Source organism: Pseudomonas syringae pv. coryli str. NCPPB 4273, from assembly GCF_000972175.1.
GTDB classification, from domain to species: Bacteria; Pseudomonadota; Gammaproteobacteria; order Pseudomonadales; family Pseudomonadaceae; genus Aquipseudomonas; species Aquipseudomonas syringae.
The window spans coordinates 1-57,671 of record NZ_AWQP01000014.1; the positions used below are offsets into that span (position 1 = coordinate 1).

Below are 57,671 nucleotides of genomic sequence, written 5' to 3' on the forward strand. Positions count from 1 at the left end.
GGCCGGAAACGGAGCCAGGATTTTGGTTACTTTGATCCTTCAAAGTCACTCGCCGAGGGGCGAAAAGGTGACTTGAGCCGGACCTCAATCCACCTGACATCCCAGAGCCGCCGTGTGACGCAGAGCGTCACGAACTGCATTCCCACGCGGAGCATGGGAACGATAGTCATCAGTTCCAGAGCCGCGCCTGTAGCATGGGAACGATAGTCATCAGTTCCCAAGCTGTGCCTTTTAGCCAAATCCAAAGGCGCCTGAATCAGCGGCGCCTGAACAGCGGCAGCGGCTCGTCGGTCGCGGCCTGATAGGTGACTGAGAAGTCCTTCAGACCTTCCAGCGCCTCGTACGGATCCTTGTCGGCACGCACCGCAAACGCATCGAAGCCACAGCGGCGCATGTAGAACAACTGATCGCGCAACACGTCGCCAATGGCACGCAGCTCACCCTTGTAACCATAACGATCACGCAACAGGCGCGCATTCGAGAAGCTGCGACCATCTGTGAAGGCCGGAAAATTCAAAGCGATGACCTGAAACTGGTCGACATCCTCGCCGATTTCCTCGGCCTCTTCATCACTGTCCAGCCACACACCCAGACCACCGTCACGTGCCTTCAGCGAATGCGCGTGTTCGCGCCACAGCGCCAGCGGCACGATCAGGTCGTCGCAGTTCGACAGGCTGTCAAAGGTCGTGTCCTTGGGCAGCAGATGCCAGGTTTCATCGATGACTTCGTTGTTCTTAATGATTCGCTGCATAGACGCGCTCCTTGAAAGGGTCAATGCCAATACGTTGGTAGGTGTCGATGAAACGCTCGTCTTCAGTCCGTTTTTCAACGTAGACGTCGATCAGCTTCTCGATCACGTCCGGCATCGCCTCCTGCGCAAAGGAGGGGCCGAGAATCTTGCCCAGGCTCGCGTCACGGCTGGCGCTGCCGCCAAGCGAGACCTGATAGAACTCTTCACCTTTCTTGTCCACGCCCAGCACGCCGATATGGCCGACATGGTGGTGCCCGCAGGCGTTCATGCAACCGGAAATATTCAGGTCCAGCTCGCCGATATCGAACAGGTAGTCCAGATCGTCGAAACGGCGCTGGATGGATTCGGCGATCGGGATCGACTTGGCATTGGCCAGCGAGCAGAAATCACCGCCCGGGCAGCAGATGATGTCGGTCAGAAGGCCAATGTTCGGTGTGGCGAAACCATTGTCGCGCAGCTCGTTCCACAGGGTGAACAGCTCACTCTGCTCGACATCGGCAAGGATGATGTTCTGCTCGTGAGAAGTGCGCAGTTGACCGAAGCTGTAGCGATCGGCCAGGTCGGCAATGGCGTCCAGTTGTTTGTCGGTCACATCGCCCGGCGCGACGCCGGTTGGTTTGAGCGACAGGGTCACGGCAATGTAGCCAGGCTTCTTGTGCGCCAGCACATTGCGTTGACGCCAGCGAGCGAAGCCGGGATGTTGAGCATCCAGCGCTGCCAGTTCGGCATGCTGATCGCTGAGTGCCTTGTATTGCGGGTCGACGAAGTGCCGGGACACGCGCTGCACTTCGGCTTCGGTCAGGGTGGTCTGACCGCCACGCAGGTGAGCCATTTCAGCGTCGACCTTGGCGGCGAACACTTCGGGGGTCAGCGCCTTGACCAGAATCTTGATTCGCGCCTTGTACTTGTTGTCCCGACGGCCATAGCGGTTGTAGACCCGCAGAATGGCGTCGAGGTAGCTCAGCAGGTCCTGCCACGGCAGGAACTCATTGATGAAGGCACCGACGACCGGTGTGCGGCCAAGGCCGCCACCCACCAGAACGCGGAAGCCCAGCTCTCCCGCTTCGTTGCGCAATGGCTCGAGGCCGATGTCATGCACTTCGATGGCTGCGCGGTCACTGGTCGAACCATTGATCGCAATCTTGAACTTGCGCGGCAGGTAAGCGAATTCAGGGTGGAAGGTGGTCCACTGACGGACGATCTCGCACCATGGGCGCGGGTCTACCAGCTCGTCTGCGGCCACACCGGCAAACTGGTCGGTGGTGACGTTGCGCAGGCAGTTGCCGCTGGTCTGGATAGCGTGCATCTGCACAGTGGCCAGTTCAGCGAGAATATCGGGAACATCTTCAAGTGCAGGCCAGTTGAACTGTACGTTCTGGCGGGTACTGATGTGCGCGTAGCCTTTATCGTAGTCGCGCGCAATTTTCGCCATCATGCGCGCCTGGCGCGAGGTCAGCTGGCCGTAGGGGACGGCGACGCGCAACATTGGCGCGAAGCGCTGAACATAAAGACCGTTTTGCAGGCGCAACGGTCGAAACTCTTCTTCGCTCAGTTCCCCGGCCAGGTAGCGTCGGGTCTGATCCCGGAACTGCTTGACGCGGTCCTCGATGATCTTCTGATCGTAATCGTCGTATACGTACATATAGGTCCTGTTCTCAGGCTTCGTCATGAAGCAGGGCAGTGGCGTCAGTCTGGAAAAAGCCCGCTGCTCGTTGTTTCCTGCTTCATCTGGTCAATTCTGCGCGCACGGCCGCGCACTCCCCGGGGAGCGAAGGCGACGATAGCAGTTTGCAGTTATCGATAAAAGTGATGTTTATATATATGCAAATCACTAAAAGCGATAAGCAAAACGGCGCCAGTTCATATCCCTGCTTGCCGTGTGGGCAAGACTCGACTTAACTGAGCGTTGAACGATACCGAACAGGTGTCGGGATACTCCCATTCATGTGCAATCACCCACAAGACCGACAAGAGGCGATGCGATGAGCAAGCACCCGAAAGTAGCCAAACCAGGCAGATCCGTGGATACCTGGGCCATTTTATTCATTGTCATTCTGGCGGTAGGCGCCGCGATGTTCTGGGCCAGCAGCCGGTGAGGGGCTGATAAAGAATCTGCCGGAGTCTCCAGAACCTTGCTGTTGCAGCCGATAACTCGCTTTTGGCGATAAATCCCTGCTGCTTCAAGGTTCGTTGATATGAAGGCGTTATATGTTGGCTGGCTGATGCTGTGCAGTTATCTGTGGGTGGGGACGACACATGCCGCCTCGGTGGTATTTTTGAGTCCCGGCGCAGAAGCCGATGGCTATTGGCAGAGTTACTCCCGCGTCATGCAGACGGCCGCCGACACCACTGGCATGTCGCTGAAAATACTCTACACCGAGCGCGACACCCGCAAGTTGCTCGATCTGGCTCGAGCGACACTGCAAGGGGACGAGCGCCCGGATTACCTGTTGTTTTCCAATGAACTGAATATCGCCCCTGAAGTCCTGCGCATGTCCGTGGGCAGCGGGGTGAAGCTGTTTGCCGTCAACAATACGCTGGCCGCGGACCAGATTCGGATTCTCGGTGACCTGCCCTCACGCTATCCGGACTTCATCGGCAGCCTGGTGGGTAACGATGAAGAGGGCGGCTATCTGACGGCAAAGCGGCTTATCCGTCTCGCGGCGCCTGGCGCAGACGGTCAGGTCATCGACATGCTGGCGTTTTCCGGGACTAACACCACGCCCGTTTCCCTGCTGCGTGAAAAAGGCATGCTGCGTGCCCTGTCGGAGCATCCAGAGGTGCATCTGCGGCAGATTGCGCTGGGTGGCTGGCGCCGTGATCGTGCGCTCGAGCAGGCTCGCGTGCTGTTCAAGCGCTACCCGCAGACACGCCTGGTATGGGCTGCCAACGAGCAAATGGCGTTCGGTGCGATGGATGCATTGCGCGAGAGCGGCGGCAAGCCAGGGCAGGACGTGCTGTTCAGTGCTATCAACGGCACGTCACTTTCGCTGCGGGCTCAGCTCAATGGCAGTCTGAGCGTGGTGGCTTCAGGGCACTTCACCCTGGGCGGATGGGCCATCATTCTCTTGCACCGCTATGACACTGCCCAACGGCAGGCCCGGCAACAGATCGGCGCACGCATCATTGATGTGGTTCACATCGTCGAGCCGCAGGACGCGCAACGTTTTCTCGATGCAGCAAAGGACGAACATTACCGGCTCGATATCCAGGCATTCAATGTGGAGGCTTCTGGCGAAGCGTCGCCATTTTCGCTGAAAGGCATGTTGCCGCCTGATCCCCCAGGCGGCAGATAACCGGTCAGGCGTTACTCGTCGTAGCCCAGGTTAGGAGCCAGCCAGCGTTCGGTGACGCTGAGGTCCTGACCCTTGCGAGCGGTGTAGCTCTCGACCTGATCCTTGTCGACCTTGCCCACCGCGAAGTACTGCGCCTGAGGATGGGCGAAATACCAGCCGCTGACCGCTGCAGCCGGGAACATCGCGTAGTGCTCGGTCAGGAACACGCCGCTCTTGCCTGCGGTGTGTTCGGCGCTGCCTTCCGGCAGCGGATCGAGCAGGGCGAACAGGGTGCCTTTTTCCGTATGGTCGGGGCACGCCGGGTAGCCGGGTGCCGGGCGGATGCCCATGTATTGCTCCTTGATCAGCGCCTCGTTGTCCAGCGCTTCGTCCTGCGCATAACCCCAGTATTCCTTGCGCACCTGTTGGTGCAGCCATTCGGCGCAGGCTTCGGCGAGACGGTCGGCAAGCGCCTTGACCATGATCGAGTTGTAGTCGTCGCCGTTGTCCTGGTAAGCCTTGGCGACTTCCTCGGCGCCGATGCCGGCAGTGGTGATGAAGCCGCCGATGTAGTCGGTCAGGCCACTGTCCTTGGGTGCAACGAAGTCGGCCAGCGAGAAGTTCGGCTTGCCGTCGGGCTTGATGGTCTGCTGGCGCAGGTGATGCAGCCTGGCCAACGGCTTGCCGTCGTCGCCGTAGACTTCCAGATCATCGTCATTGACCTGATTGGCCGGCCAGAAGCCGAAGACCGCACGGGCGCTGATCAACTTCTCGTCGATCAGCTTGCGCAGCATCTGCGTGGCGTCGGCGTACAGCGCAGTGGCCGCCTCGCCGACCACTTCGTCGGTGAGGATGCGCGGGTACTTGCCAGCCAGGTCCCAGGAAATGAAGAACGGCGTCCAGTCGATGTACTCGGCCAGCACGTTCAGGTCGATATCCTGCAGGACCCGGGTGCCGGTGAACGTCGGTCGGGCAGGGGTATAGTTTTCCCAGTCGAACTGCGGCTTTTTAGCCACGGCAGCACCGTAGCTCAGGCGTTCGGTGCGCGCGCTGCGTGCCGAGGTGCGTTCACGTACTTCAACGTATTCGAGTCGGGTTTTTTCAATGAAGGCTGGTTTCAGCTCTTTCGACAGCAGCTGGGTCGCGACACCGACTGCTCGGGAAGCATCGGTAACGTAGATCACTGCGTCATTGCTGTATTTGGGCTCGATCTTCACCGCCGTGTGCGCTTTGGACGTGGTTGCGCCGCCGATCATCAGCGGCAGGTGGAAGTCCTGGCGCTGCATTTCCCGGGCAACATGCACCATTTCGTCCAGGGACGGCGTGATCAGGCCGGACAGGCCGATGATGTCGCATTTCTCGTCGCGGGCCACTTGCAGGATCTTCTCGGCGGGCACCATCACGCCCAGATCGACGATGTCGTAGCCGTTACAGCCCAGTACCACGCCGACGATGTTCTTGCCGATGTCATGCACGTCGCCCTTGACCGTCGCCATCAGGATCTTGCCCTTGGCTTCGGGCTTGTCGCCCTTTTCCAGCTCGATGAACGGGATCAGGTGCGCCACCGCCTGCTTCATCACGCGCGCGGATTTGACCACTTGAGGCAGGAACATCTTGCCTGCGCCAAACAGGTCGCCGACCACGTTCATGCCCGCCATCAGCGGGCCCTCGATCACTTCGATAGGCCGCGCGAACCCAAGACGCGACTCTTCGGTGTCCTGCACGATATGAGTGGTAATGCCCTTGACCAGTGCGTGTTCCAGACGCTGATTGACCGGCCAGCTGCGCCATTCTTCGGTTTCGGCTTCCTTGACGCTGCCATCACCCTTGAACTTGTCGGCAATCGCCAGCAACGCATCGGTGCCCTCCGGGTTGCGGTTGAGCACCACGTCTTCGACACAGTCACGCAGTTCAGCGGGGATCTGGTCGTAGATCTCGAGCTGCCCGGCGTTGACGATGCCCATGCTCAGGCCATTGCGGATCGCATGCAGCAGGAACACCGAGTGGATCGCTTCACGCACCGGGTTGTTGCCGCGGAACGAGAACGACACGTTGGACACACCACCCGAGGTCAGCGCATACGGCAGCTCGTCTCGGATGTAGGCGCAGGCGTTGATGAAGTCCACGGCGTAGTTGTTGTGCTCTTCGATGCCGGTGGCGATGGCGAAGATGTTCGGGTCGAAGATGATGTCTTCCGGCGGGAAGCCCACTTCGTTGACCAGAATGTCGTAGGAGCGCTTGCAGATTTCCTTCTTGCGCGCCTCGGTATCGGCCTGACCCTGTTCGTCGAAGGCCATGACTACCACGGCCGCGCCGTATCGTTTGCACAGCCGCGCGTGATGAATGAACTGCTCGACGCCTTCCTTCATGCTGATGGAGTTGACGATGCCCTTGCCCTGGATGCACTTGAGGCCGGCCTCGATCACTTCCCACTTCGAAGAGTCGATCATGATCGGTACGCGGGAGATGTCCGGCTCGCCTGCGATCAGGTTGAGGAAGGTCACCATGGCCTTCTTCGAGTCGAGCATCCCTTCGTCCATGTTGATATCGATCACCTGGGCGCCGGCTTCGACCTGCTGCAGGGCAACTTCCAGGGCTTCGGTGTAATTGTCTTCACGGATCAGGCGGGCAAAGCGGGCGGAGCCGGTGATGTTGGTACGCTCGCCGACGTTGACGAACAGCGACTGGCGATCGATGGTGAATGGTTCTAGGCCTGACAGGCGGCAGGCCTTGGGGATGTCCGGAATTTCCCGCGGCGCGTAACCCGAAACCGCCTCGGCAATCGCCTTGATGTGCGCCGGGGTGGTACCGCAGCAGCCGCCGACGATGTTCAGGAAGCCGCTCTGGGCGAATTCTTCGATGATCTTTGCCGTCTGGCTCGGCAGTTCGTCGTATTCGCCAAATGCATTCGGCAAGCCAGCGTTGGGGTGCGCGGACACATGGGTGTTGGCTTTATTGGCCAGCTCTTGCAGGTAAGGGCGCAGCTCGCTGGCGCCCAGTGCGCAGTTCAGGCCGACCGAGATCGGTTTGGCATGGCTGATCGAGTTCCAGAACGCTTCGGTGGTCTGGCCGGACAGGGTGCGCCCCGAGGCATCGGTGATGGTCCCGGAGATCATGATCGGCAACTCGAAGCCCACTTCTTCGAATACACCCTGCACGGCAAAGATCGCCGCCTTGGCATTGAGTGTGTCGAAAATGGTCTCGATGAGGATCAGGTCGGCACCGCCTTCGATCAGCCCCTTGGTCGCTTCGGTGTAGTTCTCGACCAGTTCGTCGAAGGTCACATTACGATAGCCGGGGTTGTTGACGTCCGGCGACAGCGAGCAGGTGCGGCTTGTAGGGCCCAGCACGCCGGCCACGAAGCGCGGCTTGTCCGGGGTTTCCAGTGTCTTGGCGTCTGCGACTTTGCGTGCCAGGCGTGCGCCTTCGACGTTCAGCTCGTAGACGATCGATTCCATGCCGTAATCGGCCTGGGACACCTGGGTGGCGTTGAATGTGTTGGTTTCAAGGATGTCGGCGCCGGCATCCAGATAAGCCTTCTCAATGGCGCCGATCACATCAGGGCGGGTCAGGATCAACAGGTCGTTGTTGCCTTTGACATCGCTTGGCCAGTCGGCGAAACGTTTGCCGCGATAATCCTGTTCTTCGAGCCTGTAGCTCTGGATCATGGTGCCCATGCCGCCATCAAGGATCAGGATCCTCTGTTTCAGAGCAGTGAGAAAGGCTTGATGGCGGGCGCTGCGGTCAGACATGGGGCTACCTTGAGAAGGTCGATTCTTTAAAGAACGGGATGATAGCAAACCGGAACGGTTTTGGTGGTGTTGCGCCTTTTGCATGAAAATCATTCATGTTGGAGCGGGTGATGCCCTTGTAGAATCGTGCCATTTTAATATCAGAGCCCATGGCATATGCAGCACCGTTTGTTGGCAAGCGTCGCCTTGCTTTTTATCTGCTGTGCTGTCCAGGCCCAGACTCCTGCACCCCCCGTCACACCGGCATCCCCGGCGATTTCCTATGTAAAGGACATCCAGCCGATCCTCACCGAGAAGTGCGTTGCCTGCCACGCCTGCAATGACGCTCCGTGCCAGCTGAACCTGGGCAGCGGGGAAGGCGTCAGCCGTGGTGCCAGCAAGGTCTCGGTCTATCAGGGCGAACGCAGCGAGGCGGTTGCGCCGACGCGCCTGTTTTATGATGCGCGTGACACCGACGCGTGGCGCGGCAAGGGTTTCTACTCAGTATTGGAAGCTCAGGGCAGCCAGGCGGCATTGATGACGCGCATGCTTGACCTGGGGCGCAGCGCACCCTTGCCAGCCAACAGCAAGATTCCGGATGACATCGCGCTGGGCATCAATCGCGAAAACGTCTGCCCGCTGCCCGGCGAATTCACTGCTTATGCGGCTGCCCACGCGCAGCAGGGCATGCCGCTGGCGGTCGCCGGCCTGACCGATGCCGAATACCAGACCCTGCGGCGCTGGCTGGCCGCCGGTGCGCCGGTCGAGCAGCAGGCCATTACCCCGAGTGTCACCGAGGCGGCGCAGATCAATGCCTGGGAGGCGCAGCTCAACGAACCTGGGGCGAATCAGGCGCTGGTCGGTCGCTGGCTGTTCGAACACCTGTTCCTGGCGCACATCTATTTCGAAGGCGGTGAGGCGGGGCACTTCTTCCAGTGGGTGCGCTCGCGAACTCCAAGCGGTAAACCTGTGGACCTGATCGCGACCCGTCGTCCCGACGACGATCCGGGCAGCGACTTCTATTACCGGCTGATCCCCGTGCAAGGAGTGATCGTTCACAAGACCCACATTACCTACGCCATGAGCCCGCAGAAGCTGGCGCGGGTCAGGCAGCTGTTCTACGGGGCCGACTGGAAAGTCAGCGCATTGCCGGGCTACGGCCCTGGCCATCGTGCCAATCCGTTTCTGACCTTCGAAGCCATCCCGGCAGCGGCGCGTTATCAATTCATGCTCGACAACGCCGAATATTTCGTCCGCACGTTCATTCGCGGGCCGGTCTGTCGCGGGCAGATCGCCACAGACGTGATTCGCGATCAGTTCTGGGTGCTGTTTCAGGACCCGTCCCATGATCGTTACATCACCGATGCGACGTATCGCGGGGAGGCCACGCCATTGCTGGCCATGCCGGGGCAGAACGATGACGTGGGCAGCGTGCTGAGCCTGTGGCTGTCCTACCGCGACCGACGCAATGAGTATGAAGACCTGCGCCGCGACAGTTACGCGAAAATGCCTGCGCCGGGCTGGAGCACGCTGTGGGCAGGCAATGACAATGCCTTGCTGACCGTTTTCCGCCATTTCGACAGTGCGTCGGTCAATAAAGGCCTGATTGGTGACGTGCCGCACTCCATGTGGCTGTTCGATTACCCGTTGCTGGAGCGTACCTATTACCAGCTGGCGGTGAACTTCGACGTCTATGGCAATGTTGCACATCAGGCCCAGACGCGACTGTATTTCGACTTGATCCGCAATGGCGCCGAGATCAACTTCCTGCGCCTGATGCCTGCCGACCTGCGTGAAGACATGCTCAGTGATCTTTATCAGGAGGGCGGCAAAATCAAGATGTGGCTGGATTACCAGAAGATCGACGACGATACGCCGACGGGCATCAAGCTCGATGAAAAGGCCGCGCAGCGTGACTTTGCGTCCAGGCTGATTGAGCGCTTCGGCACATTGAATGCTGCACCTGACCCGATCAACCGCTGCACCGGGGCGTATTGCTCGCGGCCTGGCCTCGACAGCAGCTTCGCTCAGGCAGAACAGGCGCTGAGCCGATTGACGTCGCGTCCTGCGGCGGGTCTGAAGGTCATCGATCAGTTGCCGGAAGCGAGCATGCTGCGGATTGAGGGCAGCAATGGCAAGCGCGTGATCTACAGCATGCTGCGCAACCGCGCGCACAGTAATGTCGCGTTTCTGCTGGGCGAGTCGTACCGCTATATTCCGGGCCTGGACACATTGACTGTCTACCCGGGCGTGCTCAGCAGTTACCCGAATTTCATTTTCAACATTCCAGTCGCACAGGTGCCGGCCTTTGTCGATGCCATGCAGCAGAGCAAGGATCAGGCGAGTTTCGAACAGATCGTCCGGCATTGGGGCATCCGCCGTACTCATCCGCTGTTCTGGAGCTACTTCCACGATCTGAATCGCTACGTTCAGGAAACTGAACCGCGCGAAGCCGGTGTGCTGGACATGAATCGCTACGAGAACCTCTGAAAAACGGGGGCTTCACGCCGCAGGCCCTTGTGTAACATGGCCTGCGGCCATCTTTACTTCCTGAACGAAATGTATCTTGCGCGATCTTTTTTTCAAAAAGGTGGTCCGAAATGGTGCGCGTCATAGGCCGGTTTATTCAGCGGCCCATGATTGAAAGTCAGGAAGTAGAGGTTTTTCGTGATGTTGATTTCAGTTCAGGCCCTACGGGCGTTCGCAGCGTGGGTCGTGGTGTGTCATCACTTCATGCAGATTTTTTTCGATTTCAAGGCCAGCGGCCCGGTAGGGCAGTTCTTTGTGTCAAAGGGCGCGGTCGGCGTCGATATCTTCTTCGTCATCAGCGGTCTGGTGATCTTTTTGTCTACGCAGAACAGCGACATGCCGGCACGGCGCTTCATTCTGCATCGCCTGATTCGCATCGTTCCGGCCTATTGGCTATACACCGCCGCCATGGCGTTGTTGCTGCTGATGGCAGCGCCGATGCTCCCGCACCAAGTCATCGGCTGGCAGAATTTTCTCTTGTCACTGGTGTTCATTCCTTCCGAAAACCCCGGTGGTTACGGTCTCTACCCGACGCTCAACGTTGGCTGGACGCTGAACTACGAGATGTTCTTCTACCTGCTGTTTTCGATGGTATTCCTCTTCAAGCAGCGCCACCGGCCGTTGATCATTGCCGCAGCGCTGTTTGCGGTCAGTGAGGTTCTGGCTCGCGCCGGGCTGATCAGCCGCTTCTACGGCAACGACATCATTTACGAATTCCTGCTGGGGATCGGTATCGGCATCCTCTATCGCAGGGGCTTGATCAAACAGGCGCTATGGCTGCCGCTGGCAGGCATTGCGGTGGGGCTGTATGCAATTAATAACCTGACCAACGAGCAGCGCCTGCTCAACTGGGGCCTGCCGAGTGCCTTGATCGTGTTGTCGTGCATCTCGCTGGAACCGTATTTCCAAGGCAATCGCCTGCTCAAGGTGCTGGGTGACTGCTCGTATTCGGTGTACCTGCTGCACGTTCTGGTGCTGTACGGTGGCTTGCTGATGGCGCAGCGCTTTGGTCTCAATCCCTATGTGGTCTTCGCCTTCTGCGTGCCGATCATCGCCATCGGTGCCTGGGTCAGTTATGAGTGGGTCGAGAAGGGCCTCTACCGCCGGATGAAAGCCTGGCTGGATGCGCGCAGGGCGGTCAGTCAGGCGCAAGCATTAACCTGACAAAAATACTGGGACTTTGTGTGAAGCGGCCGATTGGCGTAAACTGCACGCACGTCTGCGAGGAATTTTCATGACCGCTATCACTATTACCGATGCCGCCCACGATTATCTGGCCGATCTGCTGGAAAAGCAGAATACCCCGGGCATAGGCATCCGCGTATTTATCACCCAGCCCGGCACTCAGTACGCCGAAACCTGCATTGCCTACTGCAAGCCGGGTGAAGAGAAACCGGAAGACAAAGCCATCGGCCTGAAGAGCTTCACGGCCTGGATCGACGGCTTCAGCGAGGCCTTTCTGGACGATGCAGTGGTCGACTACGCCACCGACCGGATGGGCGGCCAGCTGACCATCAAGGCACCGAACGCCAAAGTGCCGATGGTTAATGCCGACAGCCCGATCAACGAGCGCATCAATTACTACCTGCAAACCGAGATCAATCCTGGCCTCGCCAGCCATGGCGGTCAGGTCACGCTGATCGATGTGGTCGAGGAAGAGGCGAAGAACATCGCCGTCCTGCAGTTCGGTGGCGGTTGCCAGGGCTGTGGTCAGGCAGATGTCACGCTGAAGGAAGGTATCGAGCGCACGCTGCTTGAGCGTATTCCCGAGTTGTCGGGCGTTCGCGATGTTACCGACCATACGCAGAAAGAAAACGCCTACTACTAAGCGTCTCTTCGCTGCACAGAAATTGCTGCACGAAAACGCCCTGACTGTTCAGGGCGTTTTCATGTGCGGCGGTTGACGAGCGTCAGTCCAGCTCCACCAGTATCGCGCCTTCGTTGACCATCTCGCCCTCGTGGCAGTAAAGCGCGGTAATCACCCCGGCGCTGGCGGCGCGGATGCTGTGTTCCATCTTCATGGCTTCCAGCACCACCAGTTGCGCGCCAGGCTCGACCGCCTGACCCACTTCAACCAGTACCCGTACGATGCTGCCGTTCATCGGTGCTGTCAGGCCTCCATGCTGACCTTCACCGACGTCTACCTGGGCGATGGCGTCCAGGCGCGTGACGGTATACATCTCGCCTTGCCATTCGAGATACAGCGTGTTGCCGCGTCGTATCGCCAGGTGTCGTTGGCGCACACCGTTGTGCTCGACCTGTAGATGCTCACCACTCAGAGTGAATAACGACGGGCTGCTGTGGCGCAGGCAGATGTTTCGGGTCTGACCGCTGCAGCTCAGTCGCAAATCCGTCTGCGCGGGCAGCCCGGCGCGAAAGCCGCTGCTGACTGCCCAAGGCGAATATGGATCGGCTTGATCGATGCGTGCCGGTTCGCTCTGGCTGAAGGCCTCGGCGGCGGCCTGCCAGAATGTCTCGTCCGGCTCGTCGGTTTGCGGCAGCAGTTGCGTCTGATGGCGGGGAATGAAGCCGGTATCAAGCTGCGCCGCGGCGAACGCTGGATGCGCGATGATTCGACGCAGGAAGGCCAAGTTGGTCCTGACTCCGCCCACGGCAAATTCATCGAGCATTGCCAGCAGACGCAGACGGGCCTGCTCGCGGTCTTCGCCCCAGGCAATCAGCTTGCCGAGCATCGGGTCGTAGAAGGGCGAGATGCTGTCGCCTTCGGCAACGCCGCTGTCCACCCGCCTGCCGGGGCCGGGCGCAGGCTCTCTGTAGAGCTCCAGGGTGCCGGTGGCCGGGAGAAAGTCGTTGGCCGGGTCTTCGGCGTACAGACGGACTTCGATGGCATGGCCGGTCAGGGGAACCTGCTCCTGGGTGATGGGCAGCGATTCGCCTCTGGCGACACGGATCTGCCATTCCACCAGGTCCAGCCCGGTGATGTACTCGGTGACCGGGTGTTCTACCTGCAGACGGGTATTCATTTCCATGAAGAAAAACTCGCCGCGTGCGTCCAGCAGGAACTCCACCGTACCCGCGCCCACGTAGCCGATGGCCTGTGCGGCTTTCACCGCGGCTTCGCCCATGGCTTTACGCAATGAAGCCGTCAGGCCGGGCGCCGGTGCTTCCTCGACGACCTTCTGGTGTCGGCGCTGGATTGAGCAGTCGCGCTCATTGAGGTACAGGCAGTGGCCATGCCGGTCGGCAAACACCTGGATTTCGACGTGGCGCGGGGCGAGCACGTATTTCTCCACCAGCATCCTCGCGTCGCCGAACGAGGACAGCGCCTCGCGTTGCGCCGAAGCCAGTGCTTCGGCCAGTTCGCCCGTGTGCTCGACCACTTTCATGCCTTTGCCGCCGCCGCCAGCGGTGGCTTTCAACAGCACTGGGTAGCCGATACGCTCGGCTGCGGCGCGGAACGTCTCGATGTCCTGTGCTTCACCGTGGTAGCCAGGCACCAAGGGCACGCCTGCCTGCTCCATCAAGGCCTTGGCGGCGGATTTGCTGCCCATGGCATCGATGGCCGAAGCGGGTGGACCGAGGAAAATCAGCCCGGCGTTTTCGATGGCACGCGCAAAATCGGCATTTTCAGACAGAAATCCGTAGCCGGGATGGATCGCGTGCGCGCCGCTCGCCCTGGCGGCTTCGATAAGCCTGTCGATCGCCAGATAACTGTCTGCGGCCTTGCTGCCGCCAAGGTCCACGCAGAGATCGGCCTCGCGGCTATGGCGTGCGTCACGGTCGATGGCGCTGTGCACGGCGACCGTGGTAAGACCCATGTTTTTCGCCGTACGCATGATGCGGCAGGCAATCTCGCCGCGGTTGGCAATCAACAGCTTGGTCAGCTCGGGCGTGCTCATGATTGCGAGTCCTTCTGCGGTTCGTGCCGGGCTGTCGAGGCTGTTGTAACGGGATCGCCAAGCGGCTGATCCTTGACGGGCTGCCAGCCGGGCGTGCGTTTCTGCAGAAAGGCGCGCAGGCCTTCCTGCCCTTCGGCACTGGTACGGATGCGCGCGATGGCGCTTTCGCAGTAGCGGCGTAGCGAAGGGGTCAGCTCGCCGTTGCCGACCTCGCGCAACAGTTCCTTGCTGACGCGCATGGCTTGCGGGCTGTTGAGCAGCAGGTTGTCGACCAAGTGCTGCGTTTGGTCTTGCAGCTCTGCAGCGGGGTAGCACTCGGCGACCAGACCGATCTGCTGCGCCCGCTGGCCATCGAAGCGCTCGGCCGTCAGGGTGTAGCGTCGCGTGGCGCGTTCGCCGATGGCCTTTACCACGAATGGGCTGATGACCGCTGGCGCCAGGCCGATGCGCACTTCTGACAGGCAGAACTGCGCTTCCGCCGCTGCAATGGCCATGTCACAGCAACTGATCAGGCCCAGCGCACCGCCGAATGCTGCGCCCTGGACCACGGCGAGCGTCGGGATTTTCAGCCTGGCGAGGCCGTACATCAGCTCCGCCAGTTCGCGGGCGTCGTCCAGACTGGTGTTGTAATCTAGGTCTGCTGCCTGCTGCATCCACGCCAGGTCGGCACCGGCACTGAAATGCCGGCCACGGCCACGCAGCAGCAGAAAGCGCAGGCTGGCATCGCCTTGTACCTGGTCCAGCGCGATAATCAGCTCGCGGATCATCTGCGCGTTGAAGGCGTTGTTCTTGTCCGGTCGATTCAGCCACAGCGTGGCAAAGCCACGTGGGTCGTTGATCAGCTCTATGGTTGCGAATGAGGTCGAAGTCATGATCATTTCCCGGCTCACATTCGGAACAGGCCGAAGGTGGTAGGTTCGATGGGCGCGTTGAGCGAGGCGGAGAGGGCAAGCGCGAGAATGTCGCGGGTTTGTGCCGGGTCGATGACCCCGTCGTCCCACAGGCGTGCGCTGGAGTAGTAAGGATGGCCCTGATGCTCGTACTGATCGAGAATCGGCTGTTTCAGTTCGGCCTGCTGTTCGGCGCTGAACGCCTGACCAGCACGTTCGGCCTGTTCGCACTTGACCTGCACCAGCACGCCGGCTGCCTGTTCGCCGCCCATCACGCCAATCCGCGCGTTGGGCCACATCCATAGAAAGCGCGGATCGTAAGCGCGGCCACACATGCCGTAATTCCCCGCGCCAAAACTACCGCCGATAATCACCGTGAATTTTGGCACCCTGGCGCAGGCCACGGCGGTCACCAGCTTGGCACCATGCTTGGCGATGCCGCCCGCTTCATACTTCTGGCCGACCATGAAGCCGGTGATGTTCTGCAGGAACAGCAAGGGGATGCCTCTCTGGCAGGCCAGCTCGATGAAGTGCGCGCCTTTCTGTGCCGCTTCTGCGAACAAGATGCCATTGTTGGCGAGGATCGCGATCGGGTAGCCATGCAGACGCGCGAAGCCACAGACCAGCGTGGTGCCGAACAGGGCCTTGAATTCGTCGAGTACCGAGCCATCCACCAGTCGCGCGATGATTTCCCTCACGTCGAATGGCTGTTTCGTGTCGGCGGGGATGATGCCGTACAGGTCATCGCCGGGGTACAGCGGTGCAATGGGCGCGACGGTGTTCAGTTGACCCTGCTTGCGCCAGTTCAGATTGGCGATGCTGCGGCGCGCCAGTGCAAGCGCGTGATCGTCATTGTCTGCGTAGTGATCGGCCACGCCGGACGTGCGACAGTGCACATCGGCACCGCCCAGTTCTTCGGCGCTGACCACTTCGCCGGTTGCTGCCTTGACCAGCGGCGGGCCGGCCAGAAAGATCGTGGCCTGCTGGCGCACCATGATCGCCTCGTCGGCCATGGCAGGTACGTATGCGCCACCTGCGGTACAGGAGCCCATGACCACCGCGATCTGGGCAATTCCTTGCGCGCTCATGTTGGCCTGGTTGAAGAAGATCCGCCCGAAATGTTCGCGGTCCGGAAATACTTCATCCTGACGCGGCAGGTTGGCGCCGCCGGAATCCACCAGATAAATGCACGGCAGGCGGTTCTGCTGGGCGATCGTCTGCGCGCGCAAATGCTTCTTTACGGTCAGCGGGTAATAGGAGCCGCCTTTGACCGTGGCATCGTTGGCGATGATCATGCATTCGACGCCCTCGACCCGGCCGATTCCGGCGATCACGCCAGCGGCAGGTACCTCTTCGCCGTATACCTCATGCGCAGCCAGTTGGCCGATTTCCAGAAACGGTGAACCGGTGTCCAGCAAACGGTTGATACGCTCGCGCGGCAGCAACTTGCCGCGTGAGGTGTGGCGCTCCTGGGCTTTGCGGCCGCCACCTTGCTGGACGTTGCTCAACAGCGTGCGCAGTGCTTCGACCTGCTTGAGCAGGGCGTCGCGATTGAGGGTGAATTCAGGCGAGCGGGTGTTGATTCGGGTTTGCAGGATGGTCATGGTGGCTCCCCAATCAACGGGTTTCGTTGAACAGTTCGCGACCGATGAGCATGCGCCGAATTTCACTGGTGCCTGCGCCGATCTCGTAGAGTTTGGCATCGCGCAATAGTCGGCCCGCCGGGAACTCGTTGATGTAGCCATTGCCGCCCAGAATTTGGATGGTCTCCAGCGCCATCTGCGTGGCGCGCTCGGCGCTGTACAGGATTACCCCCGCAGCATCCTTGCGAGTGGTCTCGCCGCGGTCACAGGCCTGGGCGACCGCGTACAGGTAGGCCCGGCTGGCATTGAGCTGGGTGTACATGTCTGCGACCTTGCCCTGAATCAGCTGAAACTCGCCGATACTCTGGCCGAACTGCTTGCGGTCGTGAATGTAGGGCACCACCACGTCCATGCACGCCTGCATGATCCCGGTCGGTCCGCCAGAGAGCACCACGCGCTCGTAATCGAGGCCGCTCATCAGCACTCTGACCCCGCCATCAAGCACGCCCAGCAGGTTCTCCTCGGGCACCTCGACATCATCGAAAAACAGTTCGCAGGTGTTGGAGCCGCGCATGCCCAGCTTGTCGAACTTGCTGCCGCGCGAGAAGCCTTTCCAGTCGCGTTCGACGATAAACGCACTGATTCCGTGGGCTGCCTTTTCCAGATCGGTCTTGGCGTAGATCACGTAGGTGTCGGCATCCGGCCCGTTGGTGATCCAGGTCTTGCTGCCGTTGAGCACATAGTGATCACCGCGCTTGTCGGCGCGCAGTTTCATCGACACCACGTCCGAGCCTGCATTGGGTTCGCTCATGGCCAGCGCGCCAACGTGTTCGCCGCTGATCAGCTTGGGCAGGTAACGGGCCTTTTGTGCCGGGCTGCCATTGCGGTTGATCTGGTTAACGCAGAGGTTGGAATGCGCACCATAGGACAGCGCCACCGATGCCGATCCACGGCTTATTTCTTCCATGGCTACGACGTGCGCCAGATAACCCAGGCCCGCGCCACCGTATTCTTCGCTGACAGTAATCCCCAGTACGCCCATTTCACCGAACTTGCGCCACATGTCGGCGGGGAACAGGTTGTCCTTGTCGATTTGCGCTGCGCGCGGGGCAAGCTCTGCGGCGACGAAGGACTGCAACTGATCGCGCAGCATGTCAATGGTTTCGCCCAGGGCGAAGTTCAGGCTGGGGTAACTCATGGGGCATTCCTTTTTTGTTCTTGAGTGGCGCTTTGTTCATGGACGGCGCGTCTTTCTGGAAGCGGCTATAGCACCTATCTGCTATGACCTTTACGTTAACGTAAACCTGTAGGGTTTTGCTGTCAACGCCGATGCCTATGCGAACGACGGCTGATCAAGCTGTATTTTTCAGTGCAGAGGAAAGAGGGCGGAACGCCGGAACGCCGGAAAGCACGAAGGGGAGCCTGGGCTCCCCTTCAAGGTATGTTGCTACGCTCTTTTTTGTTGTTCGGGAGGCCTGTTGTTGTTTTTGGCGACCTGACCCTTCACATCTTTTTTGAGCGATCCACATGCGGGATCAAGAGCAAACGTATTTTTTTGAGCGCTGATGACACTTTCATCGTAGTGATCCAACCAGTTAGGCAGCTGCCTCAGGGCAGTTTTGTTGTTCTCTGTCTGGCTGCGAACAACTTGCGAAGCAAGCGATTCAGAAAAGCTATCCACTTCAAAAAAATCTGTTAGCTACGCCTCTGTCCGTGTTGTTCTTGTTATGTCAGAGCCGGTACGTGTTGTTTTTATTGGGTTGCTGCGTGTTTTTATTTTTGTTGTACAAGGGATATAGCAGGACCCGTGCCAGGTTTTCAAACCCCCTGTAATACGGGGGATGAGCTTGTTTTTTCGGCATCGGGCCGTTTTATTCAGCGGCCGAGTGTTTCCGTGTTACCCGTTTGTCTCTGCTCGACGCGGGGCACAGTAACACTCTGTGGCAAGTTGTCGCACCCTGTTACCTACAGGTGACAGTGCTACGCAGACAGTCTGGCCTTGGCCACGCGAGAGCCATTGCTGCGTTGCAGCACGTCGCAGATGCGCTGGCCCGCCGCGATGACCTGGTCCAGATCGACCCCGGTTTCGATACCCAGCCCCTGCAACATGTACAGCACGTCTTCAGTGGCAACATTGCCGCTGGCCCCCTTGGCGTAAGGGCAGCCACCGAGGCCGGCCACGGAGCTGTCGAACACCTGGATGCCTTCCTCCAGGCTTGCATAAATGTTTACCAACGCCTGGCCGTAGGTGTCGTGGAAGTGGCCGGCCAGCTTGCCGCGCGGTATATGTGCAGCCACGGCATTGAGCAGCGCCCGTGTGGCGCCCGGCGTTCCGGTTCCGATGGTGTCGCCCAAGGAAATTTCATAGCAGCCCATCGCGTGCAGTTGGTTGGCGACCGTGGCGACCTGTTCGGGCGAAACGGTGCCCTCGTAAGGGCAGCCCAACACGCACGACACATACCCTCGAACCCTCACGCCATGCATGCGTGCTGCTTCCATGACAGGCGCGAAGCGTTCCAGGCTTTCGCTGATCGAGCAGTTGAGGTTGCGTTGCGAGAACCCTTCGGTCGCCGCTGCGAACACCGCGACTTCTCTGACCCCGGCAGCCAATGCGTCTTCGAAGCCGCGCAGATTCGGCGCCAGAGCCGAATAGATAACGCCTTCACGGCGCTGGATCCGTTCGAACACCTGCGCGGAGCCCGCCATCTGCGGCACCCATTTGGCCGAGACAAAGCTGCCGACTTCGATGTGGCTCAGCCCGGCTGCCGTCAGGTCATCCACCAGGCGCACCTTGGCGTCGACACTGATGGGTTGTGCTTCATTCTGCAGGCCGTCACGCGGGCCGACTTCGACGAGATTCACCTTTTGCGGGAGGGACATGGCGGCGCCTTTGTGGTGAGTGCGAATGGGTCAGAGTGGGGCAGCAGCGGTCTTATCGAGTGCGGCTCGGCAGCGCTCTTCGGCGGTGTCCAGCTCCAGCTGCATCTGGCGTATGTCCAGCAACTGCTGTTCCAATTGATCACGGCGTTCGGCGATCTTGCCCAGCATGGTCTGCAACTGCTTCTGATTGCCGCCGGCAGGGTCATACAACGAGATCAGTTCCTTGCACTCTGCCAGGGAAAAACCGATGCGTTTGCCTCGCAGGATCAGTTTCAGGGTGACCTTGTCACGCGCCGTATAGATACGTTCCAGGCCCTTGCGTTCAGGGCTGAGCATGCCTTGCTCTTCGTAAAAGCGTATGGCGCGGGTGGTGATGTCCAGCTCGCGGGCGAGTTCGGAAATGCTGTAGGTGTGACTGCTCATGGCGTGGCTCGGCGAGGGTTGCAGCCGCAAAGCTAAGGGCTGCTTTACGTTTACGTCAAGCAGCAGTGGCGATGCCAGAGCTTGAGCGGTCGCCAACCTTTGCTTCGAAACAACATTAAGTTAATAACTTAACTTATTAATAATCAATAAGTTGAGTTAAATATTTCATGCATTTTCGAGGTTTTGTTCCTGCGCCACAACCCGCTGTGAAAGTTCGATGATCTGTTCACGCATCCAGCGGTTGGCCGGGTCCTGGTCGGTGCTTTCATGCCAGTACAGATGGGTCTCGACCGACGGAACGTCGCTGACTGGCAGGTAGACATAGTGCAAGTCATTACGACGGGCGAAGCGTTCGGGCACGGTCATGACCATGTCGGTTTGCTGCAGCACCTGGGTTGCCATCATGTAGTGTTGCGAGCGCAAAGCGATCCTGCGCTGGATGCCCATCTTGCCGAGCGCCAGATCCACATGGCCCAACCCGCTGCGGCGGCTTGAGATATGGATATGTGACTGGCTCAGGTAATCGTCTAGGGTCAGCGCGGCCTTGTTCGCCAATGGATGCCCCTTGCGCATGCCACACACATAGCGGTCCTCCATCAGCTTCACGTGGCGCACCTGCGGGTCAGTGTTGAGCGGTGCGTCCACAGCGAAGTCGAGGCGTCCTGCGGCCAATTCCTTGGTAGTTTCCCGGCGCTTGGACAGAAAGCTTTCGATGGTCACTGCAGGTGCCAGACGCCGCAGTCGCTGGAACAGCGCCGGCAGAATCACTGCCTCGGTCAGGTCGGTCATGCTGATGCGGTAATTCTTGTTGGCCTGCAGCGGGTTGAAGATGCGACTTTCCTGCACCGATACCCTGAGCAACGAAAGCGCGTTGCGCACCGGGCCGATGATGTTTTGCGCCATCGGTGTCGGCACCATGCCCTGTGCCGTGCGCACGAACAGCGGGTCGTTGAAGGTCTCGCGCAGCCGCGCCAGTGCGTTGGAGACCGCAGGCTGGGTAATGCCGACAATCTGTCCGGCGCGGGTCAGGTTGGCTTCGGTGTAGATGGCGTCGAAGACAATGAAAAGGTTGAGATCGACCTTGTTCAGGTTCATTGATGGGGCGCCTCGTGCCGTTATTGTGATTGATTGTTTAGAGGGTGGTGATGCCGCAAGGGTGGGCGGATCATATATCGGTTATGAATGTTTATACACGCTGGGAATAGATTAGATAAATGTGCAGCGTTTCTCTAGCATCGTGTTCATGACTTCGACAACCTGATCGACACGGTGGCGACCCCATGGATTTTGCGTATTCCCCGAAGGTGCAGGCCCTGCGTGAACGCGTCACAGCGTTCATGGATGCCTACGTTTATCCGGCCGAACCGGTTTTCGAGCGGCAAGTGGCTGAAGGGGATCGCTGGCAGCCCACGGCAATCGTGGAAGAGCTCAAGGCCCGGGCCAAGTCGGAAGGATTGTGGAATCTGTTCCTGCCCGACTCCGGACTGGGCGCCGGCCTGAGCAATCTGGAATACGCGCCGCTGGCGGAAATCATGGGCCGCTCACTGCTCGGTCCGGAGCCCTTCAATTGCTCGGCGCCGGACACCGGCAACATGGAGGTACTGGTCCGCTATGCCAGCGAGGAACAGAAAGCCCGCTGGCTCGAACCGCTGCTGCGCGGTGAGATTCGCTCTGCCTTTGCCATGACCGAGCCCGACGTGGCCTCGTCGGACGCCACCAATATGGCTGCGCGCGCTGAGCGTGACGGTGACCAGTGGGTCATCAACGGTCGCAAGTGGTGGACCTCCGGTGCCTGCGACCCGCGCTGCAAAATCCTGATATTCATGGGCCTGAGCAATCCTGAGGGGCCGCGCCATCAGCAGCACTCGATGATTCTGGTGCCGGTTGATACGCCCGGCGTGAAGATCGTGCGGCCACTGCCGGTGTTCGGCTATGACGATGCGCCCCATGGTCATGCCGAAGTGCTGTTCGAAAACGTCAGGGTCCCGTTCGAGAACGTGCTGCTCGGTGAGGGGCGGGGGTTTGAAATCGCACAGGGAAGGCTCGGGCCGGGACGCATTCACCACTGCATGCGCTCGATCGGCATGGCGGAGCGGGCGCTGGAGCTGATGTGCAGGCGTTCCATTGACCGCGTCGCGTTCGGCAAGCCGTTGGCCAGGCTGGGCGGCAATATCGACCTGATCGCCGACTCGCGCATGGAAATCGACATGGCACGCCTGCTGACCCTGAAAGCGGCCTACATGATGGATACCGTCGGCAACAAGGTCGCCAGGAGCGAAATCGCGCAGATCAAGGTGGTGGCGCCCAATGTGGCGCTGAAGGTCATCGATCGGGCGATCCAGATGCACGGCGCCGCCGGGATTTCCAGTGATTTCCCGCTGGCCTACATGTACGCGATGCAGCGTACGTTGCGTCTGGCTGACGGCCCGGATGAAGTGCATCGCGCTGCCGTCGGCAAGTATGAGTTGGGCAAATATATGCCGGCAGATCCGACGCGCAGCCAACTCTAGCTTTCAGCGAATTACTGCACCCAGACTTCAACTCGACGGTTCTTGATCCGGCCGTCGTCGATATCATTGGTGGCCACCGGCATTTCGTCACCCAGGCCGACGATGTCGCGGAACGTCACGCCGCTTTTTAGCAGTTCCCGGCGCACCGCCATGGCACGCAGCCTGGAGAGCAGGGCGGCACGCTCCGGGTCGCTCTTGGCGTCGCCGAAGCCGACCAGCGTCACATGCCGGTCCAGTTTGTTGCTGGACTTCAGGTAATCCGCAACCCGCTTGAGGTCCTGCTGCGCCTTGTTGTCGAGGCGCGCGCTGCCCTGAGCAAAGCGGAAGTTGACTGACAGGCGTTCGGCCTTGCGTGCCAGCGCCTGGTAATCGGCGGGCATCTGCGCGGTAGGCTGCACCTTGAGCACCTGCACGGTCTGCGCGACAAAACCGCTTTGCGCGACGATGGCTTGGCCCTCGGCACTCTGCGCAAACCGGACCAACGCCTGCGCCCAGCGCTGATGGGCCGAGGTGGGCACATAAAAGTACAGTCGTCGCGACAGCGGATAGTCTTCGGTGGCAATCAGGCTGACGGTCGGCAGCATGGGCCTGGAATCACCGTCGGCGATGGCTACCGCCTTGGCGCGGCGTATGGAAGGCAGGCCAGTGAAGCCGATGCCATTGATGTCCTTGCTGACTTCGTCGGAGAGCTGTTCGCTGGATTCGAATCGCGCAGCGCTGCCCAGCAGGCTCTTGCCGTATTTGGTCAGTACCAGGTCCTTGAACGTCTCGTAGGTGCCGGACTTTTCATCGCGAACATAGAGATGGATGGCGCCTGGATTGCCACCGACCTCACTCCAGTTTCTGACTTCGCCACTGAAAATGCGTGCCAGTTGAAGGGTATCCAGTTGTCTCAGCGGATTGCCGGGATGCAGGATCACTGCGACGCCGTCGATGGCAATTGTTTGCTCGCTGGCTGCGCCTTTCAGATCACCCAGGCTGGCGAGGTCTTTGGCTTCCTGATCCTTGATCGGTCGAGAGGAGGCCGCGATGTCTGCGTTACCTGCTTTCAGCGCGGTAAAACCGGTGCCTGAACCATGTGCAGCGATTTCGACACTGACAGGTTGTCCGGCGGCCGTGGTCCCCACGACGCGCTGTTCATTAAGAGTGTTGCCGGGAAGGGTCTGTACCGACTGCAGACCTTGCTGGCGCATCAATCCTTCGACCAGCGCAGGCCCCAGTTGTGCATTGATGGTGTTGGAGCCTTGAATGCGCAAGGCCGGTGTATCGCCAGCAGGCAACGGCAGTGCGGCTTGCGCGAAAGCGGGCAGGGTGGCGCTCGACAGGATGAGCGCCGTAAGCAAAGCGCGCAGCATCGGCGTCACCATGAATCACGGGAGGGTGCCGGGAGAATAAGTCAGAGAGATTGCCGGAATATGACAATTTCAGGGGCTGTGCGTGTTTCAGCGCGACCCATCCTTGTTAAAGAAGGATCGCGCAAGAGGGGCCAGTAGGGGCAATCAGCTCAGTTCCAGCCAGATCGGCGCGTGGTCGGACGGCTTTTCCATTGCGCGCAAATCGTAATCCACACCCGCTTCCTTGATGCGTGGCTGCAGGCCGGTAGAGGTCATGATCAGATCGATGCGCAGGCCGCGTTTGGGCTCGTCTTCAAAGCCACGGCTGCGATAGTCGAACCAGCTGAAGCGGTCGACGACTTCCGGATGCAGGTGTCGAAAGCTGTCCACCAGGCCCCAGTTTTTCAGGCGCTCCATCCACTCCCGCTCTTCGGGCAGAAAGCTGCACTTGCCGGTTTTCAGCCAGCGTTTGGCGTTGTCGGCGCCGATGCCGATATCGCAGTCCTGCGGAGAAATATTCACGTCGCCCATGACGATCAGCGGCTGATCGTTGCGGAATTGCCCCTCGAGCAGGTTTTGCAGGTTTTCATAAAAGCGCTGTTTGGCGGGAAATTTGGTCGGGTGGTCGCGGCTTTCGCCCTGTGGAAAGTAGCCATTCATGATGGTCACCGGCTGGCCGTTGCTGTCGGCATAAGTCCCCCAGATGAAACGCTTCTGGGATTCCTCGTCGTCCCCCTCGAAGCCCTTGTGCAGGGCCAGTGGCGCATTGCGCGACAGCAGCGCGACACCGTAATGACCTTTCTGGCCGTGGAAGTGAACGTGATAGCCCAGCGCTTCGACTTCTGCCTGGGGGAATTGCTCGTCCGAAACCTTGGTTTCCTGAAGACCGATCACGTCAGGCTGATGTTTGTCGATCAGCGCCGCCAACTGATGCGGTCGAGCGCGCAGACCATTGATGTTGAACGAGACGATTTTCATAAAACAGCGGTCCTGAGCAAAAACAAACAGCGATGCTAGCCGACCTGTGGTTTCAGGACCAGTGCCGAGTCGCAAGCACAGGCCATTGTGTGTCTGGATAATTCATTGGAACTGTTATCAATGGCCATCACTCGAAAGCCTGCTTGCCAAAACCGCTGCGCCAGACGCAGTTCCGTTAACACGAGGCCCTTTATGTCCCTACCTGCTGCCATCACGGGTGAAATTCGCCAACTCGACAGTGGTTATTCCCGTGAAACCCGCTCCTTGCTGTTCAGGGCCTACCGGCACGATCCGACATTTGCCTATCTGTTCAACGCCGAGCGCGAGGGATATGAGCAACGCGTGTTGGCGACCATCCGCCAACTGGTCAAACAACACTTTTTGCAAAACCAGCCTGCGTTGGGCCTGTTTCTCCAGGACCGTTTGGTCGGCGTTGCGCTGATCGCACCACCGCAGCGCCGCCTGGGTGTCACCGAAAGCTGGGCCTGGCGCCTGCGCATGGTGATGGACACCGGCCTGGGCTGCACCCAGCGCTATCTGGCGTATTACAACGCGGTACTTGCCTGCGTGCCGTCGGAAACCGTACATGTGCTGCCGTTGATCGGCCTCGATCCGGAGTTCCAGGGGCAGAAGCTCGGTCAGGACCTGAGCGAGCAACTGCTGGCGGCGCTGCACGACTGGTGCGCAGTGGATGAACACTCTCAGGGCATCGTGGTCGATACCGGCAATCCGCGCTATCTGGAGTTCTATAAGCGACAGGGCTATGAAGAGATCGGTGAAATTGCTGTAGGCCCCGTCCGAGAGCACGTGTTTTTTCATCCCAACCCTCAGGTATCACTGCCGGTCCCTGACGTAATGGCCTGAATATCCGACAATTCGTGGGCTTCCAGTGCAGCCTGTCGATCGTGGTAGCATCTACGCCCATGAAGCTTTTCAGACTATTCAGCAGCGTGTTCCTGATGACCATGAGTGCGGCCGCGCTTGCCCAGGCCCGCCTCGATGTCAGGATCAAGCCTGCCAATCCGCAACTCAAGGCCAACGTCGAAGGGTATGTCGGTGATCTGGGCGAGCGTGACGCCCAGGCATTGCGCAACTTCAGCCTGGGCGCCGAGCAGCAGGCGGAAAAAGCCGCTCAGGCGCTGGGTTATTACCAGGCGCAGATCGACAGTGAGATAAAGGATGGAGAGCAGCCCAGCCTGGTGATCAACATCCAGCCGGGCGAACCCATTCACCTGCGCAATGTGGTGATCCGGGTCGAAGGGCCGGCGGCAGCAATGAAGGCCTTTCGTGTGCCGAGCAGCGACGCGCTGAAAAGCGGCGCGGTGTTGAATCATGGCAATTATGAAGACGCCAAGCGCCTGATCCAGAATCAGGCCTCGCGCTACGGATTTTTCAGTGGCCACTTCTCCCGTCAGCGCCTGGCCATCGATCCGCGGGCCGGTGTGGCCGATATCGAGCTGGTTTATGAAAGCGGACCGCGCTACACGCTCGGCAAGGTCATGTTCAGCGGCGACGCGCCATTTGATGACGATCTGCTCAAACGCATGGTGCCGTTCAAGGAAAACACGCCTTACGACTCCCAACTGATTGCCGAACTGACCCAGGCCATGCAGGGCAGCGGTTATTTCGAGGGCGTGCGAGTCGATGCTGCGCCCACTGCAGCGGAAAATCAGGTCATTCCGGTGACCGTCCAGCTCGAAACCCGCAAACCTCGCACCATGGGGCTGGGCCTGGGCTATTCGACCGACGTCGGCCCGCGTGGCAAAGCCAACTGGACCCGGCACTGGGCCAACCCGCAGGGCCACAGTTATGGCTTCGAATCCGAGATCTCCGCGCCACGGCAGAATATCGGCCTGTGGTACGACGTGCCCCTCGATCCGCCGCTGACCGACAAATTGCGCTACGCCGGCGGTTATCAGTACGAAGAGATCGCCGGAACCGACAGCCTCAGCAAGTTGCTGACTGCCGGGCCTGAATGGCACAGCAAGCTGCCCAGCGGTTGGGAGCGGGTCATATCCCTGAAATGGCAGCGTGAAGAATACCGCCTGGGCGATGACGCCGGCCTCAGCACGTTGCTGATGCCCGGTATCAGTTACTCGTACCTGCGCAGTGACAACCGTATCGACCCGCACCAGGGTTACCGCCTGCAATTCGACACGCAGGTGGCCAAGGAGGGCATGTTGTCTGACGCCAACCTGGTGCATGCCAATGTGCTGCTCAAAGGGCTGACCACGGTCGCGCAAAATCACCGCTTTCTCGGTCGTGTGCAGTTTGGCGGCAACCTCACCGACGGTTACACCTCGATACCGCCATCGCTGCGCTTTTTTGCCGGCGGTGATCAAAGCGTGCGCGGCTATGACTATCAGAAGCTGTCACCGACCAATTCCGACGGCGACCGCATCGGTGGGCGATACATGTTTGCCGGCAGCGTCGAATACCAATATTCCATTGCTGACAAATGGCGCCTGGCGACCTTCATCGATCAGGGCAACTCGTTCAACAGCCTGGACAAGCCAGACCTGAAAACCGGGGTTGGTTTTGGCGTGCGCTGGGTATCTCCAGTGGGCCCTCTGCGTCTCGATCTGGCCCACGCGCTGGACGATGATGGTGGAATCCGTCTGCACTTTTCGATGGGGCCGGAGCTTTGAACAAGGCGAACATCACCCGCGGCGCCAAGATCGTCGGGCTGGGACTTGTTGCATTACTGCTGCTGGTGGTCATCAGTGTCGCGCTGCTGCTGGGCACCCACACGGGCAGTCAGTGGGCCTTGGCTCGGGTGCCCGGTGTACAGCTGGAAAACTTTCAGGGACGACTGGGCGGCCAGTGGAGCGCTGAGCGCCTCGTGTGGCAGCAGGGCGCAGACCGCGTCGAGGTTCAATCCGTCGATTTCGTCTGGACGCCTGCCTGTCTGTTGAAGATGACGCTGTGCATCGACCGTCTGCATGCGCAGCAGGTGCTGATGCACTTCCCGCCGAGCGAGACGCCCGCCAGCAACGGCCCTATCCAGTTACCGACGCTCAGGTTACCGCTGGCTCTACAACTGGGTGATATACAGCTGGGTGGTCTGCAACTGGATGGCGTCGAACAGTTGCGCGATCTCAAGCTGGCAGCGCACTGGACCGCCGAAGGCTTGAAGATCGACAGTGCGCACCTGCAACGTGATGCGCTGGTGCTGGACCTCAATGGCCTGCTGAAACCCGAGGGCGACTGGCCACTCAGCGTGCAAGGTCAACTGCAACTTCCACCACAGGATGGCCAGCCCTGGGCGCTGGCGCTGGATATCCAGGGCGATCTGCTGAAGACACTGCAGCTCAAGGCGGACAGCAGCGGTTATCTGCCGGGTTTGCTGACCGGCGAGTTGCAACCCCTGGCCGAACACCTTCCGGCACGCATCAAGCTGACTGCCGAGCACTTCAAGCCCAGCGCTGCATTGCCTGATACCCTGCAACTCGACCAGTTGCTGCTGACCGCCGAGGGCAATCTTGACTCGGGCTACCTGATAGATGGCAGTGCCAGCCTTCCCGCAGAGAAAAGCCCTGTTGCGTTGGCATTGAAAGGGCGTGTGGATGCCAACGGCGCAACCATCGCCGGACTCGATCTGGCCGCCGATGATCAGCAGCGTCTGGCCATCAAAGGCAAGATGAACTGGCAGAGCGGTCTTTCTGCGGAGGCGAGCATCGACTGGCTGGATTTCCCCTGGCAGCGCCTGTATCCACTGGCGGCAGAGCCTCAGGTGGCATTGCATGCCTTCAAGGGTGATATTTCCTATACCGATGGCAATTACCTCGGCAATTTCAACGCCAGCCTTAAAGGGCCTGCCGGTGCGTTCACCCTGGTCAGCCCGTTCAGCGGCAATCTGCAAGAGATCCATCTGCCGCAACTGGAACTGGTCGCCGGGCAGGGCAAGGCCAGCGGTTTCCTGAACCTGCAATTCGCTGACGGCATCGGCTGGGATACGGCTCTGGACCTGAGTGCGCTGGACCCTTCATTCTGGGTTGCCGAACTGCCCGGCACACTGGCAGGCCCATTGCGCAGCAAAGGTCAGATGCGCAATGAGAAGCTTGACCTCAGCGCCGACCTCGATTTGAAAGGGCGTCTGCGTGGTCAGCCGGCGCTGCTGCAAGCCAAGGCTGACGGCCGTGATCAGCAATGGAATGTCAGCAGCCTGAGCATCCGCCTCGGCGACAACCGTATTCAAGGTACGGGTAGTCTGCAAGAGCGTCTCAAAGGGCAACTGGACCTGGATCTGCCACGTCTGGCCCAGCTTTGGCCACGCTTGCAGGGGCAAGTCAAAGGCCGGCTGGACCTGGCCGGAACGTTGCAGGCACCCCAGGGGCAACTGGCCTTGCAGGGCAGCCAGCTCGCCTTGCAGGACAATCGTCTGCAAACCCTCACGCTCAACGCCAGACTGGATCAGGCGCAGCGCGCGATCATCAACCTGAAAGGTGCCGGTATCCAGGCTGGCGATACCCAGTTGGGCACCTTGCTGGTGGACGGTCAGGGCACGCTCAAGAACCAACAACTGAAACTGGACCTGCAAGGACCATTGCTCAAGCTGGCCATCGGCCTTGACGGAGGCCTGGATAAGGGTGATTGGCGAGGCCGGCTGGCCAGCGGTACGGTGCAAAGCGGCGGGCAGAACTGGCGTCTGCAGCAGCCGGCGAAGATCGAGCGTCTGGCTGACGGCCGCCTCAACTTCGGTGCGCATTGTTGGTTGTCCGGGGCCGCCAGCCTGTGTGGCGGCGATCAGCGCCTGATGCCGGAACCCCATTTGCGTTATCAGCTCAAGAATTTCCCGCTGGACAGCCTGGCTCAATGGATGCCCAAGGATTTTGCCTGGAAGGGCGCGTTGAATGCAGACGTGCAGCTCGACATTCCGGCAGCGGGTCCCAGCGGCAAGGTCACGATTGATGCCGGAGGCGGAACGCTGCGGGTACGCAACAACAATCAGTGGCTGGACTTCCCTTATCAGACGCTGAAACTGGCCACCACGCTGGCGCCCAAACGCATCGACACGCGTCTGGACTTCGATGGCGGCAAGCTGGGAAGGCTGCTGCTCAACGCGCAGATCGACCCGCTGGCCAAGGACAAGCCCCTGGCAGGTGACTTCAACCTCTCGGGGCTGGATATCTCGGTGGCACGTCCTTTCGCGCCGATGGTGCAGAAACTCAATGGGCGTCTGAATGGCAATGGCCGGTTGTCAGGCACGTTGCTGGCGCCACTGGTCAACGGCAACGTGACGCTTGAAGGGGGTGAGGTGGCAGGGGCAGAGCTGCCTATGGAACTGCACGACCTCAAGGTCCAGGCGTTGATTGCCGGAGAAAGCGTACAGCTCAACGGCGGCTGGAAAAGTGGCAGCACCGGGCAGGGCAGCATAGGCGGTCAGGTGGCCTGGGGGCAGAGCCTGAATGTCGATGTGAGCCTCAAGGGCTCGCGCCTGCCGATCAATGTCGAACCCTATGCGGCGGTAGAGGCGGCGCCTGACCTGAAAATCTCCATGCAGGGCGAGCGACTGGCCATCTCCGGCAAGGTGCTGGTGCCCAAGGGCGCGATTACCGTGCGCGAGTTGCCGCCTTCTACTGTGAAGCTCTCCGGTGACACGGTAATTGTCGGACAGCAGACCGAGCAGGGCGCTGCGCCGCTGGCTGTAGCGATGGATATCGATGTGGACGTCGGCCAGGAAAAGCTCAGCTTCAGCGGGTTCGGGCTCACTGCCAATCTGGTCGGGCATGTGCACATCGGTGACAACCTGGACACCCGTGGCGAACTGAACCTGAACGATGGTCGTTATCGTGCCTACGGGCAGCGGCTGACCATCCGCAAGGCGCGTCTGCTGTTTGCCGGTCCGGTCGACCAGCCTTATCTGGACATCGAAGCGATTCGCCAGACCGACGACGTGATTGCCGGTATTCGCCTGACCGGCAGCGCCGAGCAGCCTACCACCGAGGTGTTCTCCGAACCTGCGATGAGCCAGGAGCAAGCGCTTTCCTATCTGGTCATGGGCAGACCGCTCAGTACTTCCGGCGAAGACAACAACATGGTTGCTCAGGCTGCGCTGGCGCTGGGTGTGGCAGGCAGCTCGTCGACCACCGGCAAGCTCGCGGACAATCTGGGTATCAAGGACTTCGAGCTGGACACCTCGGGAACCGGCGACAAGACCAACGTGGTTGCCAGCGGCAAGATCACCGATAAGCTCAGCCTGCGCTATGGCGTAGGCGTGTTTGAACCGGCCAATACGATTGCCTTGCGCTATCTGCTCAGCAAGCGCGTGTACCTTGAGGCCGCGAGCGGTGTTGCCAGCTCGCTGGATATTTTCTATAAAAGGGACTTCTAGGCGAGGGTCGGCGGCGGTAATGGCCCGGCGTCCCGCTGCCCGGCCTTTCCCGGACGTCCCTCTTGCAACTGCAAGTCCCTTCACTCCTTTTCTACCTTCAGGTTGCCGGCCATCATGGATCGATTCAACGCCATGCGCGTGTTCACCCGTATCGTCGAGCTGGGCGGTTTCGCCAGGGCGGCCGAGAGTCTGCACATGCCGCGTGCCTCGGTGACGATCCTGATCAAACAGCTGGAAGCGCATTTGGGCGTACAGCTTTTGCAGCGTACGACGCGTCAGGTCAGCGCCACCCCGGACGGCAAGGCCTATTACCAGCGCTGCGTCAGCCTGCTGGCCGATCTGGACGATGCCGAGGCATCGTTCTCGGCGACCGGGGCCGAGCCCAAGGGGCTGTTGCGTGTCGATCTGCCGGTCAGTCTGGGCCGTATGATCATCATCCCGGCGTTGCCTGAATTCAGCCGGCGCTACCCGCAGATCCGTCTGGAGATCGGCATGAGTGACAGGCCGGTCGATCTGATCCGCGAAGGCGTGGACTGCGTGTTGCGTGCCGGCGCGGCACTGGATGAAACACTGGTTGCCAGGCCGCTGGGCAGTCTGACCCAGATTACCTGCGCCAGTCGTGAGTACCTGGCGCAACACGGCACACCACTGGACCTGCAGGACCTCGCGCAACATCAGGTAATCGAATATTTTTCGACCAGCACCGGCAAGCGTTATGGTCTGGAGTTCATGGCCGATGGCATGGACGTTGAGCACGCATCGGTCTGCGCGATCGCTGTCAACAGTGCCGATGGCTATGTCGCGGCGTGCGAAGCCGGTTTCGGCCTGATTCAGGTGCCGCGCTACCATGTCGCCGCGCAATTGCGCAGCGGTGTGCTGGTGGAGGTACTGCGTTTGCATCGTCCGCCGCCGCTGCCACTGACAGCGCTTTACCCCCCGCACCGACAGTTGTCACGACGGGTCAGGGTATTCGTTGATTGGCTGGTGGAATTGTGTGCCCACACAGATATCAGGGACAGACTGGTTTCCTGAAAAAAATTCAGAATTATCCCATATAGGCCGCGGCACACTTTCGTGTTTAACTTCCGGCTCTTTCATCCATTTTGAAAAGGAACGTGTTTCATGGCTCAAGTGACCCTCAAAGGCAGCCCCGTTCAGGTCAGTGGCAACCTGCCTGAAGTCGGTAGCAAGGCACACGATTTCACGCTGGTCGGCGCAGGTCTTGCGGATAAAACCCTGGCTTCCTTCGCCGGCAAGCGCAAGGTACTGAACATCTTCCCGAGCGTCGATACGCCGACCTGTGCCACCTCGGTACGTAAATTCAACACCCAGGCCAATGACCTGAGCAACGCTGTGGTTCTGTGCATCTCGGCCGACCTGCCGTTTGCCCAGGCCCGTTTCTGCGGCTCCGAAGGCCTGGAGAATGTCCAGAACCTGTCCTCGTTTCGCAGTGCTGACTTTGCTCAGAATTATGGTGTTGCCATTGCAGACGGTCCGCTCGCGGGTCTGACTGCGCGCGCCGTGGTCGTTCTGGACGAGAACGACAAGGTGCTGCACAGCGAACTGGTTGCCGAGATCGGTAGCGAGCCCAACTACGACGCTGCATTGGCTGTGCTGAAGTAACTTTCCGCAACCTGTCGACGGCCTGAATCCGCTCAGGCCGTTTTTTTGTTTGTGCTTCATACGTTTATCCAAAGTAAGCGCTTGGTAAAGCCGCTTTGCTTGTAACGTAACTGTGCTTATTGTTCAGCCTTCTGAACAAACCCCCACCTGTAATGGTTGATTTATTCATGCAATCGTCTGGCTCCCGTAAATCCCGTCGCTGGTTGATCAGTTTGCTGGTCCTGTTGGTCATTGTTGCCTTGTGCTGGTGGTTCTGGCCTGCGTCCACTTCCGGCAAGGGGACCGAGAGCAACAAGAAGCCCGCCACAAGCGGCATGGCACGGCCCGGCTTCGGCGGATCGGCTGTCGCGGTCCCGGTGCGTGTGGCCCCGGCTACCGAAGGTGATTTTCCGATCTACTACAAAGCGCTTGGCACCGTGACGGCGATGAACACCATCAATGTGCGCAGCCGCGTGGCGGGGGAGCTGGTCAAGATTTATTTCCAGGAAGGGCAGATGGTCAAGGCGGGTGATCTGCTGGCTGAAATCGATCCGCGCAGCTATCAAGTGGCGTTGCAACAGGCCGAAGGTACGCTGGCCACCAACCAGGCGCTGCTCAAGAACGCTCAGCTCGACGTGCAGCGTTATCGAGGCTTGTTTGCCGAGGACAGCATCGCTAAACAGACCCTCGACACTGCCGAGTCGCTGGTCAATCAATACAAGGGCACGATCAAGACCAATCAGGCTGCCGTGGCTGACGCAAAACTCAGCCTGGACTTTAGTCGCATCCGTGCCCCCATTGCCGGGCGTGTCGGCCTCAAACAGTTGGACGTGGGCAATCTGGTTGCCGCCAATGACACTACCGCGCTGGTGGTGATTACCCAGACCCAGCCTATTTCCGTGGCGTTCACGCTGCCTGAAAAGGACCTGTCGAAAGTCATTTCCCGCTACCGCACCGGCGACAAGCTGCCCGTTGAAGCCTGGGACCGTGGCGATACGAAGATGCAGGCCACCGGCGTACTGGTCAGCCTCGACAACCAGATCGACGTGGCCACCGGCACACTGAAGTTCAAGGCGCGTTTCGATAACAGCGACGAGGTCCTGTTTCCCAATCAGTTCGTCAATGTGCGGCTGCGCGCCGACACGCTGAAAAAAGTCACGCTCGTGCCGACCGCGGCCGTGCAGTTCGGTACCGACGGGACCTTTGTCTATGTGCTGGACGGTGACAAGAAGGTCAAGCTCAAGCTGCTGAAGACCGGCCCGAGCGACGAGACATCCACGGTGATTACCGAAGGTCTGGCGGCCGGTGAGCGGGTGGTGCTCGAAGGCACCGATCGCCTGCGCGACGGTGCCGAAGTCGAAGTCGTCAACGACAGCAAGGAAGTACCGGCTGGCCCGGCCCAGAAGCTGCAAGGTAAGCCTGACAGCAAGACCGACAAGTCGGCGGCGCTCGGCAAGGTGGAAAAACCAAACGTATGAACATGTCACGCCTGTTCATCCTGCGTCCGGTTGCCACCACACTGAGTATGTTGGCAATCGTCCTGGCGGGCCTGATCGCCTATACCTTGCTACCGGTTTCGGCGTTGCCCCAGGTCGACTATCCGACCATCCGGGTGATGACCCTGTACCCGGGTGCCAGCCCGCAGGTGATGACCAGTTCCGTGACTGCGCCTCTGGAACGTCAATTCGGACAGATGCCCGGCCTGACCCAGATGGCCTCGACCAGCTCGGGCGGTGCGTCAGTCATTACGTTGCGCTTCAGCCTTGAAATCAATATGGATGTGGCCGAGCAGCAGGTGCAGGCGGCGATCAACGCGGCCACCAACCTGCTGCCAACCGATCTGCCGGCGCCTCCGGTCTACAACAAGGTCAACCCGGCCGACACACCGGTTCTGACCCTGGCGATCACTTCGAAAACCATGTTGTTGCCCAAGCTCAATGATCTGGTCGATACGCGCATGGCGCAGAAGATCTCGCAGATCAGCGGCGTGGGCATGGTCAGCATTGCCGGCGGGCAGCGGCAGGCGGTACGGATCAAGGTCAACCCGGAGGCGCTGGCCGCCAACAGCCTCAACCTGTCCGATGTGCGTACCCTGATCAGCGCCTCCAACGTCAACCAGCCGAAGGGCAACTTTGACGGGCCGACCCGGGTGTCGATGCTGGATGCCAACGATCAGCTGAAGTCTCCGGAGGAGTACGCCAACCTGATTCTGGCTTATAAGGATGGCGCACCCTTGCGCCTGAAGGATGTGGCCGAAATCGTCAATGGTGCCGAAAACGAGCGGCTCGCGGCCTGGGCCAATCGTAGCCAGGCGGTGCTGTTGAACATTCAGCGTCAGCCGGGCGCCAACGTCATCGAGGTGGTCGACCGGATCAAGGCGTTGCTGCCGTCGATCACCGAAAACCTTCCGGCCGGCCTCGACGTCGTGGTCCTGACGGATCGCACGCAAACCATCCGCGCGTCGGTGACCGATGTTCAGCACGAATTGCTGATCGCGATCGTCCTGGTGGTGCTGGTCACGTTCCTGTTCCTGCGTCGTTTCAGCGCGACGATCATTCCCTCGATTGCCGTTCCGCTGTCGCTGGTGGGCACGTTCGGCGTGATGTACCTGGCCGGTTTTTCGGTCAACAACCTGACGCTGATGGCCATGACCATTGCGACCGGTTTCGTTGTCGATGACGCCATCGTCATGCTGGAAAACATCTCCCGGCACATCGAAGAGGGCGAGACGCCCTTGCAGGCCGCCCTCAAGGGCGCGAAGCAGATCGGTTTCACCCTCATTTCCCTGACACTGTCACTGATTGCGGTATTGATCCCGCTGTTGTTCATGGCCGACGTGGTAGGGCGGCTGTTCCGCGAGTTCGCGATAACCCTGGCGGTCGCGATATTGATATCGCTGGTGGTCTCGCTGACCCTGACGCCGATGATGTGCGCGCGCTTGCTCAAGCGCGAGCCCAGGGAAGAAGAGCAGAGCCGCTTTTACCGGGCCAGCGGTGCCTGGATCGACTGGCTGATCGACATCTACGCGGGCAGGTTGCGCTGGGTGCTCAAGCATCAGCCCCTGACCCTGCTGGTTGCGCTGGCCACCCTGGCACTGACGGTGCTGCTGTACATCGTCGTACCCAAAGGCTTCTTCCCGGTGCAGGACACCGGCGTGATCCAGGGCATTTCGGAAGCGCCACAGTCGGTCTCGTTCGCAGCGATGAGCCAGCGTCAGCAGGCACTTGCCGACATCATTCTCAAAGACCCGGCGGTGGTCAGTCTGTCGTCCTACATCGGTGTCGACGGTGACAACGCCACGCTCAACAGCGGACGTCTGCTGATCAACCTCAAGCCTCACGGAGCGCGCGACCTGACTGCGTCCGAGGTGATCCAGCGCCTGCAGCCCGAGGTCGACAAACTGTCGGATATCCGTCTGTTCATGCAGCCGGTGCAGGACCTGACCATCGAAGACCGGGTCAGTCGCACCCAGTATCAATTCAGCATGTCGTCGCCCGACGCCGAACTGCTGACGCTGTGGAGCGAAAAGCTGGTAGACGCGCTCGGCAAGCGGCCCGAACTGAGGGATGTGGCCAGCGACCTGCAGGACAAAGGTTTGCAGGTGTACCTGAACATCGATCGTGATGCGGCCAGCCGGGTCGGGGTCACGGTTGCGAACATCACCGACGCGCTGTACGACGCATTCGGTCAGCGCCAGATATCCACCATCTATACGCAGGCCAGCCAGTACCGCGTTGTGCTGCAGGCTGCGTCGGGCAGTGAACTCGGCCCGGCGGCGCTCGAGCAGATTCACGTCAAGACCACCGATGGCGCACAGGTGAAGCTATCCAGCCTGGCGCGTGTCGAGCAGCGCCAGGCTCAGTTGGCCATCGCGCACCTTGGGCAGTTCCCGGCGGTGATGATGTCGTTCAACCTGGCGCCCGATATTGCCTTGGGCAAGGCGGTGAAGGTGATCGAGGAGGTCGAGCAGGAGATCGGCATGCCGATTGGCGTGCAGACCCAGTTTCAGGGCGCGGCCGAAGCGTTTCAGGCTTCGTTGTCCAGCACGTTGCTGCTGATTCTGGCGGCGGTGGTCACCATGTACATCGTGCTGGGCGTGCTCTACGAGAGCTACATTCACCCGATCACCATCCTCTCGACCCTGCCGTCGGCAGCAGTGGGGGCCTTGTTGGCTCTGCTGATCAGCGGCAACGATCTGGGGATGATTGCGATCATCGGCATCATTCTGCTGATCGGCATCGTCAAGAAGAACGCGATCATGATGATCGACTTCGCGCTCGACGCGGAGCGCAACCGCGGTGTTGCGCCCGAGCAGGCGATCTACGACGCGGCGCTGTTGCGCTTCCGGCCGATTCTCATGACCACCCTGGCAGCGTTGTTCGGCGCCATCCCGCTGATGCTTGCCAGTGGCTCCGGCGCCGAATTGCGGCAACCACTGGGGCTGGTGATGGTCGGCGGGCTGTTGCTCAGTCAGGTACTGACACTGTTCACCACGCCGGTCATCTACCTGTATTTCGACCGCCTTGGCCGTCGCTGGAGTCGCAAGCCTGCCGAGCCGGACCGGCTGGAACGAGCTGACGCATGAACCTCTCAGCGCCGTTCATCCGCCGCCCCGTTGCGACCGTTCTGCTGAGCCTGGCGATCATGCTGCTCGGCGCGGTGAGCTTTCGCTTGTTGCCAGTGGCACCGTTGCCGAACATGGATTTCCCGGTGATTGTGGTTTCGGCCAGCCTCGCCGGTGCCAGCCCTGAGGTGATGGCGTCCACGGTGGCCACGCCGCTGGAGCGTTCGCTGGGCAGTATTGCCGGTGTCAACACCATGACCAGCAATTCAAGCCAGGGCACCACGCGGATCATTCTGCAGTTCGACCTTGATCGCGACATCAACGGCGCTGCCCGGGAAGTGCAGGCGGCCATCAATGCCTCACGCAACCTGCTGCCCAGCGGGATGCGCAGCATGCCGACCTACAAGAAGGTCAACCCGTCGCAGGCGCCGATCATGGTCTTGTCGATGACCTCGACAGTGCTGGAAAAGGGTCAGCTTTACGACCTGGCGTCCACCATCCTGTCGCAGAGCCTGTCGCAGGTTTCCGGGGTCGGCGAAGTGCAGATCGGCGGCAGCTCGCTGCCTGCTGTGCGTATCGAACTGGAGCCGCAGATGCTCTCCCAGTACGATGTATCGCTCGATGACGTGCGTACGGCGATCACCAGCACCAACGTAAGACGGCCGAAGGGCTTTGTCGAAGACGACCAGCATAACTGGCAGGTGCAGGCCAACGACCAGCTGGAGACCGCCGAGGATTATGCGCCGCTGATCATTCGCTACAAGGACGGAGCGACCTTGCGCCTGAAGGACGTGGCGAAGGTCAGTGACGCCGTGGAAGACCGTTACAACAGCGGCTTCTACAACAATGACCGTGCCGTGCTGCTGGTCGTCAACCGCCAGGCGGGGGCCAACATCATTGAAACCGTGGCGCAGATCAAGGCGCAGTTGCCAGCGTTGCGAGCGGTGTTGCCGGCCAGTGTCAGCCTCAATATCGCGATGGACCGTTCGCCGGTTATCAAGGCGACGCTGCACGAAGCCGAAATGACCCTGCTGATTGCCGTCGTGCTGGTGGTGATGGTGGTGTTCCTGTTTCTCGGCAGTTTTCGCGCCTCGCTGATCCCCACCCTGGCGGTTCCGGTATCGCTGGTCGGCACGTTTGCGATCATGCACCTGTTCGGCTTCTCCCTGAACAACCTGTCACTGATGGCGTTGATCCTCGCCACCGGTCTGGTGGTGGACGACGCCATCGTCGTGCTGGAAAACATATCCCGGCATATTCACAACGGCCTCGACCCCATGAAAGCGGCTTTTCTGGGCGCCAAGGAGGTGGGGTTCACCTTGCTGTCGATGAACGTCTCGCTGGTCGCGGTGTTCATTTCCATCCTGTTCATGGGCGGTCTGGTCGAAAGTCTGTTTCGCGAGTTTTCCATCACCTTGTCGGTGGCGATCATCGTCTCGCTGATCGTCTCCCTGACCCTGACGCCGATGTTGTGTGCGCGCTGGTTGAAGCCGCGCGAAGCTCATGGGGAAAACGCCTTTCAGCGCTGGAGCGAGCGGGTCAACGATCGAATGGTGGCAGGCTACGACCGCTCGCTGGGCTGGGTGATGCGGCATCGACGGCTGACGCTGCTCAGTCTGCTGGTCACCGTGGTGGTCAATATCGCGCTGTATGTGGTGGTGCCCAAGACCTTTCTGCCGCAACAGGACACCGGGCAACTGATGGGTTTCGTACGCGGTGACGACGGCCTTTCGTTTTCGGTCATGCAGCCGAAAATGGAGACCTTCCGCCTGTCGATTCTCGCTGACCCTGCGGTGGAAAGCGTTGCCGGTTTTATCGGTGGCAGCGGTGGCACCAATAACGCCTTCATGATCGTGCGCCTCAAGCCGATTTCCGAGCGCAAGCTGTCGGCCGAGAAAGTGGTCGAGCGCCTGCGCAAGAACATGCCGCATGTGCCGGGCGGCAGGCTATTCCTGGCCCCGGATCAGGACCTGCAACTGGGCGGCGGTCGCGAGCAGACCAGTTCACAGTATCAATACATCGTGCAGAGCGCTGACCTGGGCAGCCTGCGTCTGTGGTACCCGAAAATCGTCGCAGCGCTCAAGTCGGTACCCGAGCTGACCGCCATCGACGCACGGGAAGGGCGCGGGGCGCAGCAGGTGACCCTGGTGGTCAACCGTGACACGGCCAAGCGGCTGGGTATCGATATGAACATGGTCACGGCGGTGCTCAACAACGCTTACAGCCAGCGCCAGGTATCGACCATCTATGACAGCCTCAACCAGTACAAGGTGGTGATGGAGGTCAATCCAAAATACGCCCAGGACCCGGTGACGCTGGAGCAGGTTCAGGTCATTACCGCAGACGGGCAGCGTGTACCGCTGTCGAGCATCGCCCATTACGAGCGCAGCCTGGCCAATGACCGGGTATCGCATGACGGTCAGTTCGCGGCCGAAAACATTTCCTTCGATCTGGCCGAAGGCGCCAGCCTCGACAAGGCCACTGTGGCGATAGAGCGGGCGATTGCCGCCATCGGTCTGCCGTCCGACATCATTTCCAAGATGGCCGGGACCGCCAACGCCTTCGCCTCCACGCAAAAGAGTCAGCCGTGGATGATCCTCGGTGCGTTGCTGGCGGTGTACCTGGTGCTGGGGATCCTCTATGAAAGCTACATTCATCCGCTGACGATCCTCTCGACGCTTCCGTCCGCAGGGGTTGGCGCATTGCTGACGATCTATGTACTGGGCAGCGAATTCAGTCTGATCTCCCTGTTGGGGCTGTTCCTGCTGATTGGCGTGGTCAAGAAAAACGCGATCATGATGATCGACCTTGCCCTGCATCTGGAGCGCGAACAGGGAATGACGCCGCAAGAGTCGATCCGCAGCGCCTGCCTGCAGCGCCTGCGGCCCATTCTGATGACTACGATGGCCGCCATCCTGGGCGCCTTGCCATTGCTGTTGAGCACCGCCGAAGGTGCCGAAATGCGCAAGCCGCTGGGCTTGACCATCATCGGCGGCCTGATCTTCAGCCAGGTCCTGACCCTCTATACCACCCCGGTGGTTTACCTTTATCTCGACCGTCTGCGCCATCGTTACAACAAATGGCGTGGCGTGCGTACCGATGCTGCTCTGGAAACTCCGCTATGACCGAACGCCTGGCATTCACCTCCCGCCCGACAGGGTTGATTCGTCCATTTGCGCTGGGGCTTTGCGTCGTGCTGCTCAGCGCCTGCGCTGTCGGGCCGGATTACCAGAAGCCGTCGATGGCTGCACCCGCGCAGTTCAAGGCTGCGCAGGGCTGGCGTGCGGCCACACCCAGTGACGGGATGGCCAAAGGTGCATGGTGGGAGGTCTACAAGGACCCGCAACTGAACGCTCTGGTCGAGCGCCTCAACACCTCCAACCAGACCGTCGCCCAGTACGATGCGCAGTATCGGCAGGCACAAACACTGGTGCGCAGCTCCAGGGCTGCCTTCCTGCCGACCCTCGACCTGACGACTGGCAAAACCCGCTCGGGGCAGGGCACTGGCACCTCGAACACCGGCACCAGTGCCTCGGGGATTCGCAACAGTTACAACGCGCAACTGGGCGTCAGTTGGGAGGCCGACGTCTGGGGCAAGCTGCGTCGCGGGCTGGAGGCCGACACCGCCAATGCGCAGGCGAGTCTTGCCGATCTGGCGGCGATGCGTCTTAGCCTGCAATCGGAGCTGGTACAGAATTACCTGCAATTGCGCGTGATCGATGAACAGAAACGCCTGCTGGAATCCACGGTGGATGCCTACCAGCGCTCCCTGACCCTGACGCAGAATCAGTACCGCGCCGGTATTTCCGGAAGTGATTCTGTTGCGCAGGCACAGACGCAGTTGAAAAGTACCCAGGCCGACCTGATCGACCTGGCCTGGCAGCGTGCGCAATACGAGAATGCCATCGCCGTACTGATGGGCATGGCGCCGGCAGACTTCAATCTGCCCGCCACCACTTCGATTCCGCAGTTGCCGCAGATCCCGCCAGGCTTGCCTTCGCAGTTGCTCGAACGCCGACCTGACATCGCCGCAGCCGAACGCTCGGTGATGGGTGCCAATGCCAATATCGGCGTGGCCAAGGCCGCTTATTATCCGGACTTCACGCTGAGCATGAGCGGCGGTTACAGCAGCAGTACCTTTGCCAACTGGATCAGCCTGCCCAATCGCTTCTGGTCAGTGGGCCCGCAGCTGGCGCTGACCCTGTTCGACGGCGGCAGGCGCTCGGCCGAGGTCGATCGTACCGAAGCTGTGTATGACCAGACTGTCGCCCAGTACCGGCAGACCGTGCTGAACGGTTTTCAGGAGGTCGAGAACTATCTGGTTCAGCTCAAGGTATACGAGCAGGAAGCTGCAGTGCGCCAGGAAGCGCTGGTCTCGGCTCGTGATTCGTTGCGCCTGACCAACAATCAATACAAGGCCGGGTTGATCGGTTACCTGGACGTCGTCAATGTTCAGGCCACCGCATTGAGCAACGAGCGCAGTGTGCTCAGTGTGCTGCAAAGCAGGTTGATTGCCAGCGTTCAACTGATCGCCGCACTGGGCGGGGGCTGGGATGCCGAGACAGGTTTGACGCTCCGGGAATGAGTATTTCGTGTTTAAAACGCAGTTTTCGGTAAACTGTTCGCATTAAACGAAAAAATAATAGCTATTCGCCATCTTTTCGACCAGTTGCCGCGACATTTGGCAGCTAATGCGTACAATCAGCCGCACAAGATCGGCATGGACGCGCTCATTGGTTTCCAGGTGCGTTTATGTTGATTGGCAGCTACATCCCCTCACTCGTCGTCATATCAATCCTCGTCGCTATTCTTGCCGCGTACACGGCCCTCGATCTGGTGGGCCGCATCGTTTCGGCCAGGGGCCGTGCTGTCCACCTATGGACTGCGGGAGGCGCTATCGCAATGGGCGTCGGCACCTGGTCGACGCATTTCATCGGTATGCTGGCGTTCGTATTGCCCATCGACCTGGGCTACGACGTGCCACTGGTGCTGCTGTCGCTGTTGATCGCCATCGGCTTTTCAGGGTTCGCCCTGTGGCTCGCCACCCAGCCACGATTGCCCGCGCTGCAACTGAGCCTGGGTGCGGTGTTGCTGGGGCTCGGCATCAGCGCCATGCACTACACCGGCATGGCGGCAATGCGCATGCAGCCGGGCATTCAATACACGCCGTGGCTGTTCGTGCTTTCTGTGGTCATTGCTATCGCTGCGTCTGCGGCAGCATTGCGCATAGCCTTCCATCTTCGCCAGCAGCGCCCCAGGGTCTACCTGCTACGCGCCTCGGCGGCGCTATTGCTGGGGCTGGCTGTCATCGGCATGCATTACACCGGCATGGCCGCTGCGAATTTTGCCGATGGCAGCTTTTGCGGTGCACTTTCACAGGGGCTGAGCAGTAACGGGCTGGACCGAATCGTGCTGGTCGCCAGCCTGTCGATTCTGGGGATTGCGCTGTTCAGCTGTATTCTCGACTCCCATCTGGAAACACGTACCGCCGTGCTGGCCGACTCCCTGACGCAAGCCAATCTGGAACTGACCCACCTGGCCCTGCATGACAACCTGACCGGTTTGCCAAACCGGGCGTTGTTGACGGAACGCATCGATCGGGCAATGAAGAGGGCCACAGAGACGGGCGGCTGCTTTGCGCTGATGTTCATGGACCTCGATGGCTTCAAGCCGGTCAATGACGCGTTCGGCCACCACACCGGCGACCTGCTGTTACGGCAGGTCGCCTTGCGTCTGCGCAACAGCCTGCACCGGCGCGACACGCTGGCCAGGGTTGGCGGCGATGAGTTCGTCCTGCTGGTGGAGCTGCAAAACCCCGAGGATGCATTGGCCGTTGCCAGACGGCAGGTCAATGAAGTCGGCAACCCGTTTAACATTGGCGAACATCAGTTGCAGATTTCACTGAGCATCGGCATCTGCATGTACCCGGGCAATGGCAGCACCCAGCATGAGCTTCTGATCAATGCCGACGCGGCCATGTACCACACCAAAGCTGCCGGTAAGAATGGCTACAGCTTTTTCGATGCGTCTATGAACAGTAACGCCCGCAATCAACTGCAGATGTCGCAGGATTTGCACAAGGCGATCAAGCACCGGCAGTTCTGTATCTATTACCAACCCAAGTTCGACGCCATGACCGGGCTGCCCGTGGGCGCAGAGGCGTTGTTGCGCTGGAATCATCCGGAACAGGGTGTCCTCGGTCCTGACCTGTTCATTTCCATGGCGGAGAAAACCGGCCTGATCATTCAGATCGGCGAGTGGGTGCTGGATGAAGCCTGTCGGCAAATGCGTGAGTGGTACGCGCAGGGTTACTCGCACTGGCGCATTGCAGTCAACCTGTCAGCCTTGCAGTTCTGTCATTCCGGGCTGGTCACGGCAGTGGCGGACACACTGGCCCGGCATCAGTTGCCGGCCAACTGCCTGACCCTGGAAATCACCGAAACCACGGCGATGCATGATGCGGATGCCAGCCTGGCGGTGTTGCGAAGGCTTTCGGAAATGGGCGTGGACCTGTCGATTGATGATTTTGGCACCGGTTACTCCAGCCTGATGTACCTGAAGCGACTGCCCGCCAATGAAATCAAGATTGATCGGGGCTTCGTCCGCGACCTGGAACATGACACCGACGACGCCGCCATCGTCTCGGCCATCGTCGCAGTAGGGCAGGCGTTGAATCTGCGGATAGTCGCCGAAGGCGTCGAAACCGCTGTTCAGCAGCGCTTCCTGACTCATTTGGGATGTCACTCGCTGCAAGGCTTCCTGCTGGGTTATCCGTTACCGGCCCAGCAGTTTCTCGAAGAAATCCATGCAGCCGAGGCGAAAGCTGTGGTGGATGCGTCCGATACCGGGCAAGCCGCTTTCTGAAGCGCGCAGATGGCGCTGGACGGTAAAGGCTGTCACGATCCGAACCGGCTGGTTAACCTGTGAGGGTTGGCTGGATCCTGATGTCGGCCTTTGAAAAAAACACGAGACACTCCATGGAAAAAGTCCTCATTATCACCGGTGGTTCGCGTGGGATCGGCGCTGCTACAGCGCGTCTGGCTGCCTCACAGGGTTATCGGATCTGCATCAACTACCTGTCGGATCATGCTGCTGCCGAAAAGACCGCAGGCCAGGTGAGGGCGATGGGCGCCAAGGCGATCACCGTGCAGGCCGACGTCAGCAACGAAGACGAGATCATGCGGCTGTTTGCCAGGGTCGACTCCGAACTCGGTCGTGTCACCCACCTGGTCAATAATGCGGGCACCCTGGCGCAGGCTTCCAGAGTCGAGGACATGTCGGAATTTCGCCTGTTGAAGATGATGATGAACAACGTCGTCGGCCCGATGCTGTGCAGCAAACACGCCTTGTTGCGCATGTTGCCGGCGCACGGGGGGCACGGTGGCAGCATCGTCAACGTATCGTCGCTCGCGGCACGCCTGGGTTCGGCAGGCGAGTACATCGACTATGCGGCATCGAAAGGTGCGCTGGACACTTTCACCATCGGCCTGTCCAAGGAAGTCGCGGCTGAAAACGTTCGCGTCAACGCGGTACGTCCAGGTTTCATCTTCACCGACTTTCACGCCTTGAGCGGCGATCCGTTTCGCGTCAGCAAGCTTGAGGGTGCATTGCCCATGCGCCGTGGCGGTACGGCCGAGGAGGTGGCCGAAGCCATTCTCTGGTTGCTGTCGGACAATGCGTCTTACGCCACCGGAACGTTCATCGATGTGGCGGGAGGGCGCTGAAGGCGTCCATGGTCTGGCAGACGCCTTCAGATCCCGCTTACTGAGTCGTCACACCGTGACCGGTGGCGCATTGGCGGGCGGGTCGCCGACTGGCGTTTCATTGGGCGGCGGCGTGGATGGCGGCGGGTCCTGTGCGGGCACTGGCTCGGGCAGGGCGGGGTCATCGATGTTTGGATCGGGTACTTCTACCGGGTTGGGTAAGGTCATGGTTGCTGCCTCCTTGTAGACCCTGTTTACGACCGCCCGGCGTGGCCGATGATTCAATTGATTTGCTTCCTACCACAGTCGCCCCGTTGATCCGCTCAATGGCTGCTCCATCTCTGCGCACGACCGCCAAACATCCTCAAAACCTTTGAACTTTACCCTCGTTGACCGCTCGGAACCTAGGCAGCGGAAATAGATGAGTCGCCAGCACAGTGCGATCGTACGCTGCCATACCGTCAATTTTTCCATTGCATGGAATGCACAGGAGCGTCCCTGGGGCGTGAGGAGTGATGCTCGATGAATGAACAGCCATACGGTCCGGATTCCCTGGCCACCGATGTCCCGCAAGCAACCCTTCCGCTATCACTGACCCAGGCGCTGCAATTACCCCGCATCGTGATTGAAGACACGTTGCCGGTGATTGACGGTGGCTTGTTCGCGGCCAAGGCGATCATCGGGCAACCGGTTACCGTGACCAGCAAGGTCTATGCCGATGGGCACGACAAGATGGCGGTCAATATCCGCTGGCGTGCTGCCGATGAAGAACACTGGCACAGCGCGCCAATGCGCGAGCTGGGCAATGACAGCTGGGTGGGTGAATTCACCCCTACCTCGGTCAGCCGCCATGTGTTTCGCCTGGAAGCCTGGATCGATCAGTTCGGCAGCTATCGTTATGAGCTGGAGAAGAAGTTCGGCGCTGGCGTTCCTGTCGATCTGGAACTTGAAGAGGGCCGCATTCATCTGGTCCACGCCGCCGAGCGCAGCCAGAACGAGCAGCGCCAGCAGATCGAAAGTCTGCTGGGCCAGCTTGAACAGGGCGATAAAGACGAGAAAGTCGCGCTGCTGTTGCACAGCGAAACCGCCAGCCTGATGAAGCTGGCCGACAATCAGGCGTTCCTTAGCCGCAGCGTCGAGTTCCCGCTGGATGTCGAACGTGAGCTGGCACAGTTTGCCAGTTGGTACGAGCTGTTTCCCCGTTCGATGACCGACGATCCGGCGCGCCACGGTACGTTCAACGATGTGCATTCGCGTCTGCCGACCATTCGCGACATGGGCTTCGATGTGCTGTATTTTCCGCCGATTCATCCTATTGGCCGTGCCCACCGCAAGGGCCCGAACAACTCCCTGACCGCAGGCCCTGATGATCCGGGCAGCCCGTACGCGATCGGCAGCGAGGATGGGGGCCATGAAGCCATTCACCCACAGCTGGGCAGTCGTGAAGATTTCCGTAACCTTGTGAAAGCTGCAGCCGACCATGGTCTGGAAATCGCCCTGGACTTCGCCATCCAGTGTTCCCAGGATCACCCGTGGCTCAAGCAGCATCCGGGCTGGTTCTCGTGGCGTCCGGACGGCACGATCCGTTATGCGGAAAACCCGCCGAAAAAGTATCAGGACATCGTCAACGTCGACTTCTACGCGCCAGACGCCATCCCCGGCCTGTGGACGGAGTTGCGCGACATCGTTCTGGGCTGGGTCAACGAAGGCGTGAAAATCTTCCGCGTCGACAACCCGCATACCAAACCGCTGCCGTTCTGGCAGTGGATGATCGGCGAAGTGCGCAGTCAGCACCCTGAGGTGATGTTCCTGGCCGAAGCCTTTACCAAGCCGGCAATGATGGCGCGGCTGGGCAAGGTCGGTTACAGCCAGAGTTACACCTATTTCACCTGGCGCAACACCAAGGCGGAACTGTCCGAGTATTTCACCCAGCTCAATGAAGTCCCTTGGCGTGATTGCTATCGCCCGAATTTCTTCGTCAACACGCCCGATATCAACCCGCGTTTCCTGCATGAGTCCGGTCGCCCCGGGTTTCTGATCCGAGCGGCATTGGCAACTATGGGCTCCGGGCTGTGGGGTATGTATTCGGGGTTCGAGTTGTGCGAAGCGGCACCGATTCCCGGCAAGGAAGAGTATCTGGACTCGGAGAAGTACGAGGTTCGGGTTCGCGATTACGCGGCACCGGGCAACATCATTGCCGAGATCGCTCAGCTCAACCGCATTCGTCGGCAGAACCCGGCGCTGCAAACGCATCTGGGTCTGAAACTGTATAACGCGTGGAATGACAACATTCTGTACTTCGGCAAGCGCTCGGCGGACGGCAGCAACTTCATTCTGGTTGCAGTCAACCTCGACCCGTACAACGCACAGGAAGCGGATTTCGAGTTGCCGCTGTGGGAAATGGGCCTGCCGGATGACGCCGCTACGTCGGGTGAAGACCTGATGACCGGGCACCGCTGGACCTGGTACGGCAAGTATCAGCACACGCGTCTCGATCCAGCTCAACCGTTTGGAATCTGGCGTATCCAGGCCGCGCAATAACACTCCCGAGGAGTCAATAATGGCCAAGAAGCCCGGTGACGCGACATTTATCAAAGACCCGCTCTGGTACAAGGATGCGGTGATTTATCAGGTTCACGTGAAATCGTTCTTTGATTCCAACAACGACGGAATCGGCGATTTCGCGGGCCTGATCGAAAAGCTCGACTACATTGCCGCGCTGGGCGTCAACACCATCTGGTTGTTGCCGTTTTATCCGTCGCCGCGCCGGGACGATGGCTACGATATTTCCGAATACCGCGATGTGCACAGCGACTACGGCACCATGGCCGATGCCAAGCGTTTCATCGCACAGGCACACAAGCGCGGCCTGCGAGTGATCAGCGAGCTGGTCATCAACCACACGTCCGACCAGCATCCGTGGTTCCAGAAAGCCCGCAATGCCAAGCCCGGTTCCAAGGCGCGGGATTTCTATGTGTGGTCGGACACTGATCAGAAGTACGACGGTACGCGGATCATCTTTCTCGATACCGAGACGTCCAACTGGACCTGGGACCCGGTTGCCGGCCAGTATTTCTGGCACCGTTTCTACTCCCACCAGCCGGACCTGAATTTCGACAATCCGCACGTGCTGGATGCGGTACTGGAAGTCATGCGCTTCTGGCTGGATCTGGGCATCGACGGTCTGCGTCTGGATGCCATCCCGTACCTCATCGAACGCGACGGTACCAACAACGAGAACCTGCCGGAAACCCATCAGGTGCTCAAGCGCATTCGGGCCGAGATCGACGCGAACTACCCGGACAGGATGCTGCTTGCCGAGGCCAATCAATGGCCGGAAGACACCCAGCTGTACTTTGGTGACAGCAAAGGCCCGGATGGCGATGAATGCCATATGGCTTTCCACTTTCCATTGATGCCACGCATGTACATGGCGCTGGCCCAGGAAGATCGTTTTCCCATCACCGATATTTTGCGGCAGACGCCGGAAATTCCGGAAAACTGCCAGTGGGCGATTTTCCTGCGTAACCACGATGAACTGACCCTGGAAATGGTCACCGATCGTGAGCGCGATTATTTGTGGAATTACTACGCGGCCGACCGCCGTGCACGGATCAACCTGGGCATCCGTCGGCGCCTGGCACCCCTGGTGGATCGCGACCGTCGCCGGGTCGAGTTGCTGAACAGCATGCTGTTGTCGATGCCCGGCACACCGACGCTGTACTACGGCGACGAGATCGGCATGGGCGATAACATCTACCTGGGCGACCGGGACGGTGTGCGCACGCCCATGCAGTGGTCCATCGACCGCAACGGCGGCTTTTCGCGCGCCGACCCGGCGAGCCTGGTGTTGCCACCGATCATGGACCCGATGTACGGCTTCCAGTCGGTCAACGTCGAAATCCAGGAACGTGACCCGCATTCGCTGCTCAACTGGAACCGGCGCATGCTCGCCGTGCGCAAACAGCAGAAAGCATTCGGACGTGGCACGCTGAAAATGCTCTCGCCGTCGAACCGCCGCATTCTGGCTTATACCCGCGAGTACACAGCACCTGACGGACACAGTGAAGTGGTGTTGTGTGTCGCCAACGTTTCCAGCGCCGCCCAGGCTGCAGAGCTTGAGCTGTCTGCCTATGCAGGCACGGTGCCGGTGGAAATGCTCGGTGGCAGCGCTTTCCCGCCCATCGGCCAGTTAAGCTATCTGCTGACGCTGCCGCCGTACGGTTTTTACTGGTTTTTACTGGCTTCGGAGAATCAAATGCCCAGTTGGCACGTTGAACCCGCGCAGAGCATGCCGGACTTCCCGACTCTGGTGCTCAAGAAGCGTCTGGAAGAGTTGCTCGAAGAGCCACTGCGCAGCACCATGGAAAACACCTCGCTGGCGGTCTACCTGCCTAAACGGCGCTGGTTCGCGGGCAAGGACAAGGCAATCGAGAAGGTCAGCATTGCCTACGCCGTGCGCTTCGGCGATGAAGCGCATCCGGTATTGCTCAGCGAGATAGAAGTCACCGCAGGCGGGCAGACCGATCGCTATCAATTGCCGTTCGGCTTGCTGGCTGAAGACGACATCAGCAGTGCATTGCCGCAGCAGCTGGCGCTCGCCCGAGTACGTCGCAACCGCGATGTCGGGTTGATCACGGATGCATTCACCCTGGAAACCTTCATTCGTGCCGTGATTCAGGGCATGCAGTCGGATACCGTCATACCGTGTGCCGACGGCGAGTTGCGTTTCGAGCAAAGTTCGCAGCTGGCACCCCTCGGCCTGAACGCTGAGTCGGAAGTGCGCTACCTGTCTGCCGAGCAATCGAACAGTTCGGTAGTGGTGGGCAGCAGCCTGGTGCTCAAGCTGATTCGCAAAGTCAGCGCCGGGACGCACCCCGAGCTGGAAATGGGCGCGTTCTTGACCCAGGCCGGCTTCAAAAACATTTCACCGCTGCTGGGCTCTCTGGTACGCGTCGGCAAGGACGGTCAGCCTAATCTGCTGATGATCGCCCAAGGGTATCTGAGCAATCAGGGCGATGCGTGGGAATGGACCCAGAACAATCTCGAGCGTGCGGTACGTGACGAGTTGGCACACGGTGTTTCCGGCCAGGAACAGCATTACAACGCGTTGCTCGAACTCGCGGACTTCTCGCGCAGCCTTGGCCAGCGTCTGGGTGAGATGCATCAGATCCTCGCGTCGCCCACCGACAATGCGGATTTTGCCGTAGAAGTCACCAGCAGCCAGGACAGCAAGGCCTCCGGGGCCAGCGTCAACGCTCAGCTCGAGCGCGCCTTGCAATTGCTGGAACAGCGCATCGGCGAGCTGGAGCAGGACGATCAGCAACTGGTCAAAGATTTGCTCGCGCAGCGCAAGCAGATCCGTCAGCGCGTCGAAGGTTTGGCCAAGCGCTCGGCCGGTGGCCTGCGCATTCGTGTGCATGGCGATCTGCATCTGGGGCAAGTATTGGTGGTCAAAGGCGATGCCTACCTGATCGATTTCGAGGGCGAGCCGGCCCGCGCACTTGAAGAGCGCCGTGCCAAGCACAGCCCGTTCAAGGATGTCAGCGGTGTCCTGCGCTCCTTTGATTACGCGGCGGCCATGGCTGTACGCAGTGCGCAGAGCGTCGACACGTCTCCCGAGGCTGCCGGGGCGCGCAAACGTGTTGCCGATACCTACCTGGCGCAGGCGCGAGAAACCTTCATCGAAGGTTATCGCTCGGCGACCACCGGCATTGCGCATGCCTGGAAAGATGCGAAAGGGGAGGACGCTGCACTCGAGCTGTTCACCCTTGAAAAAGCTGCTTATGAAGTGATCTACGAAGCCGAGAACCGCCCAGCCTGGCTGGCCGTTCCCTTGCAAGGCTTGCGTGGACTGCTGCAACCGTCTGATGGAGAGTCAATATGAATGCGCCTGACAAAGCCGGCACGCGCCACCGCGCGATTCCCGCTGCTGTGGACCTCGACGCGCTGATCCGTGCTGAACACCGTGACCCGTTTTCTATTCTCGGCCCGCATGGCGATGGTGGCAGCGGGCAGTTCGTCCGCGCCTATCTGCCCGCAGCCTTGAGTGTCCGCCTGCTGGCCAGGGATGACGGTCGCGAACTGGGCGAGATGGAAATGAGCGACGTGCCGGGGTTTTTCGTCGGCCACCTCGAGCACCCACAGCCTTACCTGCTGAAAATCAACTGGGCCGGCGGTGAACAGATCACCGAGGACCCCTACAGCTTTGGCCCGCTGCTGGGCGAGATGGACCTCTACCTGTTTGCCGAGGGTAATCATCGCGACTTGAGCAGCTGTCTGGGCGCGCAAGTCACCAGCGTCGATGGCGTGGACGGTGTGCGTTTTGCGGTCTGGGCGCCCAATGCGCGTCGTGTCTCTGTGGTTGGCAGCTTCAACAGCTGGGATGGGCGTCGCCATCCGATGCGCATGCGCCACCCGACCGGGGTATGGGAGATTTTCGTCCCGCGCCTGCAGCCCGGCGAGGTCTACAAGTACGAGATCCTCGGTGCTCACGGGATTCTGCCGCTGAAAAGCGACCCGATGGCCCTGGCCACCACACTACCGCCCGATACTGCGTCGAAGATCTCTGCGCCGTTGCAGTTCCAGTGGAGTGACCAGGAGTGGATGCAATCCAGGGCAGGCCGTCACGAAGTCAGTGCACCGTTGTCGATCTACGAGCTGCACGCAGGCTCCTGGCAAATGGAGCAGGTCGACGACAATCAATGGCGGCAGTACAACTGGCGTGAACTGGCTGACCGCCTGATTCCTTACGTCAAGGAGCTTGGCTTCACGCACATCGAGCTGATGCCGATCATGGAGCACCCGTTCGGTGGTTCGTGGGGCTATCAGTTGCTGGCCCAGTTCGCGCCAACTGCCCGTTACGGTTCGCCGGAAGATTTCGCCTTCTTCATCGACTCCTGCCACCTGAACGAAATCGGCGTCATTCTTGACTGGGTTCCGGCGCATTTTCCGACCGATACCCACGGTCTGGCGCAGTTCGACGGTACTTGCTTGTATGAGTACGCCGACCCCAAGGAAGGCTTCCATCAGGACTGGAACACCCTGATCTACAACCTGGGACGCACCGAGGTTCATGGCTTCATGCTGGCCTCGGCACTGCACTGGCTCAAGCATTACCATATCGACGGTCTGCGCGTGGACGCGGTGGCGTCGATGCTGTATCGCGACTATTCGCGTAATGCGGGCGAATGGGTACCGAATCGCTTCGGCGGCCGCGAAAACCTCGAGGCCATCGACTTCCTGCGTCATTTGAACGACGTGGTTGCACTGGAAGCCCCCGGGACCATGGTGATTGCCGAAGAGTCGACTGCCTGGCCGGGTGTCAGCGAGCCGACCCAGCAGGGTGGGCTTGGCTTTAATTACAAGTGGAACATGGGCTGGATGCATGATTCGCTGCATTACATGGAAGAGGACCCGATCAACCGTGGGCATCACCATGGAATGCTGACCTTCAGTCTGGTGTATGCGTGGTCCGAGCGTTTTGTACTGCCTATTTCCCACGACGAAGTGGTACACGGCAAACATTCGCTGATCGACAAGATGCCGGGTGATCGCTGGCAGAAATTTGCCAACCTGCGCGCCTATCTGTCCTTCATGTGGACGCACCCCGGCAAGAAGCTGCTGTTCATGGGCTGCGAATTCGGCCAATGGCGCGAGTGGAATCACGACAGGGAGCTGGACTGGTACTTGATGCAATATGCCGAGCACGTGGGCGTAAAGAACCTGGTCGGCGATCTGAACCGCCTCTATCGAGAGGAAAAGGCGCTGCACGAGCGCGATGCAGACCCTGCCGGCTTTCAGTGGCTGGTCGGCGATGACAGCGCCAACAGCGTGTTTGCGTACCTGCGCTGGAGTTACGACGGCGAGCCGCTGCTGGTGGTCGCCAACATGACCCCGGTGCCGCGCCTGGACTACCGTCTCGGCGCGCCGATGCGAGGTGCCTGGACGGAGCTGCTGAACAGTGACGCAGAAACCTACGCAGGCTCCAACTTTGGCAACGGTGGCGAGGTCATGACCGAAGCCGAGCCGGCGCATGGAATGGAGGATTCGCTGGTGCTGAATCTGCCACCACTCGCGGTGCTGATTCTCAAGCCGAAGAAAGACTGACCAAGGCGCGTCCCCGCGCTGACGGTCGCATCACCACACCAGCCTGAACCCCAGGCTGGTGTTCACCCCCTCCGCTCCATGCTCGTCCAGATCACCCAGGTAATCAGCGCTCCAGTGCAGGCTGGCGTTGCTGCTCAATGTCGCTACCATCCCTGCGCCGATACTGCCCGTCGTTGACCGATGCGCGGTTCTTATCTGCTCTGCGTGATCGAAGGTCAGCGTGTCATGGCCGTCTTTGGTGTGCCAGAGGTTGGCGCGCAGATAAGGCTCTATCGGTACGCTGCTCACTTGATAGTGTCCCTTGAAGCGCACGCCGATGCGCCCTGTGGTGTAAGCCTGACTGTCGAACCCGAGATGGGCAATGCCGTCATCCTGATCCTGCAGGTCTACGCGTTGGTAGATGATCTGTAACTGGGGCTCTGCAACCCAGCGCTGTGACAGCGGCAGCGGATAACCTGTCTCGACAGACAGGCTCATGACGTGGCCTTCAGTGTCGATACCGATGCCCCTGACAGAGCGGCTGCGGCCATCCAGGCGTGTGCCCATCGCCACTGCGTCGACGTATCCGCCATTCGGTGTGGTCAGCGTCCAGTAGGCGCCCAGGCTCTCGCCCTGCAGTTTCAGATGCCCTGTCTGGTAGTCGCTGAAACCTTCTGCAAAACCCTTCACCTTGCCGTCCAGACGGTTATGCGCGACGAACAGGCCGATGCGCTGAGTCTGCCCGCTGTCCTGTTGCCAAACATACAGGTCGTGGCCTATCTGATAACCCTTGAATGAAGCGTCCAGGCCAGGACTCACGTCGCCCGACCAGCGTTGCCTGAAGTCACTGCCGAACACGCGTGCCCAACCTGCCGACGTCGTGCCGTTTTGCGTCAGCAAGGCTTGATCACCCTGACGCTCATGAAAGGTACCCAGTGAGCTCAGGGCAAGGATCGCAGCGGTGGGCGCCACCACGGAGTAGTTGGCGACCTCGGGTCGGTACAACGCGATGGGCGCGGCTCCGCGAACGGGTTCAGGCAGTGGCGGGGTTCCGATGGCGGGCACTGGCAGTGTGACTGCTGGCGTGACAGGGGGAGGGCTGTTCGGCTCAGGCTCAGGGTTTGGGGGAGGGGCAGGTACAGGTTGTGGTGTGGGTGCAGGTTCGGGCTCAGGCTGAGGTGTAGGTGTAGGTGTAGGTGTAGGTGTAGGTGTAGGTGTAGGTATAGGCTCGGGAACAGGAACAGGTGTTGGCAGTGGAGTTGGCTGCGCAGGTTCCGGGGTGGGCTCGACAGGGGCAGGCGCTGGCGTTGGCGGGGCGATCACCGCAGAGCGTAGAAACCAGCTGTTCTCAGAGCCGGCAGTCGCGCCGCCCTTGAACAGGTAATACTGATAAGCACCTGCAGACAGCGGGTTTTGCAACGAAAAGGCACTGCTTTCGCTGGTTGCACCATTGATGGCTTGTACCACTTCGATGCCATTGCCGCGGGTCAGTGCGCCCAGCCCACCCGAGTTGCTGACGATCATGCGTGTAGAACCACTGATACGACCCTGTGCCACCACCAGTCGGTCGCTGGCGGATGCATCATCGCCCAGTGCCGAGAGCAACAGCAGCCGCCCGTTCTGGCCGGTGTAATTGCCGGTGACGGTCAATGTGCCAGTGAGCGAACGGCCAGCATCGCTGACGTCCAGTATTCCGGCATTCTCCAGTGAGGCAAGGGATCCGGCGCTGAAGGGTGCAACGCTGCCCGAGGTCGAGAGCAGCGTACTGGTGGAATCGATATTCAGAACGCCGGTATTACTCACGTTGTCACCAAGCACCAGCGTGCCGGCCAGATTCAGCTGCGAGCCATTGCTCACGTTGACCGTTTCCCAGTTGGCATAGCGACCCGGCTGTGACGATACGGTGTTGTCGAAGGTCAACACGTCGTTGCCCGGGCCGCCGTCGAGCAGCGGGTTGGCGCTCAGGTAATATTCGCTCAGGTTGTACAGGCGTGCCGTATCGTTGCCGTCGGCCATCAACACGTTGCTGCGTGCGTAACCGCCGTTCAGCCAGTTGAAAGTGTCATTGCCAACGCTGGTGCGAACTTCGCCGCGAATCTCGCCGCCACTGAGGGTGACCTGATCGTCGCCGCCACTGACGCTGACATTGCCGCCAACAATGCCGCCCGACAAGGTGATCGTGTCCCGGCCAAAGCCGGTGACCAGGTTGTTGATGATGGTGCCACCGGACATCTCGAATACATTGTTGTCCAGCTTCATGTCCACGCGACCGATGCTGCCACCGGTCATCACCGCGATGTCGCCATCCTCGAACGCGCGGGTGATGGTGCCGCCTGTCATCAGAAAGGTATCCCGACCATCACCCTGGGCCAGAGCGCCCAGCGTGCCGCCGCTCATGACAAAATCGTCGGGATCATCGCCCTGGTTCAGATCGCCGCTGACCTCACCTGTGGAGAGTGTGAAGCGGTCGATCCCCGCCCCTTGGGTGACGTTGCCCAGAATGCGCCCCGACTGCATGTCCACGCTGTCCCTTCCCGGACCGAACAGGATATTGCCGGACACAGTGCCCGTTCCGCCCAGCGGAAAGATCAGCACGTGGTCGCCGCTGAGCGCGCTAAACGGCCCGCTGCTGCCGCTGTCACAGACCTGAACGCCTGCCGATGCCAGGGAGGAAAGGCTGCAGGCGCCTTCGGCCCAGGAAGGGATGATTGCCAGTATCACCACCGGCAGCACGTTGCAGGGGTGGTACAGATGAACACAACGGATCTTCATGACAGCACTCCCGTCCAGGCAGCAGGGAGGCAATCGAGAGGCCAGACTGCTACGCAAAGCGGCGTCACGCCAAGGCGGGCGACGAACACTTTGCAAGCCTGTTTCGAGGCTCGCAGTATCAAGTCAAGAAGTCGTTGCCGGATGCGTCAAGAAGTTGACCGACCGATGGCAGGATTTAAGCTTTATCTACTAACTATTGGAACTACAAGTGAAAAGCTTATGCAGCAAAGGTACTGTTGCGGCCAATCACTCCGCTTGAGCCGCGCGCCGCGACAACCAGATTGTCAGGGCCAGCGCGCAAACCGATAGCAGGGCGGCGTAGAAAAATATCCAGTCATAGCCCTGGCCCAAGGCAATCGCACCCATCACCGGACCTGCGATTGCCAGTGCCAGGTCGAAGAACACCGCGTAGGCGCTCAGGCCTGCGCCGCGGCTAGGGGTGGGCACGCGCTTGATGGCCTCTACGCCGAGCGCCGGGTAGACCAGCGACAGCCCCACGCCGGTCAGTCCGGCCCCTGCAAGGGCAGCGCCGCTGCTCGGCGAAAGCCAGAGCATAAACAGCCCGCAGATTTCTACCGCCATGCACAGGATGGCCGCGTTATAGCCGCCCAGCCGATTGATCGCACCGATGAACAGCAGGCGGGCGAGGATAAAGCACACACCAAACATGCTCAGGCAATAGGCCGCGCCTTCCCAGCCACGATTCAGATAGAACAGGGTGATGAAGGTGGTCAGCGTGCCATAGCCGATCGACGATAGCGTCAGCCCCAGACCGTAGGGTGCGATCCGGCCAAACACCGACCAGTAGGGCAGGCGCTCGCCGACAATGATGGGCACCGACGGCTTGTCGCGAATCAGCCTCAGTGCCAGCCCCGCCATTACCATCATGGCAATACCCAGGCTGTTGAAGCCTATGCTATCGATGACCACTACGCCCAGCGGTGCACCGATGGCAATCGCACCATAGGACGCAATACCGTTCCACGAGATTGAGCGGGCAGTATGCTCCGGGCCGATCTTGCCGATGCACCAACTGATGGTGCCGACCCCGATAAGCCCCTGAGCGACCCCAAGGAACAGCCGCGCGACGATGAGAATCGACAGGCTCAGCGTGGCGAATTCGTGCAGCAGCGTGGCCAGCAAGGTCATGCTGCCACTGATGACAATGCCCCAGAGCCCGAACACGATGGAACGCTTGCTGCCCAGCGTATCTGTGGCACGGCCGGCGAAAGGTCGGCTGAGCAGGGTGGCGAGGTACTGCGAAGCGATGGCCAGACCGGCAATCAGCGGGCTGAAACCCAACTGGTCATGAACATAGCCGGGTAATACCGCGATAGGCAGGCCGATGCACAGGAAGGCGATGAACGTGTAGAAGACGATGGAGACGATCTGCAGGGTAATCGTTATGGAACCGGGGTGTGCGGCAGGCATTGGGCTCTTCGCTGGCGGGCGGTGGGAGTGCCTCATCATGGCGTGCGTCGTGGATAAATGAAAGCAGGCTAACGGTATTATGCGGGTTGGTTATCAGACAGTTGCCGTTGTGAGGAGATACTCATAGGATGACTGATCACATCACAATAATAAAAAGGTTCGTCATGAAAAATATTCTGTTGCTGGCCGCTGCAGTCGGTTGTTCATTCGGCCTGAGTGCCCAGGCAGCCACCTTCGCCTACATTTCCAGCCCCACTGACGGGCTGATCTCTCAATACCGTCTGGACGAGAAGAGCGGGGCGCTCAGCCTGGTCGAACAAACCAGGGCGGGTGATCAGGTCAATCCAATGGCCATCACGCCGGATGGCAAAGCGTTATTCGCCGCGTTGCGCGCCAAGCCGTATCAAGTGCTGAGTTTCAGCATCGAGCCTGG

At 60.1% G+C, this 57,671-nt stretch carries 36 protein-coding genes (1 of these 36 running past the window's edge); 21 read left to right on the forward strand and 15 right to left on the reverse strand.

From position 1 onward, the window contains the following. Window positions 1–256: 256 nt before the first annotated feature. Window positions 257–751, reverse strand: coding sequence for a DUF934 domain-containing protein (locus P406_RS07285; RefSeq protein WP_003410270.1), 495 nt, complete (start codon window positions 749–751; stop codon window positions 257–259). After that, entirely contained in the window at window positions 735–2,393 is a 1,659-nt protein-coding gene (locus P406_RS07290) for a nitrite/sulfite reductase (RefSeq protein WP_003410272.1), read from the reverse strand. Before P406_RS07290 ends, P406_RS07285 begins: the two co-directional genes overlap by 17 nt. A 553-nt stretch (window positions 2,394–2,946) precedes the next feature. Here P406_RS07290 and P406_RS07295 point away from each other — a divergent pair. Next, the gene (locus tag P406_RS07295; RefSeq protein WP_046235816.1) at window positions 2,947–4,047 is read left to right on the forward strand and encodes an ABC transporter substrate-binding protein; all 1,101 of its coding nucleotides are present in this window, start codon (window positions 2,947–2,949) and stop codon (window positions 4,045–4,047) included. Between the two features lie 11 nt (window positions 4,048–4,058). Here the strand turns inward: P406_RS07295 and metH are convergent, their stop codons facing one another. Continuing rightward, window positions 4,059–7,778, reverse strand: coding sequence for a methionine synthase (gene metH / locus P406_RS07300; protein WP_046235817.1), 3,720 nt, complete (start codon window positions 7,776–7,778; stop codon window positions 4,059–4,061). Between the two features lie 156 nt (window positions 7,779–7,934). Here metH and P406_RS07305 point away from each other — a divergent pair, with 156 nt between their 5' ends. From P406_RS07305 to nfuA, 3 genes are all read left to right on the forward strand, one after another. Beyond that, on the forward strand, window positions 7,935–10,247 hold the full coding sequence (locus P406_RS07305) for a fatty acid cis/trans isomerase (protein WP_044312870.1): 2,313 nt from the start codon (window positions 7,935–7,937) through the stop codon (window positions 10,245–10,247). Between the two features lie 180 nt (window positions 10,248–10,427). Next, the gene (locus tag P406_RS07310) at window positions 10,428–11,450 is read left to right on the forward strand and encodes an acyltransferase family protein (RefSeq protein ID WP_032661608.1); all 1,023 of its coding nucleotides are present in this window, start codon (window positions 10,428–10,430) and stop codon (window positions 11,448–11,450) included. A gap of 70 nt (window positions 11,451–11,520) precedes the next feature. Next, a complete protein-coding gene (gene nfuA, locus P406_RS07315; RefSeq protein WP_002553665.1) occupies window positions 11,521–12,114 on the forward strand; it encodes a Fe-S biogenesis protein NfuA in 594 nt (197 codons plus the stop codon). Between the two features lie 82 nt (window positions 12,115–12,196). On the opposite strand, the gene P406_RS07320 is transcribed toward nfuA, so the two are convergent. Genes P406_RS07320 through P406_RS07335 form a run of 4 tightly spaced genes read right to left on the reverse strand, consistent with a single transcriptional unit; the run spans window position 12,197 to window position 17,817 of the window. After that, on the reverse strand, window positions 12,197–14,146 hold the full coding sequence (locus tag P406_RS07320) for an acetyl/propionyl/methylcrotonyl-CoA carboxylase subunit alpha (RefSeq protein ID WP_046235818.1): 1,950 nt from the start codon (window positions 14,144–14,146) through the stop codon (window positions 12,197–12,199). After that, complete coding sequence (locus tag P406_RS07325; RefSeq protein WP_046235850.1) at window positions 14,143–15,018, reverse strand: gamma-carboxygeranoyl-CoA hydratase; 876 nt, start codon at window positions 15,016–15,018, stop codon at window positions 14,143–14,145. The genes P406_RS07320 and P406_RS07325 overlap by 4 nt, the downstream gene beginning before the upstream one ends. A gap of 14 nt (window positions 15,019–15,032) precedes the next feature. Next, window positions 15,033–16,640 (reverse strand): carboxyl transferase domain-containing protein, encoded by a 1,608-nt coding sequence (locus tag P406_RS07330; RefSeq protein ID WP_046235819.1) that lies wholly within the window; start codon window positions 16,638–16,640, stop codon window positions 15,033–15,035. Between the two features lie 13 nt (window positions 16,641–16,653). Then, on the reverse strand, window positions 16,654–17,817 hold the full coding sequence (locus P406_RS07335; protein WP_032661616.1) for an isovaleryl-CoA dehydrogenase: 1,164 nt from the start codon (window positions 17,815–17,817) through the stop codon (window positions 16,654–16,656). A gap of 243 nt (window positions 17,818–18,060) precedes the next feature. On the opposite strand from P406_RS07335, the gene P406_RS29345 reads away from it, so the two are divergent. Beyond that, window positions 18,061–18,318 carry a hypothetical protein gene (locus tag P406_RS29345; RefSeq protein WP_032661618.1) on the forward strand — a complete coding sequence of 86 codons (258 nt, stop codon included), beginning with the start codon at window positions 18,061–18,063 and terminating at the stop codon, window positions 18,316–18,318. Window positions 18,319–18,599: 281 nt separating this feature from the next. Here P406_RS29345 and P406_RS07345 read toward each other — a convergent pair whose 3' ends face one another. The 3 genes from P406_RS07345 to P406_RS07355 all read right to left on the reverse strand — a co-directional run bounded on the left by P406_RS07345 (window position 18,600) and on the right by P406_RS07355 (window position 21,017). After that, window positions 18,600–19,499, reverse strand: coding sequence for a hydroxymethylglutaryl-CoA lyase (locus P406_RS07345; RefSeq protein ID WP_032661620.1), 900 nt, complete (start codon window positions 19,497–19,499; stop codon window positions 18,600–18,602). A gap of 30 nt (window positions 19,500–19,529) precedes the next feature. Continuing rightward, window positions 19,530–19,922, reverse strand: coding sequence for a MerR family transcriptional regulator (locus tag P406_RS07350; RefSeq protein ID WP_003410292.1), 393 nt, complete (start codon window positions 19,920–19,922; stop codon window positions 19,530–19,532). 165 nt (window positions 19,923–20,087) lie between these two features. Then, window positions 20,088–21,017 (reverse strand): LysR family transcriptional regulator, encoded by a 930-nt coding sequence (locus P406_RS07355; RefSeq protein ID WP_003345430.1) that lies wholly within the window; start codon window positions 21,015–21,017, stop codon window positions 20,088–20,090. Between the two features lie 185 nt (window positions 21,018–21,202). Between P406_RS07355 and P406_RS07360 the strand changes: the two genes are divergently transcribed. Beyond that, on the forward strand, window positions 21,203–22,432 hold the full coding sequence (locus P406_RS07360) for an acyl-CoA dehydrogenase (RefSeq protein ID WP_046235820.1): 1,230 nt from the start codon (window positions 21,203–21,205) through the stop codon (window positions 22,430–22,432). Window positions 22,433–22,443: 11 nt separating this feature from the next. Here P406_RS07360 and P406_RS07365 read toward each other — a convergent pair whose 3' ends face one another. After that, the gene (locus P406_RS07365) at window positions 22,444–23,787 is read right to left on the reverse strand and encodes a substrate-binding domain-containing protein (RefSeq protein ID WP_046235821.1); all 1,344 of its coding nucleotides are present in this window, start codon (window positions 23,785–23,787) and stop codon (window positions 22,444–22,446) included. Between the two features lie 144 nt (window positions 23,788–23,931). After that, window positions 23,932–24,744, reverse strand: coding sequence for an exodeoxyribonuclease III (xthA, locus tag P406_RS07370; RefSeq protein ID WP_046235822.1), 813 nt, complete (start codon window positions 24,742–24,744; stop codon window positions 23,932–23,934). 192 nt (window positions 24,745–24,936) lie between these two features. Here xthA and P406_RS07375 point away from each other — a divergent pair, with 192 nt between their 5' ends. The 11 genes from P406_RS07375 to P406_RS07425 all read left to right on the forward strand — a co-directional run bounded on the left by P406_RS07375 (window position 24,937) and on the right by P406_RS07425 (window position 44,968). Next, entirely contained in the window at window positions 24,937–25,608 is a 672-nt protein-coding gene (locus P406_RS07375) for a GNAT family N-acetyltransferase (RefSeq protein ID WP_003345438.1), read from the forward strand. Between the two features lie 59 nt (window positions 25,609–25,667). Next, window positions 25,668–27,392 carry an autotransporter assembly complex protein TamA gene (locus P406_RS07380; protein ID WP_046235823.1) on the forward strand — a complete coding sequence of 575 codons (1,725 nt, stop codon included), beginning with the start codon at window positions 25,668–25,670 and terminating at the stop codon, window positions 27,390–27,392. Continuing rightward, window positions 27,389–31,078: a translocation/assembly module TamB domain-containing protein gene (locus P406_RS07385; RefSeq protein ID WP_046235824.1), complete on the forward strand. Its 3,690-nt coding sequence runs from the start codon at window positions 27,389–27,391 to the stop codon at window positions 31,076–31,078. The genes P406_RS07380 and P406_RS07385 overlap by 4 nt, the downstream gene beginning before the upstream one ends. A 114-nt stretch (window positions 31,079–31,192) precedes the next feature. Continuing rightward, window positions 31,193–32,110, forward strand: coding sequence for a LysR family transcriptional regulator (locus P406_RS07390; RefSeq protein ID WP_046235825.1), 918 nt, complete (start codon window positions 31,193–31,195; stop codon window positions 32,108–32,110). Between the two features lie 90 nt (window positions 32,111–32,200). After that, window positions 32,201–32,701 carry a thiol peroxidase gene (gene tpx, locus P406_RS07395; RefSeq protein ID WP_046235826.1) on the forward strand — a complete coding sequence of 167 codons (501 nt, stop codon included), beginning with the start codon at window positions 32,201–32,203 and terminating at the stop codon, window positions 32,699–32,701. Between the two features lie 152 nt (window positions 32,702–32,853). Next, window positions 32,854–34,158, forward strand: a complete 1,305-nt coding sequence (locus tag P406_RS07400) for an MdtA/MuxA family multidrug efflux RND transporter periplasmic adaptor subunit (protein WP_046235827.1) — start codon at window positions 32,854–32,856, stop codon at window positions 34,156–34,158. Next, complete coding sequence (locus P406_RS07405; RefSeq protein ID WP_046235828.1) at window positions 34,155–37,265, forward strand: MdtB/MuxB family multidrug efflux RND transporter permease subunit; 3,111 nt, start codon at window positions 34,155–34,157, stop codon at window positions 37,263–37,265. Before P406_RS07400 ends, P406_RS07405 begins: the two co-directional genes overlap by 4 nt. Beyond that, on the forward strand, window positions 37,262–40,369 hold the full coding sequence (locus P406_RS07410; RefSeq protein WP_046235829.1) for an efflux RND transporter permease subunit: 3,108 nt from the start codon (window positions 37,262–37,264) through the stop codon (window positions 40,367–40,369). The genes P406_RS07405 and P406_RS07410 overlap by 4 nt, the downstream gene beginning before the upstream one ends. Beyond that, window positions 40,366–41,829: an efflux transporter outer membrane subunit gene (locus tag P406_RS07415; RefSeq protein WP_046235830.1), complete on the forward strand. Its 1,464-nt coding sequence runs from the start codon at window positions 40,366–40,368 to the stop codon at window positions 41,827–41,829. Before P406_RS07410 ends, P406_RS07415 begins: the two co-directional genes overlap by 4 nt. Before the next feature lie 167 nt (window positions 41,830–41,996). Next, on the forward strand, window positions 41,997–44,108 hold the full coding sequence (locus tag P406_RS07420) for a putative bifunctional diguanylate cyclase/phosphodiesterase (RefSeq protein WP_046235831.1): 2,112 nt from the start codon (window positions 41,997–41,999) through the stop codon (window positions 44,106–44,108). A 113-nt stretch (window positions 44,109–44,221) separates the two neighbouring features. Continuing rightward, a complete protein-coding gene (locus P406_RS07425) occupies window positions 44,222–44,968 on the forward strand; it encodes an SDR family oxidoreductase (protein ID WP_046235832.1) in 747 nt (248 codons plus the stop codon). Window positions 44,969–45,016: 48 nt separating this feature from the next. On the opposite strand, the gene P406_RS27290 is transcribed toward P406_RS07425, so the two are convergent. Then, window positions 45,017–45,175, reverse strand: coding sequence for a hypothetical protein (locus tag P406_RS27290; RefSeq protein ID WP_003345470.1), 159 nt, complete (start codon window positions 45,173–45,175; stop codon window positions 45,017–45,019). Between the two features lie 294 nt (window positions 45,176–45,469). On the opposite strand from P406_RS27290, the gene P406_RS07430 reads away from it, so the two are divergent. The 3 genes from P406_RS07430 to glgB are packed head-to-tail and all read left to right on the forward strand — an operon-like array spanning window position 45,470 to window position 53,056. Further along, window positions 45,470–47,488, forward strand: coding sequence for an alpha-1,4-glucan--maltose-1-phosphate maltosyltransferase (locus P406_RS07430; protein WP_003410318.1), 2,019 nt, complete (start codon window positions 45,470–45,472; stop codon window positions 47,486–47,488). 19 nt (window positions 47,489–47,507) lie between these two features. Continuing rightward, window positions 47,508–50,834: a maltose alpha-D-glucosyltransferase gene (gene treS, locus P406_RS07435; protein WP_046235833.1), complete on the forward strand. Its 3,327-nt coding sequence runs from the start codon at window positions 47,508–47,510 to the stop codon at window positions 50,832–50,834. Continuing rightward, the gene (glgB, locus tag P406_RS07440) at window positions 50,831–53,056 is read left to right on the forward strand and encodes a 1,4-alpha-glucan branching protein GlgB (protein WP_046235834.1); all 2,226 of its coding nucleotides are present in this window, start codon (window positions 50,831–50,833) and stop codon (window positions 53,054–53,056) included. The genes treS and glgB overlap by 4 nt, the downstream gene beginning before the upstream one ends. Window positions 53,057–53,086: 30 nt before the next feature. Here the strand turns inward: glgB and P406_RS07445 are convergent, their stop codons facing one another. Both P406_RS07445 and P406_RS07450 read right to left on the reverse strand, forming a co-directional pair. Next, window positions 53,087–55,807 carry an autotransporter family protein gene (locus tag P406_RS07445; RefSeq protein WP_046235835.1) on the reverse strand — a complete coding sequence of 907 codons (2,721 nt, stop codon included), beginning with the start codon at window positions 55,805–55,807 and terminating at the stop codon, window positions 53,087–53,089. Between the two features lie 246 nt (window positions 55,808–56,053). Further along, the gene (locus P406_RS07450) at window positions 56,054–57,238 is read right to left on the reverse strand and encodes an MFS transporter (RefSeq protein WP_046235836.1); all 1,185 of its coding nucleotides are present in this window, start codon (window positions 57,236–57,238) and stop codon (window positions 56,054–56,056) included. A 164-nt stretch (window positions 57,239–57,402) separates the two neighbouring features. Here P406_RS07450 and P406_RS07455 point away from each other — a divergent pair, with 164 nt between their 5' ends. Next, a protein-coding gene (locus P406_RS07455) for a lactonase family protein (protein WP_046235837.1) crosses the window boundary here: on the forward strand, window positions 57,403–57,671 show its 5' portion. The gene runs 865 nt beyond the window's last position; the window shows 269 of its 1,134 coding nt (coding positions 1–269); its start codon is at window positions 57,403–57,405; its stop codon lies off the right edge, out of view.

Coding starts and splice junctions, on each gene's coding strand:
- P406_RS07285 (WP_003410270.1), bottom strand. CDS start 751: ATGCAGCGAATCATTAAGAACAACGAAGTCATCGATGAAACCTGGCAT.
- P406_RS07290 (WP_003410272.1), bottom strand. CDS start 2,393: ATGTACGTATACGACGATTACGATCAGAAGATCATCGAGGACCGCGTC.
- P406_RS07295 (WP_046235816.1), top strand. CDS start 2,947: ATGAAGGCGTTATATGTTGGCTGGCTGATGCTGTGCAGTTATCTGTGG.
- metH (WP_046235817.1), bottom strand. CDS start 7,778: ATGTCTGACCGCAGCGCCCGCCATCAAGCCTTTCTCACTGCTCTGAAA.
- P406_RS07305 (WP_044312870.1), top strand. CDS start 7,935: ATGCAGCACCGTTTGTTGGCAAGCGTCGCCTTGCTTTTTATCTGCTGT.
- P406_RS07310 (WP_032661608.1), top strand. CDS start 10,428: ATGTTGATTTCAGTTCAGGCCCTACGGGCGTTCGCAGCGTGGGTCGTG.
- nfuA (WP_002553665.1), top strand. CDS start 11,521: ATGACCGCTATCACTATTACCGATGCCGCCCACGATTATCTGGCCGAT.
- P406_RS07320 (WP_046235818.1), bottom strand. CDS start 14,146: ATGAGCACGCCCGAGCTGACCAAGCTGTTGATTGCCAACCGCGGCGAG.
- P406_RS07325 (WP_046235850.1), bottom strand. CDS start 15,018: ATGACTTCGACCTCATTCGCAACCATAGAGCTGATCAACGACCCACGT.
- P406_RS07330 (WP_046235819.1), bottom strand. CDS start 16,640: ATGACCATCCTGCAAACCCGAATCAACACCCGCTCGCCTGAATTCACC.
- P406_RS07335 (WP_032661616.1), bottom strand. CDS start 17,817: ATGAGTTACCCCAGCCTGAACTTCGCCCTGGGCGAAACCATTGACATG.
- P406_RS29345 (WP_032661618.1), top strand. CDS start 18,061: ATGTTGCTACGCTCTTTTTTGTTGTTCGGGAGGCCTGTTGTTGTTTTT.
- P406_RS07345 (WP_032661620.1), bottom strand. CDS start 19,499: ATGTCCCTCCCGCAAAAGGTGAATCTCGTCGAAGTCGGCCCGCGTGAC.
- P406_RS07350 (WP_003410292.1), bottom strand. CDS start 19,922: ATGAGCAGTCACACCTACAGCATTTCCGAACTCGCCCGCGAGCTGGAC.
- P406_RS07355 (WP_003345430.1), bottom strand. CDS start 21,017: ATGAACCTGAACAAGGTCGATCTCAACCTTTTCATTGTCTTCGACGCC.
- P406_RS07360 (WP_046235820.1), top strand. CDS start 21,203: ATGGATTTTGCGTATTCCCCGAAGGTGCAGGCCCTGCGTGAACGCGTC.
- P406_RS07365 (WP_046235821.1), bottom strand. CDS start 23,787: ATGCTGCGCGCTTTGCTTACGGCGCTCATCCTGTCGAGCGCCACCCTG.
- xthA (WP_046235822.1), bottom strand. CDS start 24,744: ATGAAAATCGTCTCGTTCAACATCAATGGTCTGCGCGCTCGACCGCAT.
- P406_RS07375 (WP_003345438.1), top strand. CDS start 24,937: ATGTCCCTACCTGCTGCCATCACGGGTGAAATTCGCCAACTCGACAGT.
- P406_RS07380 (WP_046235823.1), top strand. CDS start 25,668: ATGAAGCTTTTCAGACTATTCAGCAGCGTGTTCCTGATGACCATGAGT.
- P406_RS07390 (WP_046235825.1), top strand. CDS start 31,193: ATGGATCGATTCAACGCCATGCGCGTGTTCACCCGTATCGTCGAGCTG.
- tpx (WP_046235826.1), top strand. CDS start 32,201: ATGGCTCAAGTGACCCTCAAAGGCAGCCCCGTTCAGGTCAGTGGCAAC.
- P406_RS07400 (WP_046235827.1), top strand. CDS start 32,854: ATGGTTGATTTATTCATGCAATCGTCTGGCTCCCGTAAATCCCGTCGC.
- P406_RS07405 (WP_046235828.1), top strand. CDS start 34,155: ATGAACATGTCACGCCTGTTCATCCTGCGTCCGGTTGCCACCACACTG.
- P406_RS07410 (WP_046235829.1), top strand. CDS start 37,262: ATGAACCTCTCAGCGCCGTTCATCCGCCGCCCCGTTGCGACCGTTCTG.
- P406_RS07415 (WP_046235830.1), top strand. CDS start 40,366: ATGACCGAACGCCTGGCATTCACCTCCCGCCCGACAGGGTTGATTCGT.
- P406_RS07420 (WP_046235831.1), top strand. CDS start 41,997: ATGTTGATTGGCAGCTACATCCCCTCACTCGTCGTCATATCAATCCTC.
- P406_RS07425 (WP_046235832.1), top strand. CDS start 44,222: ATGGAAAAAGTCCTCATTATCACCGGTGGTTCGCGTGGGATCGGCGCT.
- P406_RS27290 (WP_003345470.1), bottom strand. CDS start 45,175: ATGACCTTACCCAACCCGGTAGAAGTACCCGATCCAAACATCGATGAC.
- P406_RS07430 (WP_003410318.1), top strand. CDS start 45,470: ATGAATGAACAGCCATACGGTCCGGATTCCCTGGCCACCGATGTCCCG.
- treS (WP_046235833.1), top strand. CDS start 47,508: ATGGCCAAGAAGCCCGGTGACGCGACATTTATCAAAGACCCGCTCTGG.
- glgB (WP_046235834.1), top strand. CDS start 50,831: ATGAATGCGCCTGACAAAGCCGGCACGCGCCACCGCGCGATTCCCGCT.
- P406_RS07445 (WP_046235835.1), bottom strand. CDS start 55,807: ATGAAGATCCGTTGTGTTCATCTGTACCACCCCTGCAACGTGCTGCCG.
- P406_RS07450 (WP_046235836.1), bottom strand. CDS start 57,238: ATGCCTGCCGCACACCCCGGTTCCATAACGATTACCCTGCAGATCGTC.